The sequence below is a fragment of the Polaromonas sp. genome, assembly GCF_030689685.1.
Lineage (GTDB): Bacteria > Pseudomonadota > Gammaproteobacteria > Burkholderiales > Burkholderiaceae_C > Polaromonas.
The window spans coordinates 1-56,178 of the sequence record NZ_JAUYEY010000007.1 but is presented as its reverse complement, the minus strand read 5'-3'; the positions used below and the strand labels follow the sequence as shown (position 1 = coordinate 56,178).

Annotated in this window: 52 protein-coding genes and 2 tRNA genes; 29 read left to right on the top strand and 25 right to left on the bottom strand. The window is 62.2% G+C overall.

What is annotated here, in order from left to right; translation table 11 throughout:
* The first annotated feature begins 4 nt into the window (after window positions 1-4).
* The 5 genes from Q8O29_RS01920 to Q8O29_RS01900 all read left to right on the top strand — a co-directional run bounded on the left by Q8O29_RS01920 (window position 5) and on the right by Q8O29_RS01900 (window position 2,004).
* Window positions 5-946, top strand: coding sequence for a sensor histidine kinase (locus Q8O29_RS01920; protein WP_371134125.1), 942 nt, complete (start codon window positions 5-7; stop codon window positions 944-946).
* Window positions 947-1,034: 88 nt separating this feature from the next.
* A tRNA-Pro gene (locus tag Q8O29_RS01915) sits at window positions 1,035-1,111 on the top strand.
* Between the two features lie 75 nt (window positions 1,112-1,186).
* Window positions 1,187-1,263: transfer RNA gene (locus Q8O29_RS01910), tRNA-Arg, on the top strand.
* Window positions 1,264-1,380: 117 nt separating this feature from the next.
* Window positions 1,381-1,656, top strand: a complete 276-nt coding sequence (locus Q8O29_RS01905) for a type II toxin-antitoxin system Phd/YefM family antitoxin (RefSeq protein WP_305560367.1) — start codon at window positions 1,381-1,383, stop codon at window positions 1,654-1,656.
* Between the two features lie 6 nt (window positions 1,657-1,662).
* On the top strand, window positions 1,663-2,004 hold the full coding sequence (locus tag Q8O29_RS01900) for a type II toxin-antitoxin system RelE/ParE family toxin (protein WP_305560366.1): 342 nt from the start codon (window positions 1,663-1,665) through the stop codon (window positions 2,002-2,004).
* 89 nt (window positions 2,005-2,093) lie between these two features.
* On the opposite strand, the gene boxB is transcribed toward Q8O29_RS01900, so the two are convergent.
* The 3 genes from boxB to Q8O29_RS01885 form a co-directional block, all read right to left on the bottom strand.
* The gene (gene boxB, locus Q8O29_RS01895; protein ID WP_305560365.1) at window positions 2,094-3,518 is read right to left on the bottom strand and encodes a benzoyl-CoA 2,3-epoxidase subunit BoxB; all 1,425 of its coding nucleotides are present in this window, start codon (window positions 3,516-3,518) and stop codon (window positions 2,094-2,096) included.
* A 144-nt stretch (window positions 3,519-3,662) separates the two neighbouring features.
* Window positions 3,663-5,366 (bottom strand): 2,3-epoxybenzoyl-CoA dihydrolase, encoded by a 1,704-nt coding sequence (gene boxC / locus Q8O29_RS01890; protein ID WP_371134131.1) that lies wholly within the window; start codon window positions 5,364-5,366, stop codon window positions 3,663-3,665.
* A 32-nt stretch (window positions 5,367-5,398) separates the two neighbouring features.
* Entirely contained in the window at window positions 5,399-6,337 is a 939-nt protein-coding gene (locus tag Q8O29_RS01885) for a helix-turn-helix transcriptional regulator (RefSeq protein WP_305560363.1), read from the bottom strand.
* Window positions 6,338-6,463: 126 nt separating this feature from the next.
* On the opposite strand from Q8O29_RS01885, the gene Q8O29_RS01880 reads away from it, so the two are divergent.
* The 8 genes from Q8O29_RS01880 (at window position 6,464) to Q8O29_RS01845 (ending at window position 17,243) form a co-directional block, all read left to right on the top strand.
* Window positions 6,464-6,955, top strand: coding sequence for a flavodoxin domain-containing protein (locus Q8O29_RS01880; RefSeq protein WP_305560362.1), 492 nt, complete (start codon window positions 6,464-6,466; stop codon window positions 6,953-6,955).
* A gap of 78 nt (window positions 6,956-7,033) precedes the next feature.
* Window positions 7,034-8,611, top strand: coding sequence for a benzoate-CoA ligase family protein (locus Q8O29_RS01875; protein ID WP_305560361.1), 1,578 nt, complete (start codon window positions 7,034-7,036; stop codon window positions 8,609-8,611).
* A gap of 158 nt (window positions 8,612-8,769) precedes the next feature.
* Window positions 8,770-9,969 (top strand): ABC transporter substrate-binding protein, encoded by a 1,200-nt coding sequence (locus tag Q8O29_RS01870; RefSeq protein ID WP_305560360.1) that lies wholly within the window; start codon window positions 8,770-8,772, stop codon window positions 9,967-9,969.
* 217 nt (window positions 9,970-10,186) lie between these two features.
* A complete protein-coding gene (locus Q8O29_RS01865) occupies window positions 10,187-11,050 on the top strand; it encodes a branched-chain amino acid ABC transporter permease (protein WP_305560359.1) in 864 nt (287 codons plus the stop codon).
* Window positions 11,051-11,165: 115 nt separating this feature from the next.
* Window positions 11,166-12,188, top strand: coding sequence for a branched-chain amino acid ABC transporter permease (locus Q8O29_RS01860; RefSeq protein ID WP_305560358.1), 1,023 nt, complete (start codon window positions 11,166-11,168; stop codon window positions 12,186-12,188).
* Entirely contained in the window at window positions 12,181-12,927 is a 747-nt protein-coding gene (locus tag Q8O29_RS01855) for an ABC transporter ATP-binding protein (protein ID WP_305560357.1), read from the top strand. The genes Q8O29_RS01860 and Q8O29_RS01855 overlap by 8 nt, the downstream gene beginning before the upstream one ends.
* Before the next feature lie 91 nt (window positions 12,928-13,018).
* Window positions 13,019-13,735, top strand: a complete 717-nt coding sequence (locus Q8O29_RS01850) for an ABC transporter ATP-binding protein (protein ID WP_305560356.1) — start codon at window positions 13,019-13,021, stop codon at window positions 13,733-13,735.
* 124 nt (window positions 13,736-13,859) lie between these two features.
* A complete protein-coding gene (locus Q8O29_RS01845; protein ID WP_305560355.1) occupies window positions 13,860-17,243 on the top strand; it encodes a PAS domain-containing protein in 3,384 nt (1,127 codons plus the stop codon).
* Between the two features lie 10 nt (window positions 17,244-17,253).
* On the opposite strand, the gene Q8O29_RS01840 is transcribed toward Q8O29_RS01845, so the two are convergent.
* On the bottom strand, window positions 17,254-18,072 hold the full coding sequence (locus Q8O29_RS01840; protein ID WP_305560456.1) for an IclR family transcriptional regulator C-terminal domain-containing protein: 819 nt from the start codon (window positions 18,070-18,072) through the stop codon (window positions 17,254-17,256).
* A 154-nt stretch (window positions 18,073-18,226) separates the two neighbouring features.
* Here Q8O29_RS01840 and pobA point away from each other — a divergent pair, with 154 nt between their 5' ends.
* Window positions 18,227-19,411, top strand: a complete 1,185-nt coding sequence (pobA, locus tag Q8O29_RS01835) for a 4-hydroxybenzoate 3-monooxygenase (RefSeq protein WP_305560354.1) — start codon at window positions 18,227-18,229, stop codon at window positions 19,409-19,411.
* Window positions 19,412-19,444: 33 nt separating this feature from the next.
* On the opposite strand, the gene Q8O29_RS01830 is transcribed toward pobA, so the two are convergent.
* Together Q8O29_RS01830 and Q8O29_RS01825 are read right to left on the bottom strand one after the other, a co-directional pair.
* A complete protein-coding gene (locus Q8O29_RS01830) occupies window positions 19,445-19,666 on the bottom strand; it encodes a helix-turn-helix transcriptional regulator (RefSeq protein ID WP_305560353.1) in 222 nt (73 codons plus the stop codon).
* Window positions 19,667-19,676: 10 nt separating this feature from the next.
* Window positions 19,677-20,246 carry a DUF2975 domain-containing protein gene (locus Q8O29_RS01825; protein ID WP_305560352.1) on the bottom strand — a complete coding sequence of 190 codons (570 nt, stop codon included), beginning with the start codon at window positions 20,244-20,246 and terminating at the stop codon, window positions 19,677-19,679.
* 213 nt (window positions 20,247-20,459) lie between these two features.
* On the opposite strand from Q8O29_RS01825, the gene Q8O29_RS01820 reads away from it, so the two are divergent.
* From Q8O29_RS01820 to Q8O29_RS01810, 3 genes are all read left to right on the top strand, one after another.
* Window positions 20,460-21,362 carry a CoA transferase gene (locus Q8O29_RS01820; protein ID WP_305560351.1) on the top strand — a complete coding sequence of 301 codons (903 nt, stop codon included), beginning with the start codon at window positions 20,460-20,462 and terminating at the stop codon, window positions 21,360-21,362.
* A gap of 36 nt (window positions 21,363-21,398) precedes the next feature.
* Entirely contained in the window at window positions 21,399-22,985 is a 1,587-nt protein-coding gene (locus tag Q8O29_RS01815; RefSeq protein WP_305560350.1) for a tetratricopeptide repeat protein, read from the top strand.
* Window positions 22,986-23,262: 277 nt separating this feature from the next.
* Window positions 23,263-24,747, top strand: a complete 1,485-nt coding sequence (locus tag Q8O29_RS01810; protein ID WP_305560349.1) for a CYTH and CHAD domain-containing protein — start codon at window positions 23,263-23,265, stop codon at window positions 24,745-24,747.
* Between the two features lie 229 nt (window positions 24,748-24,976).
* On the opposite strand, the gene Q8O29_RS01805 is transcribed toward Q8O29_RS01810, so the two are convergent.
* From Q8O29_RS01805 to Q8O29_RS01770, 8 genes are all read right to left on the bottom strand, one after another.
* Window positions 24,977-27,466, bottom strand: coding sequence for a YgiQ family radical SAM protein (locus tag Q8O29_RS01805; RefSeq protein WP_305560348.1), 2,490 nt, complete (start codon window positions 27,464-27,466; stop codon window positions 24,977-24,979).
* Between the two features lie 125 nt (window positions 27,467-27,591).
* A complete protein-coding gene (locus Q8O29_RS01800; RefSeq protein ID WP_305560347.1) occupies window positions 27,592-28,041 on the bottom strand; it encodes a MarR family winged helix-turn-helix transcriptional regulator in 450 nt (149 codons plus the stop codon).
* Window positions 28,031-28,228, bottom strand: a complete 198-nt coding sequence (locus Q8O29_RS01795) for a hypothetical protein (RefSeq protein WP_305560346.1) — start codon at window positions 28,226-28,228, stop codon at window positions 28,031-28,033. The genes Q8O29_RS01800 and Q8O29_RS01795 overlap by 11 nt, the downstream gene beginning before the upstream one ends.
* The gene (locus Q8O29_RS01790) at window positions 28,225-29,808 is read right to left on the bottom strand and encodes an FAD-dependent monooxygenase (protein ID WP_305560345.1); all 1,584 of its coding nucleotides are present in this window, start codon (window positions 29,806-29,808) and stop codon (window positions 28,225-28,227) included. Before Q8O29_RS01790 ends, Q8O29_RS01795 begins: the two co-directional genes overlap by 4 nt.
* Window positions 29,809-30,069: 261 nt before the next feature.
* The gene (locus Q8O29_RS01785) at window positions 30,070-30,360 is read right to left on the bottom strand and encodes a hypothetical protein (protein WP_305560344.1); all 291 of its coding nucleotides are present in this window, start codon (window positions 30,358-30,360) and stop codon (window positions 30,070-30,072) included.
* A 125-nt stretch (window positions 30,361-30,485) separates the two neighbouring features.
* On the bottom strand, window positions 30,486-30,782 hold the full coding sequence (locus tag Q8O29_RS01780; RefSeq protein ID WP_305560343.1) for a hypothetical protein: 297 nt from the start codon (window positions 30,780-30,782) through the stop codon (window positions 30,486-30,488).
* 58 nt (window positions 30,783-30,840) lie between these two features.
* Window positions 30,841-31,041: a hypothetical protein gene (locus Q8O29_RS01775; RefSeq protein WP_305560342.1), complete on the bottom strand. Its 201-nt coding sequence runs from the start codon at window positions 31,039-31,041 to the stop codon at window positions 30,841-30,843.
* A gap of 161 nt (window positions 31,042-31,202) precedes the next feature.
* On the bottom strand, window positions 31,203-31,658 hold the full coding sequence (locus tag Q8O29_RS01770; protein WP_305560341.1) for a CHRD domain-containing protein: 456 nt from the start codon (window positions 31,656-31,658) through the stop codon (window positions 31,203-31,205).
* Between the two features lie 214 nt (window positions 31,659-31,872).
* Here Q8O29_RS01770 and Q8O29_RS01765 point away from each other — a divergent pair, with 214 nt between their 5' ends.
* From Q8O29_RS01765 to Q8O29_RS01745, 5 genes are all read left to right on the top strand, one after another.
* Window positions 31,873-32,772, top strand: coding sequence for a Ku protein (locus tag Q8O29_RS01765; protein WP_305560340.1), 900 nt, complete (start codon window positions 31,873-31,875; stop codon window positions 32,770-32,772).
* 21 nt (window positions 32,773-32,793) lie between these two features.
* A complete protein-coding gene (gene ligD / locus Q8O29_RS01760) occupies window positions 32,794-35,361 on the top strand; it encodes a DNA ligase D (RefSeq protein ID WP_305560339.1) in 2,568 nt (855 codons plus the stop codon).
* Between the two features lie 177 nt (window positions 35,362-35,538).
* Entirely contained in the window at window positions 35,539-35,679 is a 141-nt protein-coding gene (locus Q8O29_RS01755) for a hypothetical protein (RefSeq protein ID WP_305560338.1), read from the top strand.
* Window positions 35,680-35,774: 95 nt separating this feature from the next.
* Window positions 35,775-36,020: a hypothetical protein gene (locus Q8O29_RS01750; RefSeq protein WP_305560337.1), complete on the top strand. Its 246-nt coding sequence runs from the start codon at window positions 35,775-35,777 to the stop codon at window positions 36,018-36,020.
* 167 nt (window positions 36,021-36,187) lie between these two features.
* The gene (locus Q8O29_RS01745; RefSeq protein WP_305560336.1) at window positions 36,188-36,619 is read left to right on the top strand and encodes a hypothetical protein; all 432 of its coding nucleotides are present in this window, start codon (window positions 36,188-36,190) and stop codon (window positions 36,617-36,619) included.
* Between the two features lie 69 nt (window positions 36,620-36,688).
* Here Q8O29_RS01745 and Q8O29_RS01740 read toward each other — a convergent pair whose 3' ends face one another.
* The 5 genes from Q8O29_RS01740 to Q8O29_RS01720 form a co-directional block, all read right to left on the bottom strand.
* On the bottom strand, window positions 36,689-37,648 hold the full coding sequence (locus Q8O29_RS01740) for a PA2169 family four-helix-bundle protein (protein ID WP_305560335.1): 960 nt from the start codon (window positions 37,646-37,648) through the stop codon (window positions 36,689-36,691).
* Window positions 37,649-37,909: 261 nt separating this feature from the next.
* A complete protein-coding gene (locus Q8O29_RS20325; protein WP_371134124.1) occupies window positions 37,910-38,053 on the bottom strand; it encodes a hypothetical protein in 144 nt (47 codons plus the stop codon).
* Complete coding sequence (locus tag Q8O29_RS01730; protein ID WP_305560334.1) at window positions 38,023-39,195, bottom strand: class I SAM-dependent methyltransferase; 1,173 nt, start codon at window positions 39,193-39,195, stop codon at window positions 38,023-38,025. Before Q8O29_RS01730 ends, Q8O29_RS20325 begins: the two co-directional genes overlap by 31 nt.
* Window positions 39,196-39,322: 127 nt before the next feature.
* Entirely contained in the window at window positions 39,323-40,078 is a 756-nt protein-coding gene (locus Q8O29_RS01725; protein WP_305560333.1) for a hypothetical protein, read from the bottom strand.
* Window positions 40,079-40,284: 206 nt separating this feature from the next.
* The gene (locus Q8O29_RS01720; RefSeq protein WP_305560332.1) at window positions 40,285-41,448 is read right to left on the bottom strand and encodes an acyl-CoA dehydrogenase family protein; all 1,164 of its coding nucleotides are present in this window, start codon (window positions 41,446-41,448) and stop codon (window positions 40,285-40,287) included.
* A gap of 104 nt (window positions 41,449-41,552) precedes the next feature.
* Here Q8O29_RS01720 and Q8O29_RS01715 point away from each other — a divergent pair, with 104 nt between their 5' ends.
* Window positions 41,553-42,758 carry an acetyl-CoA C-acetyltransferase gene (locus Q8O29_RS01715; RefSeq protein WP_305560331.1) on the top strand — a complete coding sequence of 402 codons (1,206 nt, stop codon included), beginning with the start codon at window positions 41,553-41,555 and terminating at the stop codon, window positions 42,756-42,758.
* Entirely contained in the window at window positions 42,758-44,917 is a 2,160-nt protein-coding gene (locus Q8O29_RS01710) for a 3-hydroxyacyl-CoA dehydrogenase NAD-binding domain-containing protein (protein WP_305560330.1), read from the top strand. The genes Q8O29_RS01715 and Q8O29_RS01710 overlap by 1 nt, the downstream gene beginning before the upstream one ends.
* Here Q8O29_RS01710 and Q8O29_RS01705 read toward each other — a convergent pair.
* The 5 genes from Q8O29_RS01705 to Q8O29_RS01685 are packed head-to-tail and all read right to left on the bottom strand — an operon-like array spanning window position 44,911 to window position 50,054.
* Window positions 44,911-46,386: a class I adenylate-forming enzyme family protein gene (locus tag Q8O29_RS01705; RefSeq protein WP_305560329.1), complete on the bottom strand. Its 1,476-nt coding sequence runs from the start codon at window positions 46,384-46,386 to the stop codon at window positions 44,911-44,913. The two genes, Q8O29_RS01710 and Q8O29_RS01705, sit on opposite strands and share 7 nt — an antisense overlap.
* Window positions 46,387-46,395: 9 nt before the next feature.
* Complete coding sequence (locus Q8O29_RS01700; RefSeq protein WP_371134130.1) at window positions 46,396-47,658, bottom strand: acyl-CoA dehydrogenase family protein; 1,263 nt, start codon at window positions 47,656-47,658, stop codon at window positions 46,396-46,398.
* 33 nt (window positions 47,659-47,691) lie between these two features.
* Window positions 47,692-48,474 (bottom strand): alpha/beta fold hydrolase, encoded by a 783-nt coding sequence (locus Q8O29_RS01695; RefSeq protein WP_305560327.1) that lies wholly within the window; start codon window positions 48,472-48,474, stop codon window positions 47,692-47,694.
* Window positions 48,475-48,477: 3 nt separating this feature from the next.
* Window positions 48,478-49,524: a peptidase M29 gene (locus tag Q8O29_RS01690; protein ID WP_305560326.1), complete on the bottom strand. Its 1,047-nt coding sequence runs from the start codon at window positions 49,522-49,524 to the stop codon at window positions 48,478-48,480.
* 11 nt (window positions 49,525-49,535) lie between these two features.
* A complete protein-coding gene (locus Q8O29_RS01685; RefSeq protein WP_305560325.1) occupies window positions 49,536-50,054 on the bottom strand; it encodes a flavin reductase family protein in 519 nt (172 codons plus the stop codon).
* Window positions 50,055-50,067: 13 nt separating this feature from the next.
* On the opposite strand from Q8O29_RS01685, the gene Q8O29_RS01680 reads away from it, so the two are divergent.
* The 5 genes from Q8O29_RS01680 (at window position 50,068) to Q8O29_RS01660 (ending at window position 55,176) form a co-directional block, all read left to right on the top strand.
* Window positions 50,068-50,601, top strand: a complete 534-nt coding sequence (locus tag Q8O29_RS01680; RefSeq protein ID WP_305560324.1) for a MarR family winged helix-turn-helix transcriptional regulator — start codon at window positions 50,068-50,070, stop codon at window positions 50,599-50,601.
* A 48-nt stretch (window positions 50,602-50,649) separates the two neighbouring features.
* Window positions 50,650-51,594, top strand: coding sequence for a helix-turn-helix domain-containing GNAT family N-acetyltransferase (locus tag Q8O29_RS01675; RefSeq protein WP_305560323.1), 945 nt, complete (start codon window positions 50,650-50,652; stop codon window positions 51,592-51,594).
* A 163-nt stretch (window positions 51,595-51,757) separates the two neighbouring features.
* Window positions 51,758-52,342 carry a chromate transporter gene (locus tag Q8O29_RS01670; RefSeq protein WP_305560322.1) on the top strand — a complete coding sequence of 195 codons (585 nt, stop codon included), beginning with the start codon at window positions 51,758-51,760 and terminating at the stop codon, window positions 52,340-52,342.
* Complete coding sequence (locus Q8O29_RS01665; protein WP_305560321.1) at window positions 52,339-52,911, top strand: chromate transporter; 573 nt, start codon at window positions 52,339-52,341, stop codon at window positions 52,909-52,911. The genes Q8O29_RS01670 and Q8O29_RS01665 overlap by 4 nt, the downstream gene beginning before the upstream one ends.
* 150 nt (window positions 52,912-53,061) lie before the next feature.
* Entirely contained in the window at window positions 53,062-55,176 is a 2,115-nt protein-coding gene (locus Q8O29_RS01660; RefSeq protein WP_305560320.1) for a hypothetical protein, read from the top strand.
* 14 nt (window positions 55,177-55,190) lie between these two features.
* Here the strand turns inward: Q8O29_RS01660 and rlmB are convergent, their stop codons facing one another.
* Window positions 55,191-55,940, bottom strand: coding sequence for a 23S rRNA (guanosine(2251)-2'-O)-methyltransferase RlmB (gene rlmB, locus Q8O29_RS01655; RefSeq protein WP_305560319.1), 750 nt, complete (start codon window positions 55,938-55,940; stop codon window positions 55,191-55,193).
* Window positions 55,941-56,178: the final 238 nt, after the last annotated feature.

Here is a 56,178-nt window from a genome sequence, read left to right as displayed (position 1 = left end):
AGGCATGGCTGTGTCAGGCGCTGCGGGCGGTCCCTCACAGTTTTCCGAGTTGGGCGAAGCGGCAACACAGCACGGGCGGGAATTGTCCCTGCACGGCTTCACGGTTGAGCAGGTGGTTCATGACTATGGCGATTTGTGCCAGGCCATCACCGACCTGGCCTCTGAACTCGATGCCACGATTGAGACCGAAGAATTCCGCACGCTCAACCGCTGCCTGGACAACGGCATTGCCGATGCCGTGACTGAGTTCTCGCACCAGCGAAAAATGATCAGCGACGACAGGGAGAGCCAGGCACTGAACCAGCGCCTGGGCTTTGTCGCCCATGAACTGCGCAACCACATCAATACCGCGATGCTCGCCGTCAGCTATATCAAATTGGGTGCAGTGGGCTTCAACGGGGCAACCGGCGGTGTGCTGGATCGCAGCCTGCAGAGTCTGAAAAGCATTGTTGATCACTCACTGGCTGACGTGCGAATGGCTGCAGGGCTGCCGTCTCGTTCCCGGCGCATCAATCTGGCCGACTTCATTGCCGGCATTCAATCGACCGCAGCGCTGGAAGCCCAATCCCGCGGTTGCGAACTGTCCGTGGCAGAGATAGACCCCCAACTGTTTGTCGAAGTGGACGAGGGATTGCTGTCCTCGGCCCTCGGCAACCTGCTGCAAAACGCCTTCAAGTTCACCGGACATGGCACACGCGTGTCACTAAGCGTACACATCGTGGGTGACCGCATCCGCCTGGATGTGCAGGATCATTGCGGCGGTCTGCCGCCAGGCAATCCGGAAGACCTGTTTTTGCCGTTCAAACAAAACGGTGCCGACAAATCCGGTGTCGGACTCGGCTTGTCTATTTGCCGGCGCAGCGTTGAGGCCAACAAGGGTGTTCTGACGGTTCGCGATCTGCCGGGTTCAGGCTGCGTGTTTTCCATCGACCTTCCCAGGCGCTAGCCGGGACAACTCGCCCTGCCCCTAAGGCAAATAAATCCGCACCCGTTCGCCAGCCGGTCCGCGCTTCGGGCTATAATCTTGGACTTGTCGGAGTGTGGCGCAGTCTGGTAGCGCACCTGGTTTGGGACCAGGGGGTCCAAGGTTCGAATCCTTGTACTCCGACCAAAAAAATCCATCGCAAAAAGCTCACTCTGTGGGCTTTTTGCGCATCTGCGTTTACATTCGCCTTTAGCCGCTTTTCTGCCCGTAGCTCAGTTGGATAGAGCATCAGCCTTCTAAGCTGAGGGTCGGGGGTTCGATCCCCTCCGGGCAGACCAAAAGTACCGCACCGCGCGCGCCAAGCCTCGTCGTCAACGACCACTTCGAGCGCAGTAACGCCTGACGCGCCCGCTCCGCTGCTTGCTGGAAGACTGAATAAAGACTATATTCAGTCCATGCGTTACTCCACCCAGATCAAACCTATCAGCTACCTCAAAGCCAATGCGGCTCAAGTTTTGCGCGATATTGCCGAGCAGCGCGAGCCCATGGTGATCACGCAAAACGGTGAGGCTACAGCGGTCATTCAGGACATTGCTTCTTACGAAAATAGCCAGGAAACGCTGGCCTTGCTGAAAATCCTGGCCTTGGGTAATCAGCAAATTGAGCAAGGCCGGGTTGTACCGGCGGCACAAGCCATTGCCCGCATTCGCGCACGCGCCGCCAAAGCCTGAGCCAGCATGACGGACAAGCCGGTGCGGTATGAAGTCGTACTGACCGAAGACGCGCTGCGCGACCTGGAAGAAATCTGCGACTACATTGCCGAGCACGATGCCCCTGCGAAGGCAGCCCATGTGCTGGCAGCCATAGAGAAACTCCTCGCAACGCTGGCGATATTTCCCGAACGCAGCGCTGTGACCAAGGAACTGCTGGCCATCGGTATTCGGGACTACCGCGAGACTTACTTCAAGCCGTACCGCGTGGTTTACCGGGTCGTCAACCAGCAGGTCTATGTGTACCTGATCGTCGATGGCAGGCGCGACATGCAGGCTTTGCTATTGCGCCGATTGCTTCGCAACTAGCGGACGGTAACTGACTGGAATGCAGGCACGAGCCGGGGTCTGGGAACCGGCATTGCCGAACCGCGGGCGCAGTGAGTCACCGTGGGGGCTTACAGCTTCACGTATTCGTACTCAATCGCATTGGCATTGATACCGCGGTCCGGCGGCGCGATCCAGCCGGCCATCTTGCCGGGCTCTGTCACGCGCTGCATCAGGCTGTGGATGAAGGTTTTGTCTTCGTCGGTGGGCAACCACAGGTCTTTTTTGGCCTGAAATTCGGCTTCGCTGATCGGCTGGCCCTGCGGGTCAGTCTGCACGCTGGCCCAGGCGCCGACGCTGCGGCGAAAACGCGTGTTTGGCAGGCTCAGTTCGAAGTCCACCCCGGCGCGTTTGATCGCCATGTTCCAGCGCGTCACGCCGACATTGCAGTCTTTCACGTATTCGAGGCGCGTGATCTCGTTCATGCCGTTGCGCGTGGAAATCGTTTCGCTCTTCAGGCCGCCCTTGCCGTCCGGCACCTGGATGGTCATCTCGCTTTCGAGTTCGACGTGGTCGGCGAACTTGGCTTCGTCGGGGCGGCCCTTGATGCCGTTGCTGAAATAGTTGGCGGCGTTCGATGACGCTTCCGAGCCGAACAGGTCCAGCGAAGAGGTGAACCAGAAGTTCATGAACTTCTGGACCGTCGGTAAATCGATCACGCCGGCCTTGCGCAGGGTGTCGACGTTGTCGGTGTCCAGTTCTTTCATCACTTCCAGCGTGCGTTTGATCACGCGGCCAATGCCGGTCTCGCCGACAAACATGTGATGCGCTTCTTCGGTCAGCATGAAACGCGTGGTGCGCGCCAGCGGGTCAAACGCGCTTTCGGCAAAGCTCTTGAGCTGGAACTTGCCGTCGCGGTCGGTGAAGTAAGTGAACATGAAGAAGCTCAGCCAGTTGTCCATGGGCTCGTTGAAGGTGCCCAGGATGCGCGGCTTGTCGGCGTCGCCGCTGTGCCGCGTCAGCAGCTCTTCGGCTTCTTCGCGACCGTCGCGGCCGAAGTGCGCATGCAGCAGGTAAACCATGGCCCACAGGTGCCGGCCTTCCTCGACATTGACCTGGAACAGGTTGCGCAGGTCGTATAAAGAAGGCGCGGTGTGGCCCAGCAAGCGCTGTTGCTCGACGGATGCCGGCTCGGTATCGCCCTGGGTCACGATCAAACGGCGGAAGGCACTGCGGTACTCGCCCGGCACTTCCTGCCAGACGTCCTGGCCCATGTGGTCGCCAAAACCGATCTTGCGGTTTTCTTCCTGGTCAGCCAGAAAAATGCCCCAGCGGTAGTCGGGCATGGGGGTGTAGCCGTAGCTGGCCCAGCCCGATGCATCCACACCGACAGCCGTGCGCAGGTACACCTCTTTGGCATTGAAGTCGCTCGGGCCCATCTCGTCCCACCAGCTCATGAAGGCCGGTTGCCAGTGCTCAAGCGCGCGTTGTAGCTGGCGGTTTTCGCCGAGGTTGACGTTGTTGGGGATCAGGGCTTGCAGGTCAATGGTGCTCATGGTGTTTCCTAAAAAATTCAGTCACTCGGTATCTGTTCCCTCTCCCCCTGGGAGAGGGTTAGGGTGAGGGTGCCTGCGGCTTTTAACGCCGAGTCGGGGAGCCCTCACCCCTGCCCTCTCCCAGCGGGAGAGGGAGAAAGAAAATTAGACCCTCTTCCAGTCAAATTTGGCCTTCTTGCCAGTGCCGAAGAGCTTCAATGCACCCTCTTCACCCACTGCATTCGGGCGAATGAAAATCCAGTTCTGCCAGGCCGAGAGGCGACCGAACACGCGTGTTTCCATGGTCTCCTTGCCGGGAAAACGCAGCGAGGCTTCCATGCCGGTCATGGCGTCGGGCGACATCGAGGCACGCTCTTCCAGCATGATGCGGATTTCGTCGTCCCAGTCGATGTCGTCCGGTGTGAGAGTCACCAGGCCAAGCTCCAGCGCCTGGTCGGCGCGCAGCTTGCTGTCGCCCAACTTCTGAAGCTGGTCAATGGTGTCTGCGTCTTCGTAAAAACGCGTCTGTAGCCGCGTCAAGCCGTTGACTGCCGGGAACCAGCCAAAGTTGGCCGGGCTCAATTGCAGCGCAGGCGCGACATCGGGAGAGTCCGGCAGGTCCAGCATGTAGATGCGGTCGCAGGCCAGCGCCAGTTCGTAAAAGGTCCCCGCAAAACACGAGCCAGCATCGCTAAGGGCGATCAGCGAACGGCTGGTCACGTCGATGCGGGCCAGCGTGCGGCGCAGCGCGCCGGTGGTTTCCTTCACCAGCCAGTGGTCCTTGAGTCTGGCCAGCACTTCGTCCATGCGGATCACCTGGCCGGCGTCGCCCGTCGTCTTGATGACCCAGGTGCCGACCTCGAGTTCGTTGGTGCGCAGGTTCAGGATGGCATCGTCGAGTTCACGCTGCAGCTTGAGCGGGTACCAGTCGGCACCGGCAGCTTCAATCGATGCAGCGGTGGACTCGATCGCTGCCACCGGTGCCTTGACGGTGATGGTGGCAATACGGGTGGCGCGGTCCACCAGCGCATCGACCACGCTGTAGTGGTAGCCAGCATCGTCGATGAGCACCTTCAGCGGCGTCAGTTCAATGCCTTTTGAGCCCGCAGCCCTTGTGGACTGGGCGCGGAGCGCTTCTATTTCAGTAGCAAGCAAAGCGCCGAACTGCTGCGGCTTGGCATGTGTATCGATCAGTTTCCAGTCCTTCGCGCGGTCGGCGCGCACGCCTTCGCTGGTGGTGCAGAAGATGTCGGCCAGGTCGCGGCGCACCTTGCGCTTGTCGGTCACGCGGGTCAGGCCGCCGGTGCCGGGCAAGACGCCGAGCAACGGCACCTCGGGCAGGCTCACGGTGCTGGAGCGGTCGTCGACCATCACGATGCGGTCGCAGGCCAGCGCCAGCTCGTAGCCGCCGCCGGCGCAGGCACCGGTCACAGCGGCAATGGCTTTGAGGCCATCGTGGCGCGAGGAGTCTTCCAGGCCGTTGCGGGTTTCGTTGGTGAACTTGCAGAAGTTGACCTTCCAGCCGTGGGTGGACAGGCCCAACATGTAGATGTTGGCGCCCGAGCACCAGATCTTTTCCTTGCCGGACTCGAACACCACCACCTTGACGGACGGATGCTCGAAACGGATGCGGTTGATGGCGTCATGCAGCTCGATGTCCACGCCGAGGTCGTAGCTGTTGAGCTTGAGTTTGTAGCCGGGCTTGATACCGCCGTCCTCGTTGATGTCGAGCTTCAGGCGCGCCACATCCGGTTCAGCGCCCTCGACGCTCAAGGTCCAGTGCTGGTACTTGCTGGGATGGGTGGCAAAGCTCACCAGCTCGCGTTCCTGGCCGTTGATCGTTTTTTTGAACAGCAAGGGTTCTGTCATGGCGTTCATGGGGAGGTCTCCGTTAAGTTCATTTAATTCCGTTCGCCCTGAGCCGGGCCTGTCCTGAGCTTGTCGAAGGGCTCAGCCCAAACGGTAGATGCAGGAACAGCACGCTCCATGTCTTTGAGGCTTTGTTTAAGCGTGCGGGCAGAGGTGTCCACCACCGCGTCGGCGCGTGCATACAGGCTCTCGCGGCTGGCCAGGATGCGGCGCAAATCTTCCATCGCTTCGCTGGTCGCGCCGCGCGTGCTGTCGAAGGGCCGCATGTCGCCTTGGGCCACCACGCGGGCCATGTGCTCTTCCGGGCTGGCCTTGAGCCAGACGCAATAGAAGCGGCTTTGCAGCAGGTCAAAAGTCTCGCGCTCGCTGACGATGCTGCCGCCAGTGGTCATGACGACGCCGTCGGCGTGGTCTTCGACAATACGGAACAGCGCGCGGCGTTCGTAGCGGCGGTAACCGGCCTGCCCATGCAGCAGCAAAATTTCATTCATGCTGGTGCCGGCCTCGCACTCAATTTCGCGGTCCAGCTCGACAAAGGGCACGCCGCGCGCGGTGGCCAGTTGCAGGCCCAGGGTGGATTTTCCGGCGCCGCGCAGGCCGATCAGGGCGATGCGCGCCTCGCGTCCGGAGGATTCACTGAGGCCGAAGGTGCCACCGAGCAGCGCGTAGGCCTGATCCAGTTGCGTGTCGTCGAGTCGGCCCAGCAGGCCCTGTACACGGGCCAGCGCCGGGCGCGGTGCGTCCTGCATCAGGTCAAGAATAGAAATGTTCAGCGCGCGGGCAGCGGCTTCCAGCGAGTTGATCGAGACATTGCCCTTGCCGCTTTCAACGTCGGCCAGAAAGCGCTCGCTCAGCCCGGAATCGGTGGCCAGCGCCTTGCGTGTCATGCCGCGGCGTGCGCGCCAGGCGCGAACCCGGGCGCCCAGCTCGGCGAGGGTGGCTTTGGCTTCGCTTTCAGACATGACTTGCATGGAACACCACTTTTTATAAAAAGTATTTGCGCTAGATCAATATTGCAGTATACTTCATATTAATTAACCGTCAAGCAGTTTATTGCATCTTTTTCGCCCTTAACCGGCTCAGGATGACAGCCCCCCATGAAACTCAAAATTCTTGTAGGCACCATGACCAGTACGGCCGACTATGTTGCGCAGGCGATCCAGATGGATTGCGCCGATCTGGTTCCTGATATTGAAGTGCAGTTGATGGACGGTTTGGACAGCCGCGTGTTTGACACGGGCACTGAAGAAGATGAGATATATCTCATTTGCACCTCGACTTATGGCCAAGGCGACGTTCCCGACAATGCCCGCGCCCTGTACGACTCGCTGGACAGCCAGCCCAAGTTTCTCGGCCATGTGCGTTACGGCGTGATCGCGCTCGGCGACCGCACCTATCAGCAGACCTTTGCCTTCGGCGGCAAGAAGTTCGACGAACGCCTGCAGGGCCTGGGCGCCCGGCGCATCGGTGACCTCTGGATCCATGACGCCAGCAGCGGCACCCTGCCAGAAACCGAAGGCGCCGCGTGGTGCCGACAATGGCTGGCGCAGGTGCTGGCCAGCACCGACAGCACCGAAGCCGCGACCTGAGTTCTAAGCCAAACAAGGCTCCAGCCCATGCTCAGCAGGCGCAGGCAGCTATAAAAAAGAGAGCATCCGGAGACCCAAATGAACCTGAGCCGCGCCGACCACAGTGCCAGCCCACCCCGGGTGGACATTCCCCGCGACTACAACGCCGCCCATGACCTGCTGGCGCGCAATACCGGCCGCCCCGACAAGCTGGCCTTCATCGACGCTGCCAGCGGCGCCACGCTGAGCTACGGCGAACTGGACGACCAGGCGTACCGCTTTGCCAACGCCCTGCGCGCCCAGGGTTTTGCGCCCGAAAGCCGCATCCTGCTGGCGATGCTGGACACGCCCGAGTGGCCGGTGGCCTTCCTCGGCTGCATCCTGGCCGGGGTGGTGCCAGTGGCGGCCAACACCCTGTTGACCACCAAAGACTTCGACTTCATGCTGCGCGACTCGCGCGCCCAGGGCCTGATCGTCTCCCAAGCCCTGCTGCCCGCGTTTGAGCCGCTGATCGGTCAGATCCAGACGCTGCGCACGGTCATCACCGCCGGCGATGATTCGGTATCAAATACGGCTCTTGCCCATATGGTACGGGCACAAGCAGCTACTAAAACAATAGCGCCTACCTGCGCTGACGACGCCTGTTTCTGGCTGTATTCGAGCGGCTCCACCGGTACGCCCAAAGGCACGGTGCATCTTCACAGTCACCTGATCCAAACCGCCGAGCTCTACGGGCGGGGCGTGCTGGGCATCCAGGAGTCCGACGTCGTCTACTCCGCCGCCAAGCTGTTTTTCGCCTACGGCCTGGGCAACGGCCTGACCTTCCCGATGAGTGTGGGCGCCACCGCCGTGCTGCTGCCGGCACGCCCGACACCGGCCGAGGTCTTCGCCATCCTGAAGAAACACCAGCCGACCATCTTTTATGGCGTGCCCACGCTGTACGCGGCCTTGCTGGCTGACCCGGCGCGTCCGCCAAAGAATGAACTGAACCTGCGCGTCTGCACCAGCGCCGGCGAGGCCCTGCCGGCCGAGATCGGCAAAAAGTGGACCGCGCAATACGGCTGTGACATCCTCGACGGCATCGGCTCGACCGAGATGCTGCATATCTTCCTGAGCAACCGCCCAGGCCAGGTGCGCTACGGCAGCACCGGCAAGGCCGTGCCTGGTTACGCACTGCGCATCGTGGGCGACGACGGACGCGACTGCAGCATCGGCGAAATCGGCGAGTTGCAGATCAGCGGACCGAGTTCCGCCCTGATGTACTGGAACAACCGCGCCAAAACCAAGGCCACCTTTGTCGGTGACTGGACCCGCAGCGGCGACAAATACACGGTCGATGCCGACGGCTATTACACCTACAGCGGCCGCAGCGACGACATGCTCAAGGTGGGCGGCATCTACGTGTCACCGTTTGAGGTCGAGGCCTGCCTGATGACGCACCCGGCGGTGCTTGAGGTGGCGGTGATCGGCATCGCGGACAACGACGAACTGATCAAACCAAAAGCCTGCGTGGTGCTCAAGACCGGGCAGTCCGCCACCGCCGATGAGCTCAAGGCCCATGTCAAGCAGCAGCTCGCGCCCTACAAGTACCCGCGCTGGATTGAGTTTGTGCCGGAATTGCCCAAAACGGCCACTGGCAAGATCCAGCGTTTCAAGCTGCGCCAGGCGCAAAGCTGACAGTCCAGGCAAAGTTTCCGTGTTGGCAAAGAAATTGCTTCATATGTAAACAATTTAAACTTCAATCTCGGGTTTTTCACTAGGGTTTTTCACCCGTTGCGCCGTTAACATCCAGACAGTTCAGTGCTTTCTCTTCCGCCTCAACCAGGAGTTTTTCCATGACCTCACGTCTTTCTTCACGCCGTTTGATCTTGAGCCAGAGTGCTGCCGTCATCGGCGTGGCATCGACCGGCCTGCTGCTCCCGCAAATTGTGCGGGCGCAGTCCAGCAAGGTGCGCGTGGGTTTCATGCTGCCCTACACCGGCACATTTGCGCAACTCGGCGTCGCCATTGAAAACGGCTTTCGCCTGGCGATCGACCAGCAAGGCGGCAAGCTCGGTGGCCGCGAGATTGAATACTTCAAGGTGGACGATGAATCCGACCCTTCCAAAGGCATCGAAAACGCCAACAAGCTGGTGCAGCGCGACAAGGTCGATGTGCTGGTCGGCACCGTTCACTCGGGCGTGCAAATGGGCATCCAGAAAGTCGCACGCGACTCCGGCGTGCTCAGCCTGATCCCGAACGCTGGTGTACATGCCGCCACACGCAGCCTTTGCGCGCCCAACGTGTTCCGCACCTCCTTCGCCAACTCGCAGCCCACGCGCGCGCTGGGCCAGGCCATGGTCGCCAGGGGCCACAAAAAAGCCGTCTGGATCACCTGGAAATACGCTGCAGGCGACGAAGCCTTTGAAGGCTTCAAAGAGAGCTACACCGCCGCCGGCGGCACCATCATCAAAGAGTTGGGCCTGCCCTTCCCCAACGTCGAGTTCCAGGCATTGCTGACTGAAATCGCCGCGCTCAAGCCCGACGCTGTGGCCTGCTTCTTCGCCGGTGGCGGCGCCGCCAAGTTCATCCGCGACTACGCCGCCGCCGGCCTCAAGGGCAAGATCCCACTGTATGGCTCCGGTTTCCTGACCGAAGGCGTGCTTGACGCGGCCGGTCCCGCTGCTGACGGCATCATCACAACCATGCATTACAGCGACTCGCTGGACACGCCGCGCAACAAGGCCTTCCGCACAGCCTATGCCAGCCGCTTCAAGATGCAGCCCGACGTCTACGCGGTGCAGGGTTACGACACCGGCCTGCTGCTGGTCCAGGGCGCCAACGCCGTCAAGGGTGACTTGAACAGCAAACCGGCGCTGTACAAGGCGATGGAGTCCGCCGTGATCGATAGCCCGCGCGGCAAGTGGACCATGAGCAAGTCGCACAACCCGGTGCAGGACATTTATCTGCGTGTCGTGGAGAACAAGGAAAACAAGGTCTTGGGCATTGCCGCCAAAGCCCTCGCCGACTCCGGCGCTGGCTGCAAGATGACATGACCCCCACGGTTGCTCACTGCGTGTAGCGCCCTGCCCCCCGAGGGGGCCGCTGCGCCTGCGGCCGGCAGAGCCGGACTGCGGCCCCGGCTGGTCTGGGAATCATGTGAGCGATCTTCGGGTGCAACGGGAGGTTCTCGGACCTCCTATTTTTTTGGTACAGAGCTTGCGTGGGAACACGCGCTGGATGAACCCTTCCCACTGAACACGTAACGCATCGATGGATCTCGCCAACTTTCTCATCCAGCTGCTCAACAGCGTGCAATATGGTCTGCTGCTGTTCATGCTGGCGGCCGGGCTGACGCTGATCTTCGGCATCATGGGCGTGGTCAACCTCGCGCATGGCAGCTTTTACATGCTGGGGGCCTACCTCGCCTGGTCGCTCAGCGCGTATTTCGGCAGCCTGACGCTGGCCATCCTGGTCGGCGCCGTACTCTCGGCGATTTTTGGGCTGGCGCTTGAATGGCTGTTGTTTCGCCACTTCTACCACCGGGATCACCTCGATCAGGTGCTGCTGACCTTCGGGCTGATCTACATCTTTGAAGAGCTGCGTTCCATCCTCTGGGGCGACGACGTGCACGGTGTGCCTATTCCCGAGCTGCTCAGCGCATCGATCCCGCTGACTGACAACCTGTCCTACCCGGTCTACCGCCTGTTCATGTCGGCCGTGTGTATTGCCTTGGCGGTCGGGCTGTACCTCCTGATCTCCAAAACCCGGCTCGGCATGAAAATTCGCGCCGGCGCCTTCAACCGCGACATGGCCGGTGCGCTGGGCATCAACATCAAGCTGATCCATGCGGTGGTATTTGCCCTCGGCGTCACGCTGGCTGCAGTGGCCGGCATGATTGCCGCGCCGGTGGCCAGCGTCTACCCCAACATGGGCTCGCAGGTGCTGATCATGTGTTTTGTGGTGGTGGTGATCGGTGGCATCGGTTCGGTGCGCGGCGCCATGATTGCCGCGCTGCTGGTCGGCCTGGTCGACACCTTCGGCAAGGTGTTGCTGCCGCAGGTGGCCGGCATGCTGGTCTACATGCTGATGGCGGCGGTCCTTCTCTGGAAACCTGAAGGCTTGTTCAAACAATGAATCGCTCGCAGCCCCCACGCTTTTCACTTCGTGTAATGCGCTGCCCCCTCAAGGGGCTAATTTTCCTAGGGGCGGCCCGTCGGAAAATTGACTGCGCTTGTCCTGGAAATTACAGATGAGCGCCGCCAAAGCAAATCTCGAAGTCCTGCCGCGCGGCGTGCAGGTGGCGCTCGCCCTGGGCCTGGTTGCCCTCGCCGCCTTTCCGTTCTCCGGCACCGACTTCTATGTGCAGATGGTCACGCGCATGATGATCATGGCGATTTTTGCGATGAGCCTGGACCTGCTGCAAGGCGTCACCGGCCTCGTGTCGCTGGGCCATGCCGCCTACTTCGGCCTGGCCGGATATGCGCTGGCTTTCATGATGCCGCAGGGCGAAGCGGTCAGCTTATGGTGGACCTTGCCGCTGGCCGTGTTGGCCTCCGGGCTGGGCGCGCTGATCATCGGCTTCTTCGTCGTCCGCACCCATGGCATCTACTTCATCATGGTGACCATGGCCTTTGCGCAGATGGTGTTCTTTCTGTTTTTCGACAACAAGGTGCTGGGCGGCTCTGACGGCCTGTACATCAACTTCAAGCCAATGATTGCGCTGTTCGGCTGGACGCCCTTCGCCTGGTGGGATCTGGACAACAAGCGCACGCTGTACTACTTCACACTGGCCGTGCTGCTGGTGGTCTACGCCTTTTTGCGCCGCCTGCTGTGGAGCCCGTTTGGCCGTGCGCTGGCCGGCATCCGTGTCAACGAGCACCGCATGCGCGCCATGGGTTTCGGCACCTTCCGCTACAAGCTGACGGCCTTCACGCTGGCCGGTGCGCTGGCGGGCCTGGCCGGTTACTTGTGGGGCACACAGACCGGCTACATCAACCCCGAACTCATGGGTTTCCACATGAGCGCGCACGGCATCATGATGGTGATCCTGGGCGGCATGGGCAACTTTGCCGGCGCCATCGTCGGCGCTTTTGCTTTCGAGTATTTGCTGCATGTGTTCAAAGACCTGCCGCACATCGGTAGCGTCAACCTCGGCAAACACTGGCAACTCTGGATGGGCCTGTTCATCGTGTTGCTGGTGACCTTTGCGCCGCGCGGCATCCTCGGCCTGGTTCAGCGCTTCGGCAACTCACGGAAAGCTGACCATGGGTGAAGTCCTGCTTTCTGCCCGCAACCTGACCAAACGTTTCGGCGGCCTGGCTGCCGTGAACGATGTGTCCATTGATTTGCAGCGCCAGCACATTCATGCGGTGATCGGCCCGAATGGCGCCGGCAAATCAACCCTGACCAATCTGCTGTCTGGCGATCTGCCGCCCACCTCTGGCTCGGTACAACTCGGCGACACCGAGGTCACCGGCTGGAACCCCGAAAAAATCTCACGTCAGGGCCTGGGCCGCAGCTACCAGAAAACCAATATTTTTCTGCCCTTCAGCGTTTGGGACAACGTCCGTTTGGCCGCCCAATCGCGTCAGCCCCATGCCGCCCGCTGGCTCAGCCGCGCTACTGATTTCATAGCTGTCAACGCAAGCGCCACAAGGGCTTTGGAGCTTTCTGGCCTTGAGCACCAGAAAAACGCCGTGGCCGGCACCATCAGCCACGGAGAGCAGCGCCAGCTCGAGATCGCCATGACGCTGGCGACCGGGCCGCAGGTGCTGCTGCTCGACGAACCGCTGGCTGGCATGGGCGCACTTGAAGCCGAACGCATGGTCGCGCTGCTGCTGTCCCTGAAAAAAGAACATGGCATCCTGCTGGTTGAACATGACATGGACGCGGTCTTCACGCTGGCTGACCGGCTGACCGTGATGGTGGACGGCAAGGTGATTGCCTCAGGCACACCGGCGGCGATCCGCGCCGACGCGGGCGTTCAGGCCGCCTACCTCGGGGAGCACTGATGCCCCCACGCTTTTCACTTCGTGTAATGCGCTGCCCCCCGAGGGGGCTGGCCTTGCTTGGGACGGCCCGGCGCGGCGGCCGTACAAAACCATGACCAACGATTTACTGATCAAGGCCAAAGGCATCCACACCTGCTACGGCGCCAGCCACATCCTGCGCGGCATCGACTTTTCTGTCGCGCGCGGTGAGACCATAGGTCTGATGGGACGCAACGGCATGGGCAAAAGCACCTTGCTCAAAAGCATCATGGGCCTGGTCAAGCCGCGCTCGGGCAGTGTGGACATCATGGGCAAGCCGATGATGGGGCGTGCGCCTTATGAGATTTCGCAACTCGGCATTGCTTATGTGCCTGAGGGCCGGGGCATCTTCGGCAACCTCAGCGTGGTCGAAAATCTCAAGATGGCGGCGCGTGCGGGAACCCATGGCCAACGCGACTGGACCTACGAACGCGTGCTGGAGACCTTCCCGCGCCTGAAGGAACGCCTGAGCCACGGCGGCCAGCAGCTATCGGGCGGCGAGCAGCAGATGCTCACCATAGGCCGGGCCCTGATGACCAACCCCGACGTGCTGATCCTAGATGAAGCCACCGAAGGCCTGGCCCCGCTGATTGCGCGCGAGATCTGGCGGATCTGCCAATTGGTACGCGACACGGGCATCAGCAGCGTGATCGTTGACAAAAACTGGAAACACGTCAGCCAGATCACCGACCGCAATATCATCCTTGTCAAGGGTGAAGTGGTGTTTGAAGGCAGCTCTGCCGAGCTGCGTGCAAACCCGGAACTTCTGGCGCAATACCTCGGCGTTTAGCCGCGCGCCGGGGGTCAACCGCATAATCGACAAAGCCCGCCCCGCATGGCATCATGACTTGCCCGGTGCGGTGCTGGGGGACCGGGACACATGGGTGTCCGCGTCGAACTGAAAGGCTACATTCATGCGTTGGCCCTGGCAAGTTGAGGCAGCCTCTCCGCCCTACCTGTGGCCCTCCGGCTCACCACAGCCCTCCATCGTCCGGCCTATTGCCTGGCTGGCGGGCGGCCTGGTCATCGTATCGGCCTGCGCCGTTGCCATCGCGCTTTTCTACCTCCGCGGCGAAGCGCTGCGTTCAGGCGAGATTCTGACCCAGTCCCTGATTCAGGTGATTGAAGAGCAGACCAGCCGTACCTTCCAGACCGTCGATCAACGCCTGCAGCTTGCGGTCAGCCAGCTGCAAGCACTGCAAGCTGAAAAAAGGTTTGACGAAAACTCGGTCCGATCCATGCTGCGCGAGCAACTGACGGTGCTGCCCTTCGTGCGCGCCATCTGGGTGCTGGACGCGGAGGGCCGCATCCTGTTCGACTCGGACACCGGCAATATTGGTATCTCGCTGGCCGACCGTGAGTACTTTCAGATTTACAAGCAACGACCGGTCACACAATTTCATCTCAGCGCCCCCGTGCGCAGCCGCTCAACGGGGACCTGGCTGATCAGTGCATCGAGGCCGTTGCGTACCAGCGGCGAGGCATTTTCTGGAGTGATTGTCGCTGCCGTCGAGCCGCCCTACTTCGACAAACTCTGGCGCAGCATCAACCTCGCTAAAGGCGGCGCGATTGCACTGTTTCGCAAGGATGGCGTGCTGATGATGCATAGCCCCATGGAAGACAGCGCTATGGGCAAGGCTTTCCCCGACCTGCCCCTGTTTTCGGAGTTCGCCAAAAGCCCGCAGGGCACTTTCACCGCGACCAGCGCATTTGACGCCCGTCTCCGCATGGTCGCCTATCGCGGACTGGAACCCTATCCCGAGCTCATTGTTGTCGGGGGGTCGCCCTATGAAAATGTGCTGGCCCCGTGGAAGCGTTTTGCAACACTGACCTGGCTGATCTGGTTTGCCGCAGCTATGACCGTTACGTTGCTATCGGTGCTTCTCTTGCGGTATGCGCAGCAGCGCGAACGCACGGAACTGCGTTTTCGCCAGTTGGCGCAGGCCATGCCACAAATTATGTTTATCACCGACGCCAGCGGTTTCATGGTTTTCATCAACGACCAATGGAGCCGTGTCACCGGGCAACCCGTGGAAGCGTCCCTGAACGGGGGCTGGTTCAGGCGGATTCACCCCGATGACCTGGCAAAAACCATGGAAGATTTTCTTGGCGCCATCGACACCGGGCAAAGTATGCACAACGAGCATCGCCTTCTCTGCGGCGACGCAAGCTACCGCTGGCAACTGGCGCGCATCCTGCCCAATCGCGACGCCGCCGGGTACATCGTTTCCTGGTACGGCACCTCCACCGACATCGACGATCTGAAACAGGCCGAAGCCTCTCTGCACGCCAAAACCGGACTGCTCCGCATGGCGGGTCAACTCTCCCGGCTAGGCGGCTGGGCACTGGAATTGCCGGAACGACGATTTTTATGGTCAGACGAAGCCTCCTTCGTTCTTGAATTGTCCGAAGGCAGCGCACCCACGCTGGAGTCAGCCATTGGCCTGTGTGCGCCGCAGTCGCAGGCGCTGGCGACCGTCGCCACTCAGGCCTGCATCGAACACGGCACACCTTTTGATATCGAGGTGGAGATGTTGACTGGCACCGGGCGCAGCATCTGGGTGCGGTCCATGGGTCAAGCCGTGCGCGACGCCAGCGGCAACATCGTGCGCATGCAGGGTGCGCTGCAGGATGTCACCTTGCGCGTCCAGGCAGAGCAGGAAGTCAAGGCCCAGCTGCATACTCTGCAACGCACCGCAGAGGCAGCCCAGACCATCACCCGGCACCAGACGCTGGAGGCGACGATGCACGAGGCCGCAGAACAGGTGCGCGTGATTCTGGGCGCGCAGCAGGCGGTGATCGGCCTTTCCGGCAAAGGCAATCCGGGTGGGAATATCACGGCGCTCGCCCTCTCGGACAGTTACGCGAGCTACCAGCAGCTGATGGACGATCCGCACGCCAACAGCATCCAGACCGTTGTCTGCGACACCAACCGCCCGCTGCGCATGACCCAGACCGAACTGATGGCGCATCCGGATTGGCGCGCTTTTGGCAGACACATCGGCGCCTACCCGGTCAGCGGCTGGCTGACGGTTCCGCTGACCGGTCGTGCAGGCACAAATATCGGATTCCTGCAGATGTCGGACAAACAGGGCGGCGATTTCACGCAGCAGGACGAATACGTCGCCACCGAACTGGCCCAACTCACTGCCATTGCGATTGAAAACGTCAACCTGCTGGCCGAAGTCCGGAACCTCAACAGTGGCCTGGAGGAAAAGATCACCCAGCGTACTCTCGAACTGTCACGCCAGGAGGCACTTTTTCGCACGCTCGCCGAGCAGGCGCCCCAACCCATCTGGACCGTCGATGCGCGCGGCTCAGCCACCTTTCTCAGCCGCGCCTGGTACGAGATCGCCGGAGGGGCGCCACCCGACTGGCATGGTTATGGCTGGGTCGATCTGGTGCATCCTGACGACATTGCAGCCATGTCACAAAACTGGATCAACTCCTGCAAAAACCTCAGCCCGTATACCGGCATACGCCGACTGCGCGGCCACGGCGGCACCTACCACACCATGTCTTACCGGGCTTCACCCGTTTTTAATGAAATGGGCGAGGTGTCCTTCTGGGTCGGCATCGACGTGGATGTCACCGAGACCAAGGCCATAGAGGCGGCGCTACGGCTGTCCAACGCAGAACTGGAAGCCTTTTCCTACTCGGTGTCGCACGACCTGCGCTCGCCGCTGACGTCTGTAGACGGTTTCAGCCGGCTACTTTCCAAAGAGCTCGATGCCCAGCAGAACGGCAAGGTGCGGCACTACCTGACGCGCATTCAGGCCGGCGTGGAAAAAATGGGGCAATTGATTGAAGGCCTGCTGACGCTGGCGCATGTGGCACGGCAGGAGTTGCAGCTCGAACCCATCGATCTGAGCGCAGTCAGCACAGAGATTCTTGAGCGCCTGCAGTCTGCAGAGCCTGAACGCAAGCTCAACTTCAGTGTCGAGCCGGGGTTGCTGGTGCAAGGCGACAGCCGGCTGATTTGCTCGGTGATGGAAAACCTGCTCGGTAACGCCTGGAAATTCAGTGCGCGCCGACCGTTCGCAGAAATCTCCGTCGGCAGGCTCCGGCCGGGTGGTGCTTTTTATGTGCGTGACAACGGCGCCGGCTTTGACATGGCTTATGCCGACAAGCTTTTCGGCACCTTCCAGCGATTGCATGAGGTGGCCGACTACGCCGGAACCGGAATCGGCCTGGCCACGGTAGCCCGGGTCATCGGGCGCCACGGCGGCCATATCTGGGCCGAAGCGGCGCCAGACCTGGGCGCCACATTTTTCTTTACCCTGCCATCGGCGCCGTAAAAACAGCCGCTTACATCAGGGGCCGCAACTCCCTGGCCGCGTCGAACAGCAGCGGCAGCAAGTCACGCTGCATTTCCTGAGCCGTCAGGCGCTGCGGCGAAGCCACCACATTGAGCGCAGCCACCGTGCGGCCCTGCATGTTGCGCAGGGGTACCGCCAGCGCGTGCACGCCCAGCTCATGCTCTTCCACGGCCAGGCAGCAATCATCATTGCGAACCTGATCGATCACCGCACGAAACTGTTTGACGTCGGTGAGGGTGCGCGCGGTCAGGCGCGGCAGGGTGCGGCCCTTGAGCCACTGGGTCAGCGCGGTTTTGGGCTTGGCCGCCAGCAACACGCGCCCTGTCGAGGTGGCATGTGCCGGCAGGCGTGCGCCCAGGTGCAGGCCGTAGGCCAGCACACGCACAGCGCCACTGGCGCCACTTTTCCATTCATACCCGCTGCGCCCGACGATGACCACCTCATCGCCATCGAGCACACCGGCAGAAAACGACTCATGGGTCTGCGCCGCCAGGCGATTCAAGGTCGGCTGAACCGCTCGCGGCAAACGCGCCGACGCGAGGTAGCTGCCCGAAAACCGCAGCACCTTGGGCGCCAGCCAGTAATAACTGCCATCGGTTTCCAGATAGCCCAGGTGCGCCAGGGTCAGAAGGTGGCGCCGAGCCGCCGCGCGCGTGATGCCCGCCCGTTCGGCGGCCAGCGTGGCATTGAGGCGCTGGCGCTGCGTGTCAAAACTCTCCAGCACCGCCATGCCCTTGGCCATGCCTTCGATCAGATCGGCTTTGGCAATCGGTTTGGGGGTTTGCAGGACACCGGCCGGCCCCGACATCTGCGCGGAAAGGTTTGAAGCGCTGCTCATTGCGCGATCATCGCACAAATGGCTCGGAGATCGTGCAACGCCCCGCTGCCGGGTGCCCACGCATCTAGCCAGTGGGGCGTGCAAGACCTACGCTCACCGGCAGGACAAACAGAGGGAGACAGACATGCGTGTACAGGTTGCCATCATCGGCGCAGGCCCCTCCGGCCTGCTGCTCGGCCAGTTGCTGCACAAGGCCGGCATAGATGCCGTGATCGTTGAGCGCCAGAGCGGCGACTACGTGCTCGGCCGGATTCGTGCCGGCGTGCTGGAACAGGTCAGCGTCGACCTGCTGGACGAAGCCGGTGTCGGCCAACGCATGCACCGCGAGGGCATGGTGCATGGCGGGTTTGACATGCTGTTCAAGGGTGAACGCCACCGCATCGACATGAACCGCCTGACCGGCGGCAAAAACGTCATGGTTTACGGCCAGACCGAAGTCACCCGCGACCTGATGGATGCCCGGCAAGCTGCCGGCCTCACCACCATTTATGAAGCCGGCAACGTGTCAGTGCACGACTTTGACACGAAGAAGCCGCGTGTGCGCTACGAAAAAGACGGCCAGACGCAGGAGATCGAATGCGACTTCATCGCCGGCTGCGACGGCTTTCATGGCGTGTGCCGCGCCAGCGTGCCCGAGGGCGCCATCACCGAGTACGAAAAGGTCTACCCCTTCGGCTGGCTGGGCGTACTCGCCGACACCCCGCCGGTGCACCATGAACTCATCTACGTCAACAGCACACGCGGCTTTGCGCTGTGCTCGCAACGCAGCGCCACTCGCAGCCGCTACTACCTGCAGGTGCCGCTGACCGACAAGGTCGAAGCCTGGTCGGACGATGCTTTCTGGAACGAGCTGCGCCTGCGCCTGGACGCGGGCGGCCGCGACCACCTCGTCACCGGCCCATCGATCGAAAAAAGCGTGGCCCCCCTGCGCAGTTTTGTCGCCGAACCCATGCGTTTTGGGCGCATGTTCCTGGCGGGAGACGCCGCGCACATCGTGCCGCCCACCGGCGCCAAGGGGCTGAACCTGGCCGCCACCGACGTGAAATACCTGTCCGGCGCGCTGATTGAGTTCTACGCCGAAAAGAGCGAGGCCGGCATCGACAGCTACTCCGAGCGCTGCCTCAGGCGCGTCTGGCGCGCCGAGCGTTTTTCGTGGTGGTTCACCAGCCTGATGCACAACTTCCCGGAGAACGGCCCCATCGGCCAGAAGCTGCAGGACGCCGAACTGGACTACATCGTGCATTCGGAAGCCGGTGCGCGCTCCGTCGCGGAAAATTACGTGGGCCTGCCGCTCGATTTCGGCAACTAAGCCGCAAGCCGGGGTCGGGGTCGGGGTCGGGTGTCATCTCTGAACGTCGCCCTCAGCTTCATGCACCAGCAAATCCCCCGGCTGGCAATCAAGAAACTCGCAGATCTTCATCAGCGTGTCAAAGCGCACACTCTTCACCTTGCCCTGCTTGAGCAGCGACAGATTGGCTTCGGTGATGCCGACATACGCCGCCAGGTCCTTGGACCGGGCCTTGCGCTGAGCGAGCATCACATCGAGTTTGACAACGATGGACACGTGCTTGTGATCAGACGAACTGCGCGTTTTCTTCCGCCAGCGCCACGGCGCGCGACATCACCGCAGCAATCTGCCAGACCATGCCGGCAAACAGCAGGGTGATCAGCTCGTTGCTGCCCAGGCCCACAGCCAGCGCGCGCTGCCCGGCAGGCGCACCCAGGGTCAGCACCACACTGATCGCCATGGCCACAAAAAAGCCCGCGACCACCGGCGCAAAAATGCCGGCGGCAAAACCGCGCAGGCAACGCACCGTGCGCAGGCTGAAGTACTCGCCCTGCGAGAAGCCAGAAAAACAGCGCATCGCGCAAACCAGGCCATAGGACGCGCAGCAAACTGGCAGCATGCCCAGGCCCACCGCCAGCAGGCGCTGCCATAGCGCCACGTCCAGCATCGCGACCTGCACCGCTGACAGACTGACACCGGCGCGCAGCAACAAGCCTTCGGTCGGCGTGGTCATCAGTTGGTACAGCACCGCCAGCGGCAAGGTCACAGACAGCAAGGCGCAAACCCAGGCGAAAGCGCTGTTCAGGCGCTGCACCTCCGGTCCCGACAGCGTGGTGGCGGTCAATGTGGTTTTCATAAGGCACCTTGTGATGAGGTGGCCAGTATGCCGAATTATTATCTGTAAAACAATAACTAATTACTGTAAAACATAAATTATTTTAATTTTTCATCTCTTTTAATCAGGCCAAGCTGACCCGGATCGGACGTGGCGCGCTTGATGACTCTGGTAAGGTCAGTCTTAAAACCATGGCGGTACCCCTTTGTCCGCCGAACGCAGGAGCCCTTTACCATGCCTTCCCCTCATCCCTCTTTTCTTCCGCTGCAGGACGTGCGCATCCTGAGCCTGGCACTCAACCTGCCCGGCCCCGCCGCGCTGATGCGCTGCCGCCGCATGGGCGCGACTTGCCTCAAGCTGGAGCCGCCCGCAGGCGATCCCATGGGCCTGTACAACCCCGCCGCCTACGCAGAACTGCATGAAGGCGTGAAGGTGCTGACGGCCGACCTGAAAACCGAGGGCGGGCAAAAGGTGCTGCAGCGCGAGCTCGCCAAAACCGATGTCCTGCTGACCTCCTTCCGCCCCTCGGCGATTGAAAAGCTCGGCCTCGGCTGGAAGAAGATCCACACCCTGAACCCCGCGCTGTCCCACGTCGCCATCGTTGGTGCGCCCGGCGCACTCGGTGAAGCCCCCGGCCACGACCTGACCTACATGGCCGACAACGACCTGGTGGCCGGCCTGGAACTGCCGCCCACGCTCTACGCCGACATGGGCGGCTCGGTGATGGCCAGCGAAGCTGTGCTGCAGGCCGTGCTGCGCCAGCGCGAGCCTTATGCCGGCACCGGCGATCCACATCCGCAAGGCGTGTTCCTCGAAGTCGCCCTGTCCGAAGCGGCGAGTTACCTCGGCCTGCCGCGCGCCTGGGGCCTGACCAAACCCGGCGCGGCCGTCGGCGGTGGCCACGCCGGTTACCGCGTCTACCCGTGCAAGAACGGCCGCGTGGCAGTGGCAGCGCTGGAGCCGCATTTTGCGGCGAGTTTGTGTGCGGCGGCCGGCGTGGCGATGAAAGACATGGCAACCATGTTCGCCCCCAGCACACATGAAGCCGTCGCTGCTTTCTTTCTCTCGCACACCTGCGGGCAACTGGACAAGCTGGCGGTGGATGAGGATATTCCGATGCATACGCTGCCGGCCTGAAACATTCCCGCACCGCCTCTGGCAGGAGAAAAAGCATTGTCCGACCCCGCAACCGCACTAGAGCTCTTTCAGGCCGCACTCTCGGCTCATCAAGCCGGACAACTGTCCGAGGCAGAGCATGGCTACTTGCACGTCTTGTCCTTAAATGACCACCACGCATCCGCGACGCATCTGCTTGGCGTGGTGCACCTGCAAAAAGGAAATCTTGCTGCGGCCGAACAGATGATTTGCAAAGCGCTGACCCTGAAGGAAGACGTTTTTTTTCTAGGCAACCTGGGCACGGTACTCAAGGAAAGCGGGCGTCTGCCCGAGGCAGAGGCGGCCTACCGGCACGCCGTTGCGATCAAACCGGACTACGCCGACGCCCACAACAATCTGGGCGTGCTGTACAGGGACAGCAAGCGCCTGCCCCAAGCCGAAGCGGCATATCGGCGCGCCCTGGAGATTCAGCCTGGTTTCGCCGACGCCCACAACAACCTGGGCGTCCTGTTCAAGGATACCAACCGCCTGCCAGAGGCTGAAGCGGCGTATCGGCGCGCCCTGGAAATTCAGCCTGATTTCGCCGACGCCCACAACAACCTGGGCGTCCTGTTCAAGGACAGCAGCCGCCTGCCCGAGGCCGAGGTGGCCTATCAACGCGCTCTGGCGCTCAAGCCCGAATATGTCGACGCCCGCTTCAATCTAAGTCTTCTGCTCTTGAGCATGTCGCGCTTCGATGAAGCCTGGCCACTGTACGAGTCCCGCTACGCTCCGAAAAAAAAGGAAGCTGTCGCCAGAATTCCCAAGCTGGCCTCGCCACAATGGCAAGGCGAATCACTGGCCGGCAAATCACTGTTGATCTGGCCTGAGCAGGGGTTCGGTGACTACATCCAGTTCGTCCGGTATGCGGCCCTGCTTAAAGCGCGTGGCGTCTCGCGCCTGACTGTTGTTTGCGGGCTGCCGCTGGCGCCCTTGCTTGAAACAGTCGAGGGCGTGGATGCGGTCTTGACCGATCAGACACAGATCCCCCCTCACGACTACTGGTCCTTTGTTCTGAGCGTGCCACTGCATTTCGCAACCACGGCGGAGACCATTCCCCTGGTGCCGCTGCCCTATGTGCACGCTCTGCCCGCCCGTGTGGCGCAGTGGCGTCAACGGTTGCCCGCAGCAGGGCGCAAGGTAGGCCTGGTATGGAAAGGCAGCGCCGGGCACAAAAACGATGGCAACCGATCCTTGCCGGGCCTTACCAGCCTGGCACCGCTCTGGTCAGCCCCCGGCGTGACCTTTATCAGCCTTCAAAAGGGACAGGGTGAAGACGAGGCCTCGCAACCACCGGCTGGTCAATCACTCGTGGCGCTGGGTGCGCAGATGCAGGACTTTGCCGATGCGGCCGCCATCGTGAGTCAGCTCGACCTCGTGATCTGCGTAGACACAGCCATGACGCATCTTGCCGGCGCCTTGGGTAAGCCCTGCTGGGTGCTTTTGCCCGCGATAGGCACGGACTGGCGCTGGCTCCTGAACAGAACGGACTCTCCTTGGTATCCAGCTACGCGCCTGTTCCGGCAATCGGATCTGGAAGATTGGAGCGGGACGATCATTGAGGTGGCGGACGCGCTCAAAGTCTGGGCGCGCGTGTCGGCGTGAGATGCCCCCTGCGCTGTTGTTGGTAGGCACGTGGTGCGTAGAGGGTCTGCTCAAAACCAGGACAGACTACTGCGACCAAGAGGCTTTGGAACGCCTGCGCAAGCTTTTGTAGCGTAGGGCTGCTATCAAAGTAGTAGCTATCTGCGCCCGCGAATGAAGGGCTGCGGCCTGTTTCATCTAGAAGCCCCACGCAGCGCTCGTGTGTAGCCGCCTGCGTGTGCAGCACGCCCCAGGGCGCGTAGGATGGTCGGCTCTGCTCCAAATTGCCACGCTGCCCATGACCGAATTTGAACTCAAGCTTGAAATCCCGACCCTCCAGTTGAAGGCACTGGAAGCCGCGTTGCGCCGCGGCCAGGTCTTGCAGCAGCGCCTGCAAGCACGCTATTACGACACCTCCGATCAGGCCCTCGCAGCATGCGGTGTGGTGGTGCGTCTGCGAAAAGAAGGGCGGCAATGGGTGCAGACGGCTAAAGCCCCCGGCAGCCGCACATTGGAGCGGCTGGAGCACAACGTCACGCTGGGCGCGCGTGGCACGCCCTTGTTGGACCTGGCGCGGCACGATGGCGAGCCCGTGGGCGAGCGCATTCGCGAGGCCCTGAAACTGAAACCCAACGAAGCCTTTCCCGATCTGGCGCTTGTTTATGAAACCGACATCGTGCGCCAAACGCGGCTGGTGCGCACAGGCGGGGCGCTGGTGGAGCTTGCGCTGGACCGGGGCCATGTCAAAGCCGGCGGGCAAAGCACGCCCATCTGTGAACTGGAAATTGAGCTCAAGCAAGGCCCGCCTGCAAGCGCCGTGGCCCTGGCACAGACCTGGTGTCTCAAGCACAAGCTCTGGCTCAGCAGCGTGAGCAAGTCCATGAAGGGCCAGCGCCTGGCGCTGGGCCAGGCCTACGGCGCCGCCGTCACGGCCCAGGCGCCACGCTACAGCCGCCGCGCATCCAACCGCGATGTAGTGGCTGCGGTGGTGGCCGCCTGCCTGGACCAGGTGCTCGGCAACGCCAGCGAGGTGGCCGGCGGCTGCGCGGGCGAGGACCACATCCACCAGCTGCGCGTGGGCCTGCGCCGGCTGCGCACCGCGCTGCGCGAACTCGAGCCGCTGGCCGGCGGCTGGGGCGGGCCGTGGGAGGATCCACTGGCCGATGTTTTTCGTGCGCTGGGCCAGCACCGCGACCGCGACTACCTGATGCAGACCTTGCAGGGCCGGATCGAAGCCGCCGGCGGGCCGCCGCTGGACTGGCAGGCGGCGCTGGGCGTCCTGCCCAGCGCCGCCCGATCGGTGCACTCGCCGGTTTTCCAGCAGGCTTTGCTGGGCCTCGTCGGTTTTGTTCACGCCGTCCCTGGCCAGGACGCGTCTGCGCCCGACCACACATCGCCAAAGAAATTCCTGCGCAAACGCCTGACCCGCCTGCACAAGCAGGTGCTGGCGCAGGGCCGCCAATTCACCGACCTGCCCGAAGCCGAGCAACACGGGCTGCGCAAGCGCCTCAAGCGCCTGCGTTATCTGTCCGAGTTCGCGCAAGCCCTGTTTGCCAGGCGCAAGGCCGCCGCCTACCTGGCGGCCCTCAAGCCGCTGCAGGACGCGCTCGGCATCTTCCACGACGAAGTCGCGGCGCTGCAGGTCTGGCAAGGGCTGTCGGGTCACGACCCGCGCGCCCTCTTCGGCGTCGGCTGGCTCAGCGCGCGCCGGGAGGTGCATGTGCAGGCGTGCCAGCTAGCCTGCGACCTGTTCGCCCGGCAGGTCAAGCCGTTCTGGGACTAGCGGATCAACGGCTCGCCGGCAATACTCATGCTACTAAATACATAGCTGCTCGCGCCCGCCTGATATGGGCTGGAGGCCGATTTTACTGAGAAAATGAAACGAAGTGGCTGAATCAGCCCTCATCGTGCACGGTCATCCAGGACCAGATCCGGATCCGTGCCGCACGACACACCTGGCGTGGTGATCCAGCATGGACGGCGGGTCAGGCCCGCAATGACATCAGGCAGTATCAGCGCGGCTTGCGCGCGAAGGGTTTGCCGCCGGGCTTGCCGGAGCCGTTCTCGCGCGGCGGCAGGCCAGTGTGCTGGGTCAGGATGCGGCCCTTCACAGGACTAGCAGGTTTCAGCGCCACGGTCGTCGAGTTCTTTTTGCGCGCGCTGACGTAACCGCCATCGGTCAGCGGCTGGAAGGTCGGGATCAGATGGTGCTTGCCATTGCCGATCAGGTCGGCACGGCCCATGGCTTTGAGTGCCTCGCGCAGCAGCGGCCAGTTGTTGGCGTCGTGGTAACGCAAAAAGGCCTTGTGCAGGCGGCGCCGCTTGTCGCCGCGCACGATGTCCACCGTCTCGCTGTCGCGCGTGATCTTGCGCAGCGGGTTTTTGTTGGTGTGGTACATCGTGGTGGCGGTGGCCATCGGCGACGGATAAAAGGTCTGCACCTGGTCGGCGCGGAAACCGTTTTTCTTGAGCCAGATCGCCAGGTTCATCATGTCTTCGTCGCTGGTGCCGGGGTGGGCGGCGATGAAGTAGGGAATCAAAAACTGCTTCTTGCCGGCTTCCAGGCTGTACTTCTCGAACATCTGCCGGAACTTGTCGTAGCTGCCGATGCCGGGCTTCATCATCTTGGTCAGCGGCCCCTGCTCGGTGTGCTCGGGTGCGATTTTCAAATAGCCACCGACGTGGTGGGTGACCAGCTCTTTCACATACTCAGGGCTTTGCACGGCCAGGTCGTAACGCAGGCCGGAGCTGATCAAAATTTTCTTCACACCCTTGAGCGCCCGTGCGCGGCGGTACATCTTGATCAGCGGGTTGTGGTCGGTGTTGAGGTTGGAGCAGATGCCGGGGTAGACGCACGAGGGCTTGCGGCAGGCTGATTCAATCTCCAGCGACTTGCAGCCGATGCGGTACATATTGGCGGTGGGACCGCCCAGGTCGGAAATTGCGCCGGTAAACCCCTTGACGGTGTCGCGGATCGCTTCGATCTCGCGGATGACCGAGTCTTCAGAGCGGCTCTGAATGATGCGGCCTTCATGCTCGGTGATCGAGCAAAACGTACAGCCGCCAAAACAGCCGCGCATGATGTTGACGCTGAAGCGGATCATCTCCCAGGCCGGGATTTTGGTGGCGGCGTCGTGGCTGCCGTTTTCGTCGGCATAAGACGGGTGCGGCGAACGTGCATACGGCAGATCGAACACGTAGTCCATCTCGGCCGTGGTCAGTGGAATCGGCGGTGGTGTGATCCAGACGTCGCGTGCGGTCACGCCTTCACCATGCGCCTGCACCAGCGCCCGCGCATTGCCGGGGTTGGTTTCCAGGTGCAGCACGCGATTCGCATGCGCATACAGCACCGCGTCGCTTTTGACCTGCTCGTAGGACGGCAGGCGGATCACCGAGCGGTCGCGCGGCGGGACTTTGATCTTGCCGGTGGCTGGATGCGGGACGCCCTCACCCCCGCCCTCTCCCAGGGGGAGAGGGAGTAAAACCGGCCGCGTCGAGAACACTTCCCTTTCTGTCCCCTCTCCCGCTGGGAGAGGGTTAGGGTGAGGGCTCTGCGCATTGGCTTTCAGGCGCAAGTTGGGGTTGGGCACGAAGCGTAGCGGCTTCGCCACGCCCTCACCCCTGCCCTCTCCCGGAAGGAGAGGCAGTGACCCCGCAGCCTCGTCCTCACGCGCGCAACTCGCGCCCTGCACTTTCGCCTGCTCCGAGATCATCAGGTAGGGATTCACATGCGCCTCGACCCGGCCAGGTGCATCGACGCTGGTCGAATCAATCTCGAACCAACCCTGCGCGGTTTCATCGCCGCTGCGGCGGATAAACGCCGTGCCGCGGATGTCGGTCATGCTGGCCACCGGTTCTTTGGCGGCCAGACGGTGCGCGATTTCGACGATGGCGCGTTCGGCATTGCCATACAGCAGCAAGTCGCATTTGGCGTCGATCACCACCGAGCGACGCACCTTGTCGGACCAGTAGTCGTAATGCGCGATGCGGCGCAGCGAGCCTTCAATGCCGCCCAGGATGATCGGCACATCCTTCCAGGCGTCGCGGCAGCGTTGCGAATACACCAGCGCGGCGCGGTCAGGACGTTTGCCGCCTATGTCGCCGGGCGTGTAGGCGTCGTCGCTGCGGATCTTGCGGTCTGCGGTGTAGCGGTTGATCATCGAGTCCATGTTGCCGGCGGTGACGCCGAAAAACAGGTTCGGTTTGCCCAGCGCCTTGAACGGGTCGGCGCTTTGCCAGTCGGGCTGCGCGATGATGCCGACGCGAAAGCCCTGGGCCTCCAGCATGCGACCTATGACCGCCATGCCGAAGCTCGGGTGGTCCACATAGGCGTCGCCGGTGACGATGATGATGTCGCAGCTGTCCCAGCCCAGGACGTCCATCTCGGCGCGGCTCATCGGCAAAAATTTCGACGTGCCGAAACGGCTTGCCCAGTACTTGCGGTAGCTGGTCAGCGGTTTTGCGGCGCGCGCGAAAAAGGAAACGTCGATGGGGGCGTTCATGGGACTTTAGGGAACCGCGTATTTTAAGGTTTTACGCGTTCGCGTACGCCCTGAATGGGTACTTTCGACCTGTTCCCGGCCCGAATGGCACCGGAAAGCGCTGCAATCTGTGCATAAACCGCGAATCAGCGCCTGGCGTGTGTGATCAGACGGTCCAGCATCCCGCCCAGTTGCCGGCGTTCCGCAGCCGACAGGCAGCTAAAAATTTCGTCATTGCGCCGCGCGATCAGCGCCATCACCCGGTTCCAGAGTGCCCGCCCGGCAACCGTCGGTGCCAGTACCACGCTGCGGCCGTCGGATGCGCTAGCGTCCTTGCTGACCAGCCCGCGTTCGGCCAGCGCCTGGGCCGCGCGGCTGGCCTGGCCCTTGTTGAGATTGGCTTTGGCCGCCAGCTCGACCACCGACAGGGGTGCGAAGTTGCCAATCGCCGCCAGGCAGCGCGCCTCGCCCACCGGCAGGTCAAACTCGTCGGCATAAGCGTCGCTGCTGAACCTGTCGGTCAGTTTGTTGACCAGGTGCAGCCGGTAGCTCAGGAAACGGTCCAGCGGCGGCAAGGCGGGGAGTTTACGCGGCATCTGCAGCTCCGGCGCCGCACTGCTTCTGCGCATTGGCGATCAGGGACAACACCTCGTCGGCCTGATCGAAGCGGCTCATCAGCGACAGGCTCAGCATGGACAGCAGCAACGGCGCCTGCGCCTCGCCCACGGCTGCCAGCGCCTGGCACAGGGCGGTGTAACTGCAATCCAGATCGGCATCGGTCATTCGGCGAATCCTTTTTCTTCAAGCACGGCCAGCAGCGGCGCAGGATCCAGCCCGCGCCAGCGGCCCATCACATAACCATCAGGCCGCACCAATACCAGCGCCTGGGCGGTGGCATCGGGCAGTCCGTAGCGTTCACGCGCCTGGCCCTGTGTGTCTGCTTCCGGCTCGATGGCAAGCACCGCCACGCCTTTCTGCGGCAAGGCGCGCAGCGCATCGGGCAAGGCGCCATCGGCAAACACCAGGCACAACAGGTCGCGGCCGAAACATTGCGTCAGGTGCAGCGGCCCGTCCGGCCCGGCGAGCAGGGCCTCGGGCGCCGGTGCGCCGGGGGCGGCGAGTTCACTGGTCCAGTCACCGTACTGCGGCCCGTTGAGTGGCGAGCCCATATAACTGATGGGCGAAGACTGGCGCGGGTTGATCAGCGGACGCACCTTCTCGTCGCTGAGTGCCAACCTCAGGGTCGCTTCACGCATCAGCTTGAAGGCGAAGTTGGGCGGCGCCATGAACTCGGTGCTTTTCGCGCCGTAGGCGATGTTTTCGCGCGCGGCGTGCACCCGTTCGGTGGAATACGAATCGAGCAGGCTGTCCGCTGCCCTGCCCTCGATCACGGCGGCGAGTTTCCAGGCCAGGTTACCGGCGTCGTCGAGCCCGGAGTTGAGGCCGCGCACGCCGAAGATCGGCACCAGGTGGGCGGCATCACCGGCAAAAAATACACATCCGTGGCGGTAATTGTCGAGCGTCAAACATTTGGCGTTGTAGATTGAAATCCACAGCGGCTCCCAGGGCGCGTCTTCACCAATCATGCGCAGGTGGCTTTGCACGCGCGGCAAGACGTTTTCGGGCTTGACGGCTTCCAGCGGGTCGTCGTCGTCGCGAATCTGGTAATCGATGCGCCAGATGTCATCCGGCTGGCGGTGCATCAGGATGGTGGAACCGGGGTTGGACGGCGGGTCGAACCAGGCCAGGCGTTCGACCGCCCTTTTTGTCTTCTGCACGATATCAACGATCACGTATTTTCCGTCGTACTGTGTGCCTTGCAGTTGCAGGCCCATCTGCTCGCGCACGGTGCTGCGTCCGCCATCGCAAGCCACCACCCAGTCGGCACGCACGGTATGTATGCCGGCGCCGTCCTGCACCTCAACCTCGACCCCACCGTCCAGTTGACGAAGCGCCGTGAGGCGGCTGGACCAGCGCACATCCATGCCTTCGGTCCCCGCGCGGTGCGCGAACTCCTCCACATAAAACTGCTGGATGTTGACCATGGGCGCAAAACGCTGGCTGGTCTCGCTGGGCATCTGGAAGTGCAGCACCTCGGCATCGCGCCAGTAGCTGCGGCCACCGACCCAGGACAGGCCCTTGCCCACCAGCGGCTTGTCGGCGCCGACCCAGCCAAGGATTTCCTGCGAGCGGCGCGACAGGCAGATGGCGCGGCTGCCGCTGCAGTAGCCGTCATCGGCCTCAACCACCAGACAGGCGATGCCCTGGCGTGACAGCAGGGCGGCCAGCGTGAGGCCAACCGGGCCGCCGCCAGCGATCAACACCGGAACGTGGGCGGGAAATGCGGAAACAGGGATAGCCATCAAGAGGATTTAGTTGGTTGCGCCCACAACTATAAGTCATCTGGTTGCAGACGCAACCAATTGAACCGCCAATGTCAACCCAAAATTGAAATGTCCCCTTTTCTGCAAAGCAGAAATGTCCCCTTTTGGGGTTGAGTTTTATCTCAAAGGCTTTCGGCAAGCGCCAGCGCGTCAGGCCGTAGGCTCGATTCCGGGGAGCGGTGGGCAACTCAGTTATCCACGGCGGGCGAGTTCAAGCGCTGACTTTGAAATTGGCCGATCTCAGATCGCAACCTGGGGTGGGCGTGAGCGCGGCTTGGCATTTTGAGTGGCCACCAGCGCCTGCAATTTGCGCAGGCGCAATGATTCTTTGGCCAACACCTCATCGACCCGGCCATTGAGCAGCTTGTCGTCGGCTACCCGTGAAGCACTCAAATGCTGATGCCGCTCAAACGTCTTAAAGGGCAGCGCCTCTTCGCCCCACAGCAGCTCAAGCGATCCGTCTAAATGCTCGATCACCTTGACCGGTTGTGATCGCAGCGCGTAGCGCGGCTGCTCCGGGCGGGTGATCACCACCAGCAGTTTGCCTTTGAACTGGCAGGTCAGCGTTTTGGACAGCCGACGCTCGTAGTGATGTGCGCAGATGCGCGCGAGAAGGTGCGGCAGCTATCGGCCGGCCGGACGCCAGCTAAAGCGCTTTAGCGGGTGCGCAATATCGCGCGGGCAGCCGCCATGTCGCGGTCATGGAGGGCTTTGGCATCGCGCCGGCAGGCCGTGCGCTCAGCCGCCGCCATGGCCCCACATTCCTCCAGATAGACCTTGTAGCCACCGCCCGCCTCATTGATGGCGGTGCGGTAGCGTTGCTGCGGCGTCGTGTCAGCCACGGCACCGCGGGCCAATAGCTGCTCTTCTATCGCCACCGGCTGGGCCAGCGCGGCGGAAGCAGCTACACCCAGCACCAGGGAAGCCAGCAGTGAGGAAAAGTTGTTTGACATGGGAAAGTCCTTTTTTGACGGCCAAATCCGGGCTACAACGGTGACAGTCGAAAATGCCTTACTTCCGGCCTGAGCTGTTGGGCTGGTTCTGAAGATGCAGCGGCGGCTTGTCGGGCATGTTCTGCGACTCCACGCGAGCCTTGACACTGGCCTGGCTGTTGGCGGCTTTCTCTGCAAGGGCTTGCTGGCTACCCAGGGGCTTGGGATGTTTGGGACCGCTGGTGGTGGGAGCGGACGGGGCCGGTTTTCCTGATTTCATGGCTTGTCTTCCTTTGCAACTGGCTGCGGGGGCAACCTGAGCGTTCACCCTAAGCCGCAGCTGCGGCGCTCGCGTCAGCAGGTCGGCAAGAAAGCTGTAGGCCTGCGCGCCAATAAAAAAGGCCAGGCGCCTGGCCTTGGTGCCGGACACGGCGCGCTGTGTCAGGGACGCACAGTCATCTGACCGCGAATCTCGCCGCCCGGAAATTTTGCAGTGTGGATGTTGGCATACCACCTGCCCGCCAGCAGGTCAGCCGCTTGGGCCGCAGTCAGCGTGGCTTCTCCCGACATGGGGCTGGTCATGGCACCCGTGAACGGAAGGGCAACACCTGCATTGGCTCCGACCATGGCCGGGCCATGAAAGTGACCTGCGGTCGCCGGACCACTCAAACCGCTGTACGACAACTGCCACTTGAGCAGGTTGGACTCCTTGTTCAGCACCGCATCCACTTGGCCGGTGGCGTTGGTGGCGGCAGGCGGGACCTCGTTGGCACCGCGCATCTGCGTGGTCAAGGTGACCAGATTGGATTTACCGGGCATCATCCCGCAACCCGCGACGAGGACAACAAGGGCGCCGGTCGCCAGGACTGAGCGCAGGGTGTAACGATAGGTCATCATGATTTTCTCCGGTGAATGAAAGAATTGGCAGCTTAGGCTTAGGAGCTGTATCTGGATGTAGGACATTCACCTGTCGTCTGCCCTGGACCCGAAGCCATCCGTTTCATTTTGAGTCGCTACTTCGTGTTGCACACGCGGGCTGCGGCCCTCGTCCTACGGCATCGCCGGTTGCCAACCGACAGGACCAGCCTGCCCACCTGCTTAAAGTCGATCCATGGCATCACGCGCTTTATGGAAAGGGGCCATCAGCTTCGGGCTGGTGCATATTCCTGTATTGCTTCACTCCGCCACCACGGAGAGCGGGGTTGACTTCGACTGGCTGGACAAACGCAGCATGGACCCGGTTGGCTACAAACGCATCAACAAAAAAAACCGGCAAGGAAATCACCAAGGAAACATCGTCAAGGGCATCGCCTACGAGGACGGCCAGTACGTGGTGCTGTCGCCCGAGGAAATTGCCGCAGCCTACCCCAAGACCACACAGACCATCGAGATCGAGAGTTTTGTACCGAACACGGACATCCCCTTTGTCTACTTGGAGCGGCCCTATTACATTGCGCCTATCAACAAGGGCAAAAAAGTCTACGCTCTGCTGCGCGACACGCTGCTCAAGACCCAGCGCGTCGGCATCGCGCGCGTGGTGATCCAGACCAAGCAGCACCTGGCCGTTCTGGTGCCATCTGGTCCGGGGCTGATCCTGAACCTGCTGCGCTGGGGCGCCGACATCCGCAGCTGGGAAGACCTGGACCTGCCGCCCGAAGGCGCGAAAGCCGCCGGCCTGAGCGACAAGGAACTGTCCATGGCGAAACAACTGGTGGACGACATGACCGGTCAATGGCAGCCCGACCAGTTTAGCGACTCCTTCAAGGACGACATCATGGCGCTGGTCAAACAAAAGGTGAAGGAAGGCAAGGTCGAAACCGTGGAGCAGCCCGAGGAGGACGAGGAAGCTACCGCCCACTCTGGTGCCAAGATCATCGACCTTACCGAATTGCTGCAGCGCAGCTTGCGCAACAAGGGCGGGGCAGCCAAGGTGCCGGCAAAAAAGGCTGCTGTAAAACCCGCTCGTCAGTCTGCGGCCAAGACCGCACCGGCACGGCGCAAGGCGGCCTGACGCTGCGTGGCCTCTCGCGCCATGGCCACCGTCGACAGTCTCGAGAGCTACCACAGCAAGCGGAATTTCCGTCGCACACCGGAGCCAGCTACGGGCGGACGCAGTTCGAAAAATTTGCGCTTTGTGGTCCAGAAACACGACGCCAGTCGGCTGCACTACGACTTCCGACTCGAACTCGACGGCTGGGCCGTGCCCAAGGGCCCCAGTCTGGACCCAAAGATCAAACGCATGGCCCTGCAGGTCGAAGACCACCCGATCTCCTATGCGCGGTTTGAGGGCAACATTCCAAACAAGCTATACGGCGCCGGCAACGTCATCATCTGGGACCAGGGCATCTGGTTGCCAGTGGACGAACCCATGAAAGCGCTGAAAAGCGGCAAACTCAAGTTCGAACTTCAGGGCGACAAACTCAAGGGCCACTGGACGCTGGTGCGCATGCATGGCAAGGTTGACGAGCGCCAGCCGGCCTGGCTGCTGATCAAGGAAAAAGATGCCCAGGCCCAGCCATCGGCCGACTACGACGTGCTGGAAGACTTGCCCAACAGCGTGCTGACCGGCCAGCCGCTCGCTCCCAGAAAAAGGACAACTGTCACATCCCCGGCAGCAAAAAAGCCGACAACACAAGCCGCCGCCAAAATCCGGCGGTCACTGCCACCGGACGCCTTCAAGGCTGCACTGCCGCCCTTACTGGCGCCCGAGTTGGCCACCTTGGTCACGGCCGTGCCCGAAAACGACGGCGACTGGCTCTATGAAATCAAGTTCGACGGCTACCGCCTGATGACACGCATAGCGGGCACGTCCATCCGGTGTTTCACGCGCAACGGCCACGATTGGTCAGCCAAACTTCCTGCACTTGTCAACGCGCTGTCGCAACTGGGCCTGAAGTCGGGCTGGCTGGATGGCGAGATCGTGGTGCACGGCGAGGATGGCATGCCCGACTTCGGCGCGCTGCAAAACGCCTTTGACAGCGCCAGCACCGCGCAAATTGTTTATTACCTGTTCGACATGCCGTTTTACGACGGCCATGACCTGCGCCAGGTGCCGCTGGCCGAACGGCGCGAACTGCTGCGCGGTCTGGTCAGCGGCGCCGGCCTGGATCACCTGCGTTTCAGCGAAACCTTTGACAGCGGCGCGCAAGACCTGCTCGATTCAGCGGCGCGTTTGGGACTGGAAGGCGTGATTGGTAAACGCGCCGCATCAACCTATGTCTCGCGGCGTTCCATCGACTGGATCAAAGTCAAGACCCAGTTGCGCCAGGAGTTCGTGATTGGCGGCTACACCGAGCCTCAAGGTTCGCGCACCGGCCTGGGCGCGCTGCTGCTCGGTATCTACAACAACCACGGCGCGCTCCAACATGTCGGCAATGTGGGCACGGGCTTTGACGAGAAAACCCTCAAAAGCCTGCTGGCCGCTCTGCTGCCGCTGGCCACACCCCGCCCGGCATTTACCGGCCTGCCGGCCTCGGTCAAGGGCCACTGGGTGCAGCCCAAGCTGGTGGCCGAGGTCGTTTTTGCGCAATGGACCCACGCCGGCAACATCCGCCATGCAGTGTTCCAGGGTTTGCGTGCCGACAAAGCCGCACGCAAGGTCGTGCGTGAATCAGCCTTACCTGTGGAGAAAGCCATGGCCTCGAAAACGCCAGCCACTGCGAAAAAAGCTGCGCCAGCCTTGCCGCCGGTCAGCACCGGCAAGTTGCGCGTCACCCACCCGGAACGCATCATCGACCCCGGCACCGGCTTCACCAAACTGGAACTGATCGAACACTACGCACGTGTGGCGCCGCTGATCCTGCCGCACCTGAAGGCCAGGCCGGTGGCACTGGTGCGCGCCCCGGACGGCATCACCGGCGAGTTGTTTTTCCAGAAACACGCCGAGGCCACGCGCATCCCCGGCATCAAGCTGCTTGATCCGAAGTTCGACCCCGGCCATGGCCCGCTGCTGGAGATTGCGACGGTGGCAGCGCTGCTGGCGTCGGCGCAACTGAACGTGATGGAGTTCCATACCTGGAACGCCACCACCCGCGTCATCGGCAAGCCGGACCGCATGACCTTCGACCTGGACCCCGGCGAGGGTGTCGCCTGGGTCCAAGTGCAGGAAGCGGCCCAGCTGGTGCAGGCCTTTCTGAAGCAACTTGGCCTGCCCTGCTTTCTGAAAACCAGCGGCGGCAAGGGCCTGCATGTGGTGGTGCCGCTCAAGCCTTCGCATGACTGGCACACGGTCAAGAAATTTTCACAGGCCATTGTGCAGCACCTGTCCAGCGTGATCCCCGAGCGTTTTGTTGCCAAAAGCGGGCCGCGCAACCGGGTCGGCAAGATCTTCCCGGACTACCTGCGCAACGGTTTCGGCGCCACGACGGTCTGCGCTTGGTCGGCGCGAGCCCGGCCCGGCATGGGTGTGTCTGTGCCGGTGGCCTGGGAAGAGCTCGATGACCTGACAAACGCTGCGCACTGGGATACCCGCAACATCGGCGAGAGGCTGGCCACGGGTAATTCGCCCTGGGATGCTTACGAAACATCGCGGGCACCCTTGTCTGCCGCCATGAAGGCCATAGCCTTCAAACTCGCCGCTGGGCGCGCTCCGGCAAGGTGATAGCGCGCGGCGTGTAGGCGCGCCATCACACGCCAACGCGTTGTCCGCTGACACCAGCCCAGCCCGCTAGCTCTTGAGCTGCTGCCCACCTGTGCGTATCGTTCATCCATCATCGGTGCATTTGCCCGCAGCCGTCGTTCAATCAAAGAGTGTTTTTCATCCCGCCGGGAGCTTGCCATGATCTACTGTGTTTTTCCCGCCCTGTCTGCGCTACTTGCCGTGGTCTTTCTGAGCGGCTGCCCCCAATCGAAAACGCCGGACACGCCCCCGCTGGTGCCGCAACCCAAAGCCGTCTTGAGCCTGCCGGGGCTTGTCTGAACAAGCGCCAGACGGTTCAGCAGGGCAAGTGGCTGGCCGGATGGCTGGCGCTGGCGCTCGGCACAGGTGTACTGTCGGCTTGCGGCGCAATGCGCATGGCGCAGACCAGCACATGGCAAACCATCGAGCTCAACGGCCAAAACTACCAGGTCGAGCAGATCACTGCCAGCACCTGGACTGCCACGCCCCCTGCCGGCCGGCCAAACTCTGCTTCACAAAGCGTCGCCATGGTCAAAGCCATCGAGAAGGCATCGGGATGCAAGGTCACCGACAGCAGCCTGGGCCGGCATGGCACGACGCTGAACGCCCAAGTGGACTGCGGCAGCAGGCTGAAAAACTAGCCAAATATGGCACCAGCCCATATCCAGATTACATATACAGCTATTGAAACCATAGCAAACAAAGCCTTGCACACCTCCTGCCCAGGTATGCATAACTTTACCGGCCGAAGCGTACGCCGCAGGCACAGCACGCCAATACTGTCATCGACAACCCCAGGGAGATCCCCATGACCATCAAACACGCACTGAAAACAATCCTGCTGGCCGCCGTGCTTGCGGGCGCCACCGCCCCGGCGCTGGCGCAGGTCACCATCAATATCGGAATAGCGCCGCCACCTGTCCTGTACGAAGTGGTACCGGTGCTGGCGCCAACCCAGGCCTGGGCGCCCGGCTACTGGGCCTGGAACGGCGACCGCCATGTCTGGGTGCGTGGCCGCGCCATGAGCAAACGCGACGGTTACCGCTGGGCGCCTGACAACTGGGTGCAAACCGGCAATGGCTATGTCCGCCAACCCGGCTACTGGGTGCGTGACACCAGCTACGCGGTGAAAGAGAAAAAGCCCAAGAAGGACAAACACGACAAGCACCGAGGCAAGGGCCACGGCGACGACGACCACGACGATGACCACCACGGCGGCAAGCACGGATCGAAAGACTGAGCCGACAGCAACTTGCAAACATAAAAAAAGCTGGCCGAGGCCAGCTTTTTTGTTCCTGTCAGGAACAGATCAGGATGCCGCCCTGAGCGCGTCGCGCATGGCCTTGATCTGGTCATGGTTGCGCTGCGCCCCCTGTGCCTGGCGCTCGACCAATGCGCGTATGCCGGAAGGCAGACCCTCTTCCTTGAGCGCCTTGCGGTAACGGGCAAGCGCCGCGTCCTCGCCGCGCTCACACTCTTCCAGCATCGCCAGGTCGGTGTAGCCGCTGAGCGCGCCACGCACCGAGACCCAGCCGCGATGCAGTGCACCGCTGGTGGTTCCGCCTTCGTCCGGTTCACCGCCGAACTGGCGGATCTGGCCGGCCAGCTCGGCCGCTGCGCCGCGGCACTCGTCGGCGTGACGCAGCAGCAGGGTCTTGATGTCCTGGGCCTTCACATGTTCCGCGCACTCGGTGAAACCGTACTCGCCATCGCGGCTGGATTCAAGCAAGTCATTGAGGGTGTCGATCACGTCATCATTGTCGGCAACCTGGCCGGAGACGGATTCGCTGCCGGTAAGCTGCTGGTCCACACGCGTCCAGGCAGCGCGGCTGGCGGCTTCCGCCTCTGGCCAGGAAAGCGTGGACCGATCTTTCTTGCTGTCCCAATAAACCGACAGATCGCTTTGCGCGTCGTCAAAAGTGCCGGTGCGGTTGCTGCGCCCGTACAGACCCAGGCGGTAGGCCGGCGCATAGTCATCGTAACTGCGCCCTGACTGGTAATAGGGCTCCTTCGTGTACTGGTCTCGCCAGTAAGCCTCTTCGGCCGTGGGGTTGATGGCCTCGGCCACTGCCTTGCCACCGAGGCCGCCGACAACAGCGCCAACCACAGCACCGGCTACGGCGCCAACAGGCCCGCCGAATGCGCCTGCCGCAGCACCCGCAGCAGCGCCACCGGCCGCCGCGCCCAGGCCGGTTCCCACGGGATGCGCGCCAGGCGCGTCAGTGATCGGGTCGAGATTGAGATCTTTGTCTTTATGGTCAAGTGCCATGATGATGCTCCTTAAGGATGAATGGTTAGGGTCACGAAGCGGGGGCAAGCTCGCTGCAAACAGGGCAAGGTGAGCGCCGGGTTTGCGTGGTTTAACCCCGTCAGAAAATCATCCTCACCGCGCACCCACAGGCCTGCGGTCAGGCACATGCATGCGCAGATGTAGGAGAAGACGCCATATGTCGGCTGCGTCAAAAGCGCTGCGCAAGCGGGCCACGAACAGGTCCACCAAGCCTGCTTCACCGCTTCAAGCAGTCGCCAATCAGGCGTCAAGTTCGGGGTAGCGCCGGAAGATGTCGTCTTCGTTGAAAGCGATGCGCCGCTGGCTGGCCAGGTAGGCCGCCACGCGCCCGTGCCGAGGGACATGGAGGTGCGTCAGGCCACTGTTTTCACGACCAGGCGCCATAGCGAGGTGACTTCGGCCGAGCGTGCTGCATGCAGCGGATCGGTCAGGTCGTCGGCCTTGGGATGGATGGGCTGCACATCCAGCCGGTGCAGCGGCTGTAGGCCAGCGGCATCCATCCAGGCCAGCAAGTCAGCGCGTGAGCGCAAACCCAGGTGTTCGGCCAGGTCCGACAGGATCAACCAGCCTTCACCGCCGGGCGCCAGATGCGCGGCCAGGCCATTGAGAAAACCGCGCAACATGCGGCTGTCCGGGTCGTACACCGCGTGTTCTATCGGCGAACTCGGCCGCGCCGGGACCCAGGGCGGGTTGCAAATAACCAAGGGCGCCACGCCCTCGGGAAACAGGTCGGCCTGCACCAGCTCAACCTGTCCGCCCGGTACCAGCCGTGCCAGGTTCTCACGCGCACAGGCCAGCGCGCGCGGGTCGGTGTCGGTGGCCACCACCCGCGCAACGCCACGGCGCACCAGCAGCGCGGCCAGCACACCGGTGCCAGTGCCGATGTCGAAGGCCACACCGCCTGCAGACAGCGCTGGCGGCAACGGCGCCTGGGCCAGCAGTTCCATATAGTCCCCGCGCACCGGCGCAAACACACCATAGTGCGGATGAATGCGGTCCCCACCCAGAGCCGCGATGGCTACACCCTTTTTGCGCCACTCATGCGCACCGATCAGGCCCTGCAGCTCGCGCAGCGGCGCCACGTAGTTGCCCTGCGCGGTATCGCCGGCACCATAAACCTCACTGCAGGCCTGCACCACATCGGGCGCGCGCCGCAGCGTGATGTGATGCGCCCCGTCAAACTCGATCAGCAACATTGCCAGCGTGCGGGCACGCTGTGACTGCGCCTGGCGGTACAGGTTGAAGTTATCAACGGAAGATGGCGTCGGGGTGTCCGCTTTGGCCCTTTTTGTCTTTCGCGGTTTGTCGATGCGCCGCGCCAGCGCCTGCAGCAGCAGGCGCGCATTTTGAAAGTCGCCGCGCCACAACATGCCTGTGCCTTCGCTGGCCAGCCGGAAGGCCGCATCGGCGGTCAGGGAGTCATCGGCAAGCACCACACGTTTGGGCGGCGGGGCCCCGCTTTCAGAGCGCCACCGCGCAGACCGCGTTTCACCGGCTTCGGGCCAGTTGAGGTGGGACGCGCTCACGCGGGGACCTTCAGGGACGGACCGGAGAAGCCTGGCGGATGCAGGCAGAAAACAGGAAAAAACATGGCGGGAATCCGGTCGGTGAACAGACCGCCATTATCGGGCGGAGCGACCGGCAAGCGAGGAGCTATCGGCTGTCTTTGCCGCTGTCCTTGCTGTCGGGACCACCGAGCGGCGCCAGATCGGATGAGTAAGTCCGGTCGCCGAGAGACAACTGACCGTTTTTTTGCCAGGCGGCCTCAAAAGCGGCCAACTCTTGCGCGGTGGCACGTTCATAATTTTTCAGATTGGCAGAACGCGCAGCTTCGGGGGAAGTGTCACCATGCGTGGCCGCATCGCTCGCGCGCTGGGGATCAAAACCTGTGATCTCTTCATTGACGCGCCAGTACACCGCCGCCACACCCAGGCCATAACGGGTCAAGGCGTTTTTCTTGATGGCCTCGCCGAGCGCCATCAAGGACCGTTGATGGCCTTGTTCGGCATCCATGAAGTCGGTAGATAAATCCACCATCACGACAAAGCTATGACCACGCCTGTCAGCGCGCACAACTTTGAAGCGGTAACTCGCGCTCAAGATGCCCCGGCTTTCCATCGTACTTTTGACCGAATCAAAAAGCATCTCTCGGCGAAAGGCCATGCGTTCGTCCAGATTCATCTTCACAGGCCCGGTCTCCTGCCCGACGCCGACTTCCTTGGCACCACCGTGTGAGGATGAAAACAAGTTTTGAAAGAATGACATGACGAAAAACGGTGTTCGTTGTCTTGGTAGTTTTAAAGTCGTGGTTCGAGTGATCAGGTGTCTGCAGAAAAACTCCCCCGATCTCCCGACCTGCCACGCTGAGATCGTATTCTTTTCATTACGAGATGTCACGTTCGGATACATGGAATTTTGAAGCGCGACGCTTGTGACAAATTCGTGTCACATTTTGAGATACGCACGATGAGTAAGCCTTTAGGCCACAAGTACACATCGGTTTTAGAACTTTTCAAGACACCGCCTCAAACGCTTTGTCGTACAACGTGAAGCTGCCGCAACGCTGTACCGATGCAGTGAAGAACAACCTGACCGGCAAAGGAATCGCGTGGAACTTATTTGGCACCCAGCCCCATCGCGCGCGAGACCACCTCTTTCATGATCTCGTTGGTGCCGCCGTAAATCCGCTGCACACGCGCGTCGGCGTAAGCTCGGGTGATGGGGTACTCCCACATGTAGCCGTAACCACCGAATAACTGCACACATTCGTCCATGACCTTGCACTGCAGGTCGGTGGTCCAGTACTTGGCCATGCTGGCGGTCGCGGTGTCGAGCTTGTCGCTGGCCAGAAGTTCGGTGCATTTGTCGATGAAGACGCGCGCCACCTGCACCTGTGTCTGCAACTCGGCCAGGGTATAGCGCGTGTTCTGGTAGCTGGCCACCGGCTGGCCGAAGACCTTGCGCTCCTTCACATAGGCCACCGTCCAGTCGATGGCCGCCTGCGCCGAGGCGACGGCTGTGATGGCAATCTGCAGCCGCTCCCACGGTAGTTGCTCCATCAGGCAGATGAAGCCACGGTTTTCATGCGTTTCGCCGCCCAGCAGATTGGCCGCTGGAACGCTCACATCAGAGAAAAACAACTCCGAGGTGTCTTGCGCCTTGAGTCCCAGTTTTTTGAGGCGCTTGCCGACCGAAAAACCCGGCATGCCGCGCTCGACCAGCAGCAAGCTGGTGCCCTTGGCACCCGCTGCCGGATTCGTCTTGGCCACCACCACCACGAGGTCAGCGTGCCAGCCATTGGTGATGAAAGTCTTGCTGCCATTGAGCAGGTAGCTGCCATCGGCCTGTTTGATCGCAGTGGTCTTCACGCCTTGCAGGTCGGAGCCCGCAGCGGGTTCACTCATCGCAATCGCACCTACCATCTCGCCGCTTGCGAGTTTGGGCAGGTACTTGAGTTTTTGCGCCTCTGTGCCGTAGTGGAGGATGTAAGGCGCAACAATTTCGCTGTGCAGGCCGTAGCCGATGCCACTGAAACCGCCGCGTGCCAGCTCTTCCATCTGGACCACCGAGTACAGCTTGTCGGCGCCCGATCCGCCATAGGCTTCCGGCATGGTCATGCACAAAAAGCCGTTCGCGCCAGCCTTGTTCCAGACCGCGCGGTCCACATACCCCTGTTCTTCCCATGCCTCGTGGAAAGGCGCAATCTCCTTGTCGCAAAACTTGCGAAAGGCGTCGCGGAAGGCCTCGTGGTCGCTGTTGAAAAGGGTACGGTCGATCATGGGTCACCTGTCGGGTTGAAGGCCTGGGCCATATTTATGGAAAGCGTTTGCTTGGTGAAATGAATATACTCGTTCCTGCACCCTCTTTTCCGCAGGAGCCTCCCATGACCGAAGCATTCATCTACGACGCCATCCGCACGCCACGCGGCAAGGGCAAAAAAGACGGCAGCCTGCACGAGGTCAAACCCGTCAATCTGCTGGCTGGCGTGTTAACGGAGCTGCAGCACCGCAATGGCTTTGACACGGCGCAGGTCGACGACGTGGTGATGGGTGTGGTCTCACCTATCGGCGAGCAGGGCTCGGTCATTGCCAAGGTCGCTGCGTTGAAAGCCGGCTGGGACTTTCGCGCCTCTGGCGTACAGATCAACCGCTTTTGCGCGTCGGGCCTGGAGGCCGTCAACATGGCCGCACAAAAGGTGCGCTCCGGTTGGGAAGACCTGGTGGTTGCGGGCGGCGTCGAAAGCATGAGCCGCGTGCCGATTGGCTCAGACGGCGGCGCCTGGGCGCAGGACCCAGAGACCAACAGCGCCACGGCGTTTGTGCCACAAGGCATAGGCGCCGATTTGATTGCCACTCTGGAAGGTTTCAGCCGCGCCGACGTAGACGCTTTTGCACTGGAGAGCCAGAAGCGCGCCGCCACAGCCCGTGATGCGGGCTACTTCGACCGATCCGTCGTTCCCGTCAAGGATTTTCTGGATCAAACCATTCTGGCCCAGGACGAATTCATCAAGCCGCACACCACGCTGGAAGGCCTGGCCGCGCTCAAACCGGCTTTTGAACAGCTGGGTGCCATGGGTTTCGATCAGGTGGCGCTGACGCGGTACCCGCAGGTCGAACGCATCCACCATGTGCACCATGCCGGCAACTCGTCGGGCATCGTAGACGGCGCGGCTGCGGTGCTGGTCGGCTCGGAAGCGGCGGGGAAAGTCCATGGCTTCACGCCGCGCGCCCGCATTGTGGCGGCGGCGTTGAGCGGCGCAGACCCGACCATCATGCTGACCGGCCCCATGCCCGCCGCCCGCAAGGCGCTGGCCAAGGCTGGCTTGAGCATTGACCAGATCGACCTGTTTGAAGTGAACGAAGCCTTTGCCGCCGTGGTGATGCGTTTCATGAAGGAGATGAAGGTGCCGCACGACAAGGTCAACGTCAATGGCGGCGCGATTGCCATGGGCCACCCGCTGGGCGCAACCGGCGCCATGATCCTCAGCACCCTGATTGACGAGTTGCACAGGCGCAAGCTGCGGTACGGGCTGGCCACGCTGTGTGTCGGTGGGGGCATGGGTATCGCGACGATTGTCGAAAGAGTCTGATGAAAACCATTCAATACGAACTGGCCAACGGCATTGCCACCCTGACCTTCGACGAGCCAGGCTCGCCGGTCAACACCATGTGCGCGCAGTGGCAGCAGGACCTGAACGAGGTCACCGCGCAGGTGCTCAAAGACCGTGAAGCCATACGTGGCATCGTGCTGGCCTCCAACAAGAGCACCTTTTTTGCCGGTGCCGACCTCAAGGGCCTGATGCGCAACCAGGCGTCCGACGCGGGCGCGGTGTTTGCCGAAATCGAGCGCATGAAGAAAAACTTTCGCACGCTCGAAACCCTGGGCAAGCCGGTGGTCAGCTGCCTCAATGGCGCTGCGCTGGGCGGCGGCTGGGAGGTGGCGCTGATCGGCCATTACCGCATTGCGGTCGATGACAAAAAGATCCAGTTCGGCCTGCCCGAGATCACCCTCGGACTGATTCCGGGCGCCAGCGGCATCACCAAAATGACACGTCTGTTGGGCCTGATGGGTGCGCAGCCCTACATCCTGGAAAGCAAATTGTTCAACCCGCGTGAGGCGCTGGAGCTGGGTCTGGTGCACGAATTGGTGCCCGATGCCGCCGCACTCCGTCCGGCGGCGCTGGCGTGGATTGCCACCCACGATGGCGCCGCCGCGCCGGCCCATCACCCGTGGGACGACAAAAACTACAGGATGCCAGGCGGCTTGCCTTCCAGTCCCAAGCTGGCGGGCATGCTCAGCGTGGCGCCTGCCGTGCTCAAGCAGAAGACGCGCGGACTTTACCCCGCTCCTGAAGCGGCATTGGCGGCGATGGTTGAAGGCGCGCAGGTGGATTACGACACCGCGCTGCGCATCGAAAGCCGCTATCTGGCCCGGCTGGCGGTGACGCCGGTGGCCAAGGCGATGATCAACACCTTCTTCTTCAACATGAACGCGATCAAGTCCGGCCAGTCGCGACCCAAAGACATTCCGCGCTACAAGCCACAAAAGGTCGGCTTGCTGGGCGCGGGCATGATGGGTGCAGGCATTGCGTATGTGCAGGCCAGCCGGGGCATCAGCACCGTTCTCAGGGATGTCAGCCAGGACAAGGCCGATGTCGGCAAGGCTTACAGTGCCAAACTCACGCAGCAGCGTGTGGACAAGGGTCGCATGAGCGCGCCCGATCAAAGCGCCCTGCTCTCGCGCATCACCGCCACCGACCAGGTCGCTGAGCTGGCGGGCTGCGACCTGATCATTGAAGCAGTGTTTGAACGCCGCGACCTGAAAGCCAAAGTCACACAAGAAGCCGAGCCGCTGCTGGCCCCTGGCGGATTTTTTGCCTCCAACACCTCTACCCTTCCCATCAGCGGGCTGGCCACGGCCAGCGCAAGGCCCGAAAAATTCATAGGTATCCACTTCTTCAGCCCGGTGGACAAGATGAAGCTGGTTGAGATCATTCGCGGCAAGCAGACCGACGATGAAACCGTGGCGCGCGCCTTTGACTATGTGCAGGCACTCGGCAAAATTCCCATCGTGGTCAACGACTCGCGCGGGTTTTACACCAGCCGCACCTTTGGCACTTTTGTGATGGAGGGTGCGGCCATGCTGGGCGAAGGTATTCCGGCAGCCGCGATAGAAAATGCCGGCATGCAATGCGGCATGCCGGTCGGCCCGCTTGCGGTACTTGATGAAACCGCGCTGTCGCTGAGCGTGCATGTGCTGGACCAGACCCGTGCCGACTTCGCGGCTGAAGAAAAAACCTATATCGCGACGCCAGGCGAGCTGATTGTGGAGCGCATGGTCAAGGAGTTTGACCGCAATGGCCGGGCGGCCGGTGCCGGTTTTTACGACTACCCGGCTGAAAAAGGCGCAAAGAAAAGCCTCTGGCCCGAGCTCAAAACCCTGTTCGAAAAACCGGCCGTGTCCTGGGACATCACCGACATCAAAGACCGGTTGCTGTACCGACAGGCTGTGGAGACCGCACGCTGCCTGAGTGAAAACGTTCTGACGACGGTGCACGACGCCAACATCGGCTCCATCTTTGGCATTGGTTTTCCGGCCTGGACCGGGGGTGCGATGCAGTTTATCTACGGCATGGGGTTGGACGCATTTGCCAAACGGGCCGACCAGCTTGCAAGCAAGTTTGGCCCGGGGTTCTTACTCAGCGATCAGGTCAAGGTCAGCATCAAAAAACACCAGCCGGTTTATTGACCGGCGATGGCCGCCAGCAGGCCGGCCTTTTGCACCTTGCCCAGGGCCGTTTTGGGCAAGGCATCGCAAAACACGACCCGCTTGGGGTGTTTGAAGCGCGCAAGCCGCTGGTCGAACAGCTGCATCACTTGCGCCGCATCAAGCTCGGCGCCGGGCGCCCGAACCACCACGGCCACCACGATCTCGCCCCAGCGGGCATCTGGCTGGCCGACCACGGCTGCCTCGCGAATCTTCGGGCAGTCGGCCAGCAGGTTTTCGATCTCCGCCGGGTAGATGTTTTCTCCCCCCGAGATGATCATGTCTTTGGAGCGGCCCACAATCTCGTAAAACCCGGCTTCGTCCCGGCGTGCAAGATCACCGGTGTGAAACCAGCCCTCTGCAAAAGCCGGGTTGTCCGGGTCTGCCCAATAGCCCTGCAATAAATTCGGGCCGCGTACCCAGATCTCACCGACCTCGCCAATCGCTGCTGACGCGCCGGTTTCCTTGACCAGTTGCACTTCAACATGAATGCCTGCCTTGCCGACCGATCCGGCATGCCGCATGGCTTCTTCACGGCGCAGGTAGATGGATACAGGTCCGGTTTCGGTGGCGCCATAAACCTGGCCGACCGGGATGCCGCGGGCATGGATGGCGCTGATCATTGACGCCGGAATGGTCGATGAACCTGCGACCAGCAGCTTCAGGGATGAAATATCCGTGTTTGCAAAATCAGGGTGGTGCAGCACCGCACGCAAGGTCGCGGGCACCATCAAAGACAACGTGGGTTGCCGCTTTGCCACGTCGGCCAGCCAGGCACCCGCCTCAAAACGCGCATGCAGCGTGACCGTTGCACCAGCGTGCAAGGCAGGCAGGGTCTGGATGCACAACCCACCCACATGAAACATCGGCAGCGTGCTGAGCACATGGTCGTCAGGCGTCAGTTCCTGGGCGTGGGTGGCAATCACGCAGTTCCAGACCAGACCGGCTTGAGAATGTAGTACGCCTTTGGGTTGTCCGCCGGTGCCGGAGGTATAGACGAGCAGCGCAGATGCGGCGGGGTCTGAGCTGAGGGCGGTCAGCTCGATGCCGACGCTGGCTACAGACAGCGCGTCGACATGCAGCAGTGCGCAACCCGTCTGCGCGGACAACGCGCTGGCCGCAGCGGCATGGGATACATCGGTGACCAGCAGGCGCACACCCGCATGGCCAAGAATGGCCGCGTGTTCGGTGCCCGAGAGCCGGTAATTCAGTGGCAGCAAGATGCCGCCCACTCGCGCCAACGCAAACAGAAGCACCAACATCGCCGGATCGTTGAAGCCCAGCCAGGCCATCCGGTCGCCCGGTTGTACCCCGGCTTTCAGCAGAACGCTGGTCGCGCGCTGGATGCGCTGCCACAGGTCGGCGTAGCTGATGTCTTGCCCGGCTGCATGCAGGGCCACCCGCTGCGGAGAGACCTGCGCGTGCCGATCAATGATCTGCGCGAGGGTCATGTCAGAAAATTAAAGCACCGCCTGCTCGTCCTGTTCACCGGCCTCGTACAGGCATTCGCGACCCAGCCGGTCGATGCAGAGCTCGGCGGTCCACGGCAGCATCAACGAGCCGCAGCGCGAATCGCGGTACATACGCTCCAGCGGCAGACTCTTGAGCATGGACTGGCCGCCGCAGGTGCGCACGGCCAGGCGGCAGATCTCGTTGGCGTTTTCCATGATGGTGTAGTGCGCCGCGTAAAGCCCAAGGCGAATTTCCTTGGAGGGATCAACCCGTGCGGCGCGGGCGTTTTGCAGAAAAATCGCGCGGGTTTGCTCCAGCCGCACTTTCATTTCAGCCACCGCAATCTGCTTGGTCGGGTACATGCGGCGTTTCACCGGCGGCGTGCCGGGTACTTCGCCGCGCAGGTACTGCACGGTGAAATCGTAAGCCGCCTGGGCGATGCCCATGTAGGTTGGCGACAGCGTGGCAAACATGTGTGGCCAGCGCAGCGCAGCCTGAGCGTAGATCCCTTCCGGAATCAGGCGTTCGATCTCGGGCACAAACACATCTTTGAAAATCAGCGTGCGCGAAACCGTGCCACGCATGCCCAGCGGGTCCCAGTCGCCGGTGACACTCACGCCCTCCAGGTTTTTATCGACCGCCAGGTACAGCGAGTCGCGCTGCGTGGCGCCAGGTTTGTCCAGGGTGCACAAAATGCCGTAGTAGTCGGCGGCACCGGCCAGTGAGGCAAAAATCTTCTTGCCGTTGACGATATAACCACCGTCCACCTTGCGGGCCAGGGTGCCAAACGGCGCCTTGCCTGCGGCAGCCGCCCCGCCCTCGGAAAAAGGCTGCGAATACACCTTGCCGTCTTTCACCACTCGCTGGTAATGCACTTTTCTGTGGGCTTCATGGTTGGTGCGTTGCTCGGCGGTCATGTCAAGGTCATCGGCAATGAAGCCGGTCCACATGGTCGAGCTCACATGCATGTTCAGGGTCAAGGCCGTGGCGCCGCAATGGCGGCCGATCTCGGCGGCAGTCATGACGTAGGTGGCAAAGTCGGCGCCCCAGCCGTCGTGTTCTTCGGGCACGCAGATGCCCAGCAGACCGGCCTCACGCAGGTCGGCATAGTTCTCAAACGGAAACACAGCGTCGCGGTCGATCTGCTGCGCACGTGGCGCAAATTTTTCGCGCCCCAGCCGGGCGGCGATGGCCAGCAGCTGCGTCTGTTTGGGCGTGAGCTCGGTGTAGTCGCCGGCGATCGACGGCGGCAGGTAACGCGCGCTGGGCAAAGAGGAAACGGGAAGTGCGGACATGGCAGTACCTCAGGACAAAAAATGTTTTTTCAGAAAGGACACTACGGCGTGATTGAAAAGATCAGGCGCTTCGATATTGGCGATATGGCCGGTAGCGGCGAGGCAGACATATTCAGCGTCGCTTATCCGGCTTGCCATCTTTTCCACCACGGCAGGCGGCGCGTTTTTGTCCAGCTCGCCAGCCAGGCACAGGGTTGGCACCTCAATCCGCCCCAGATCAGCGAGCCGGTTGAAGGACACGATGGCGGACAGCGCGGCGCGGTAGCTGGCCACCGGCACCTTGCCCATCAGTGCAGCCGCCCCGGCGATGCGCGCCGGGGCGGCATCAGGTGCAAACATGCCAGGCACTAGCTGTGCGGCGAGGCCGGCCATATTCAAGCCCCGGTCCAGCGGCTCAAAACGGCTCTGCAAGAACTGCTGCTGCCAGACCCCATCGCCTTTGCCGAAGGCTGGCGAGGTGCTGTGAAGAATCAGGCCATGCACCAGCGACGGGTGCAAGGCCGCCAGTTCCTGTGCAATCATGCCGCCCATGCTGTGGCCCAGTAGGACGTTGCGTTTTGCGTCAATGTGGTCGATCAGGGCTTTGAGAGCGCCTGCCAGTGCGGCGTTGCTACACGTCGCCAGCGGCAGTGATGCGCCGTAGCCGGGCATGTCCCAGGCAATGGTTCTGAACCCCTGCGCGGCCAGAACCGGCTGGTTGTGCGCCCAGGCCTCTTTGCCGCCCCCCACACCGTGCAGCAGGAAAACGGCGGTATCGCCCTGCCCTTGCTCCAGATAGGCTGGCAGCCACATGGCTCAGGCCAACTCGCCCGTGAGGCGGCCAGCGTCCACGATGACCTGACCGTCCAGGCTCAGGGTGCAGGCTCGAAGTGGCAGGTCAAAATGCCCCAGCGTATGGCGCCCGGCGACTTCGTTGGCACCGGTCGAATACAGAAAATTGCCGGCAAAGGCGCGCAACTCGGTGCCGTTAAAGTCTTTCTTGTCATAAAAGGCCATGGCGTCCCAGCGCGCTTTCGGGTTCATGCCCCAGCCCACATGCGACACCGCATAGGCCTCGCGGTCGCCCCAGGCGGCCCAGTAGCTGCGCATCAGGTCTGCATCGGCATGTTGTCCGGCGATGTCGGTCACAAAGTCGTCCTTGATCGTCAGTACCACCGGGTTTTCAAGGTAGCGCTTGAAAGTCAGGTTGACATCGCCCTGGTCCAGCACAAGTTTGCCGTTGACGCTGCCTTTGGCCGGAAACGCCAGACACAGGCCGCCGGGCCAATGGGAAATGGTGCCCGGCTTTGCCGTGTAGCCCCAGCCGCCACCGGCTCGTGCGCCCTCCAGTGAAATGCGCAGATCGGTGCCTGCGGACGAGGTGACATGCATGGCTTTGGCATGGCGCAGCAGCTTGATGCCGGCCTTGACCTTTGGCTCCAGCGCCGCATCGGGCACGCAGCGCTCGAGGATTTCCGGATGTTCGTTGGACACCATCAAAACACGGGTGCCGCCTTTCAGGATGGCGGGAAGTTCGGCGGCGTGCAGCAGGCCCTCCACCGTCAGATCGGCCACAAAGGTGCAGGCTGCCAGCGCCTGCACCACGGGAGCAAGCTGGCCGATGGCATCCGATGCACCGGTGGAGCGCACGGGCACAGGCGCAGCCAGCCGCGGCGTGGCCAGCACCAGCTGAAAAGCCCGCGCACCCAGACGCGCCAGCGCGAGTTCGGCCAGTTGCACATTGACCGGCCGCGACTGCGTCTCGGACAGGATAGCCGCCGTGTCGCCGGCCTGCACGCCGCACAGCGCGAAGGTCTCTACAAAACAGTCAATCCAGCGGGCTTCAATTCGTTCCTGCAGCATGAAAAACTTCCTTAAAGACGTGAACCGAGAGCGAAGTAGCCGCCCGCATGAAACAGCAAGGGAGCCGCATCGGAGAGCGTAAACCGCTCGACCGCGGCAATGAACAGGCAATGGTCGCCGGCGATCTGCCGCGACACGGTGCGGCATTCGAACCACGCAGCGGCGCCGTGAATCAGCGGCTGGCCCCAGGCGTTTTCAGCATGCGCCACACCGTCGAACTTGTCGGCCAGCGGCAAGGCAAACCTGCGCGATGTCTCGACCTGGGCTTCAGCGAGCACATTGACGACAAACCGCTCTGCGTTTTCAAACACCGGCAGGCTGGGCGAGCTGCCACGCAGCGACCACAGGATCAACGCCGGCTCCAGCGACAGCGCCGAAAACGAGTTGACCGTGAGACCCACAAAGGCGCAGTCCGCCGCTCGCGTGGTGACCACCGTGATGCCGGTGGCGAACTGGCCCAGCGCCGTGCGCAGCGCCCGGCTGTCCGGGGGTGAGGCGATCTGCGGGATGGCTTGCAAGGCGGCATTCATCTGTCCATAATATATGAATATTCATGTAATCCGCAAGCACACCAACTCCATCGTGGGCGCAGAAAGACATACCGTGAGCCGCAACCCCGCACCGGACTGCCCCGCCCCACCTGACAGGTTCATTGACGGCTACCTGTCTTACCTGCTGGCGCGCGCCAGCCACACCGTTTATCGCGAGTTTCACGCCCAGGTGCAGGCCGCCGGCCTGGGTTCACTCGAATGGCGCTTGCTGGCCACGCTGTCGGACGGCGACGGCCTGACCATCGGCGAGCTGGCACGCGAGATCCTGGCGCAGCAACCGACCCTGACCAAACTGGTGCAGCGCATGGAAAAAGCCGGCTGGGTGCAACGCGGCGTCGACCCGGCCGATGCACGGCGCACGCTGGTGTTCGAAACCAGGCAGGGGCGCGCGACGGTCGCCGCACTGCTGGCGCAGGCCAAGCTGCATGAAGACGCGCTGCTTGAAGGCTTCAGCGAGCGCGATGTCACGGCATTGAAAAAAATCCTGCGCACCCTGATTAGCCGCGGCGATGCAGACGCCGCTTGAGAATCAATTTACTTGACTTAGTCAATTAACTTGGGAATGATTGCTGCCATGAAGGCTGCTCCATCTCCCCCGGTGTCCACCGCCCACGTCAAGGCCGTGCGCGGCTTCAACCGCTTTTACACCCAGCGCATCGGTGTGCTGGCCCCCTACCTGGGCAGCGAGTTTTCGCTGACCGAGGTGCGGGTGCTTTATGAACTGGCGCATCGCGACCAGCCGACGGCGACCGAGCTGGGACGCGACCTGGCACTGGACGCGGGTTACCTGAGCCGCATCCTGCGCCGCTTCGAGGTAAAGGGCTGGATGGAGCGCACGGCCTCACCAGCCGACGCGCGGCAAAGCCTGTTGCGCCTGACCGACGCCGGTTACCAGGTATTTGCGCCGCTGCAACAACGCTCGCGCGATGAGGCTGCTGCCCTGCTGACACCGCTGGCCGCACCGGCGCAACAGACCTTGACGGATGCGCTGGCCACGGTGCAGCGCCTGCTTGAACCGGCGGCTGCCAGCGCAGCCTCACCCGGCGTGCTGCTGCGTGACCCTCAGCCCGGTGACATGGGCTGGGTGGTGCAACAACATGGTGAAGTTTATGCGCGCGAGTACGGCTGGAACAGCGCCTTCGAAGCGTTGGTGGCGGACATCGTTGCCGGCTACCTGCGCAAGCACCAGCCGGACTGGGAACGCTGCTGGATCGCCGAACTGGAGGGGCAGCGCGTGGGGTCGGTGTTCGTGGTGCGCAAATCCCCCACCGTAGCCCAGTTGCGCATGCTGATCCTGACGCCGCAGGCGCGCGGCCGGGGCCTGGGTGCCCTGCTGACCGATGAATGTATCGCCTTTGCGCGCAGCAAGGGCTACAAAAAAATGGTGCTATGGACCAACAGCTGTCTGGGCAGCGCGCGAGACATCTATGCCAGACGCGGCTTCCAGCTCATCAGGAGCGAACCCTACACTGGCTTCGGCAAGGAACTCATCGGCGAAACCTGGGCGCTCAGGCTGTGAAGCGGCCGCTTCGGAAGCACGATCTCGCGCTGCTGGTCGCTGCAGCGTGACGCGATCACGCTGGTCTGCCTTTTTTCCCCTTCATCTTCAAGCCATATCGGACCTCAACCCCTGTCAGTCATGAGCCAGCAGCTATCAAATCCGTAGCAGCGATAATCAGCCCATGACCGCCCAGCCTGCCGACGACGAAGACACACATCCGCAACCGAAGTCACTCACCGACCTGTTTGTCTCGTTCACGCTGCTGGCCCTACAGGGGTTCGGCGGTGTGCTGGCCGTGGTGCAGCGCGAGTTGGTCGAGAAAAAACGCTGGCTGACGCGGGAGGAATTTGTCGAGGAATGGGCGGTGGCGCAGATCATGCCCGGCCCCAACGTGGTCAACCTGTCGCTGATGATTGGCCACCGCTACTTTGGCCTGCGTGGTGCCATGGCGGCGCTGGCCGGCATGCTGACCGTGCCCTTGCTGGTGGTGCTGATGCTGGCCCTGGTCTATGCGCAGTTCGCCGGCCATCCCGGCGTGGCCGGCGCGCTGCGCGGCATGGGCGCGGTCGCTGCGGGTTTGATCGCCGCCACCGGGCTCAAGTTGATGGGCGCTCTGAAAAAACACCCTCTGGGCCTGCCGATGTGCATCGCGCTGGCCGTGCTGTGTTTCAGCGGCATCGCGCTGCTGCGGCTTCCGCTGGTCTACGTGCTGCTCGGGCTGGGCGTGACCGCCTGCACCCTGACCTACAGGAAGCTGGACCAATGAGCTTGAGCCTGCAATGGAGCGACTGGCTGGCGCTGTTCGGGCATTTCATGCTCCTGTCGCTGCTGTCGGTGGGCGGCGCCATCACCACCGCGCCCGACATGCACCGCTACCTGGTGGACCGCCAGCATTGGCTGAGCGATCCACAGTTCAACGCTTCGGTGGCGATTGCGCAGGCCGCCCCCGGCCCCAACGTGCTGTTTGTCGCGCTGATAGGCTGGCATGTGGGCCTGAACGCTGGCGGACCACTGATGGGGCTGTTCGGCGTGTTGGTCACCATGCTGGGCATCCTGCTGCCGAGCACCACCCTGACTTACCTGGCCGCCAGTTGGGGCCACCGCAACCGCAACTTGCGCTGGGTGCGCGCCTTCAAGCAGGGCATGGCCCCGGTCGTGATTGCATTGCTGATCGCCACCGGCTGGGTCCTGGCCAGTGCCAACGTCACCGGCCTGAAAGACTGGCCGGTGGGCCTGCTCGCTGGTTTAGCAGCAGTCGTGGTGTGGCGCACCCGACTGCATATGTTGTGGCTGCTCGGTTCGGGCGCCTTGCTGGGCTGGTTCGGTTGGGTTTGAGATCCAAGCTGGACACCTAAACGCCGAGTTTTTGCCGCCAGACAACCACCGTTTCCGCCCTCAACAGGACAGGCTATCGCTCTTACTTTTATCGTCACAGAGAATCAGATACATATAGATACAATAAAGCTTAATCAAATGGGAGCTTGAATGTCTGAACCCGTAGCTGGCGCCATCGAATCGGACACACCACTTTTTGATGTGGTCATCAATGTGCCTCCAGGTGCACAACTTGAAGAGATTGAACGCCTGGCGCGTGATGTAGCGGGTATTGCTGCAGACAAGGTTGATCGCCTCATCCAGGTTTTGCGCAGCTCCCCGCAGGCCAAAATAGGCGCGGGTGTGACTCGCGAAAGAGCGGATGTGGCGCACGAGCAATTCAGCAAAGCCGGGCTGCTGGTGACCATCACGCCGCTGCTGACGATCCAGACCGCAATGGCGGGCAGCTACGACGGCACCTACTCTTGCCCGGCTTGCCAAAAACGGGTGATCCTTCCAGAAAATCGCCAGTGCCCGGCTTGCGGCATTTTCGTGGACAAAGTCACCGACGAGTTTCTCCTGCGGCGCAAGATGATGGAGCAAGAGCGCGGAAAGATCGAATACCAGCAGGCCAAGTCGGCCAAAGACAGCGACAAGCGCTCTCGCGAGATGATGGAAGCAGCCATGCGCGCCAAAGTTCGCGAGGAAATAGAGGCGGAATACGGAATCAAACGGAAAAAAGGCGGTGTCTCGGGCCTGGTGAAGGTGGTCGGTGTATTTGCTTTGCTGGTGGTGGCCTTCGTCGGCGGCAAAGGTTTGTCACCCGATGGCCTTCCCTGGGGCAAATCGGCCAGCAGCAAGGACGGCCAGCCCAAAGTCATGAGTGCCGACAGCCTGGAAAAAACAGCCCAGGCCGCTGGCGCCGATGCAGATAGCGCCGGAGGCGGCGCTGGCGTCGGCACGGGCGATCCGGACATTGACGATCCATTGATCCAAGCCGCTGGCGGCAAAAAAATCGGAGCCAAGGGACTGACCATTGAACAAGCCGTTGCGGCCTCCCAGACGCTCGCCAAATCCGTTGGCAACACCTCGGCCGAGCGGGCGCTGGCCGGCGCCGGTGCGGGTGGCAAATCCGCAGGTGCCGGCAGTGCTGGCGGCCAGTCACCGAACAGCGGTATTGACAAAGCCGTTGACGGTGCCACTGGCTCAACTTTTGCGGATAAACTAATTTCTGACGCTCCAACTGCCGCTGGCGCGACCGCCACTGCTGTACCCAAACAAACCAAGCAGGTCTTGACTGCCGAGTTCGCCAGGGTGCTGGCCGAAATCGGCCAGTCGGCGCGCGCCCAAGAGGTTTTGAAGGCGGCGCTGGCCGCTAGCAATGCGGCAGCGGAGCCCGAAGGCGCCGCTGCCCTCAGGAACGCAGACCTGAAAGCCCGTGCATGGGCGATACAAAGGCGCGAAATCGGCCCAGCACGCGTGGTCAGCGACGTGCTGAAAGCCAAAATTCTGGCGCTGGACAATGCGGCCGAGCGTGTGCAACTGCTGGGCAGCGTGGCATCCATTCTGAGTCAAAGCGGGCAGATAGCGCCCGAGATACCGAGAAACTTTCTGTCGCAGGCAGCCGATGCGCTGAAATCTGTGACCGGCCCTGGCCAACCCAACGCGGCCATGGGTGACCTGGCGGTTTCCATGGCGGAGGTGTTGGCCAACGAAGCGAGCGCAAAAATCAAGGCCGGTATGTGGTCAAAAGCCCAGGCCAGCGCGGGGCAAATCGACGAGCTGATCAAACAGGCGCCCGATGCGTGGTCGCAACTGCGCCTGTACGCGATTGACCATCAAATCAAGCAGCAACTGGGGCAAAGCGACAAGGCCAAACAAAGCCTCGATGCGGCCCTGGCACAGGCCGGCAAAAATCCTAACTTATCAGAACGCGCGTCATGGCTGCGCAGCGTGGCCCAACTCGCCGATGCTGCCGCGCAAGAACAGATGGACGCCATGACCAGCAGCCTGCAAGCGCAGTTGGAGACAAAATCGGGCCTGGAAAAAGCGCAAGCCCTGACGCAACTGGCGTTGCTTTATGCCAACGGTGGCTTGCCTGCCAAGGCTGATCAGTATCGCCGCATGGCGCAGGCAACCGCCGGCCTGAGCCCCGCTGAAAACACCGTCATCAGCACGGAACTGATTGTCCGCAGTGACCTCGCCCTGGCCCGTGTGCTGCAGGGCCTGGGCCGCTACGCCGAAGCTGAATCGCTGCTGCAGCGGGTGGGCGGCTACCTGTTTTAACAGCTTCGCCAGAGTCAGGTGCGCTGGCGCAAGGCCTCGTACAGGCACACGCCGCTGGCCACCGAGACGTTCAGGCTTTCGACCGCGCCGCGCATCGGAATGCTGACCAGCTCGTCACAGGTCTTGCGCGTGAGCTGGCGCATGCCCTCGCCTTCCGCACCCAGCACCAGCGCCACGGGGCCGGTCAGCTTGACGTCGTAAATGGTTTTGGGCGCGTCATCACTGGTGCCTATGCACCAGATGTTGCGTTCCTTGAGCTCGCCCAGGGTGCGCGCCAGGTTGGTGACCATGAAATAGGGCATGGTTTCCGCAGCGCCGCTGGCCACCTTGGCGACCGTCGCATTGATACCGGCCGCATGGTCCTTGGGCGCGATTACCGCATGGGCACCGGCGCCGTCGGCCACCCGCAGGCAGGCGCCCAGGTTGTGCGGATCGGTCACACCGTCCAGCACCAGCAGCAGCGGCGGCTCATCCGACCCTGCTTCGAGCTGCTCCAGCAACTCGTCCAGCGACTTGACCTGCGCCAGCGAATCAACACGCGCCACCACCCCTTGGTGGCCATGGCTGCCGCACATTTTGGCCAGGCGCAGCCCGTCGGACTCGATCAGCCGGATACCGGCCTCTTTGGTCCGATCTACAAATTGGCGCATGCGTGCGTCGCGGCGCGATGCGTCGAAAAACACCTCGAACACGGAGTGCGGTGCGGTTTTGATACGCACTCCGACGGCATGAAAGCCGAACAGAACTTTGGGGGGAGAGGACATGCCAGGATTATCACTGCTAGGAGCCTGGGCGGCAGAAGGGACGTCGGCTGCAAAGCGGCCGCGACGGTCCATTTTTCACCGGCTTTTTGCCCCATATCTACGGCTATGAGGCTGCAAACCCGGCAAAAACTGTCCTCGCCGGGGCCACTTTTCGCTTCGACGCCTTCTGCCGCCCAGGCTCCTGGCCTATCAAATCCGCACTGGTTCAGTCGCTGCGGGTGAACAGCCGATTGATGAA

Bases quoted from the DNA above. Each gene is read 5' to 3' on its own strand.
- Q8O29_RS01880 (WP_305560362.1), top strand. From the start codon at position 6,464: ATGAAACTCAAAATTCTTGTAGGCACCATGACCAGTACGGCCGACTAT.
- Q8O29_RS01870 (WP_305560360.1), top strand. From the start codon at position 8,770: ATGACCTCACGTCTTTCTTCACGCCGTTTGATCTTGAGCCAGAGTGCT.
- Q8O29_RS01725 (WP_305560333.1), bottom strand. From the start codon at position 40,078: ATGTATCCGAACGTGACATCTCGTAATGAAAAGAATACGATCTCAGCG.
- Q8O29_RS01820 (WP_305560351.1), top strand. From the start codon at position 20,460: ATGCCTTCCCCTCATCCCTCTTTTCTTCCGCTGCAGGACGTGCGCATC.
- Q8O29_RS01670 (WP_305560322.1), top strand. From the start codon at position 51,758: ATGACCGCCCAGCCTGCCGACGACGAAGACACACATCCGCAACCGAAG.
- boxC (WP_371134131.1), bottom strand. From the start codon at position 5,366: ATGACAGAACCCTTGCTGTTCAAAAAAACGATCAACGGCCAGGAACGC.
- Q8O29_RS01705 (WP_305560329.1), bottom strand. From the start codon at position 46,386: ATGACCCTCGCGCAGATCATTGATCGGCACGCGCAGGTCTCTCCGCAG.
- ligD (WP_305560339.1), top strand. From the start codon at position 32,794: ATGGCCACCGTCGACAGTCTCGAGAGCTACCACAGCAAGCGGAATTTC.
- Q8O29_RS01840 (WP_305560456.1), bottom strand. From the start codon at position 18,072: ATGTCGGGGCCGGCCGGTGTCCTGCAAACCCCCAAACCGATTGCCAAA.
- Q8O29_RS01875 (WP_305560361.1), top strand. From the start codon at position 7,034: ATGAACCTGAGCCGCGCCGACCACAGTGCCAGCCCACCCCGGGTGGAC.
- Q8O29_RS01795 (WP_305560346.1), bottom strand. From the start codon at position 28,228: ATGACCGATGCCGATCTGGATTGCAGTTACACCGCCCTGTGCCAGGCG.
- Q8O29_RS01885 (WP_305560363.1), bottom strand. From the start codon at position 6,337: ATGCAAGTCATGTCTGAAAGCGAAGCCAAAGCCACCCTCGCCGAGCTG.
- Q8O29_RS01745 (WP_305560336.1), top strand. From the start codon at position 36,188: ATGACCATCAAACACGCACTGAAAACAATCCTGCTGGCCGCCGTGCTT.
- Q8O29_RS01765 (WP_305560340.1), top strand. From the start codon at position 31,873: ATGGCATCACGCGCTTTATGGAAAGGGGCCATCAGCTTCGGGCTGGTG.
- Q8O29_RS01695 (WP_305560327.1), bottom strand. From the start codon at position 48,474: ATGTGGCTGCCAGCCTATCTGGAGCAAGGGCAGGGCGATACCGCCGTT.
- Q8O29_RS01750 (WP_305560337.1), top strand. From the start codon at position 35,775: ATGGCGCAGACCAGCACATGGCAAACCATCGAGCTCAACGGCCAAAAC.
- Q8O29_RS01675 (WP_305560323.1), top strand. From the start codon at position 50,650: ATGAAGGCTGCTCCATCTCCCCCGGTGTCCACCGCCCACGTCAAGGCC.
- Q8O29_RS01660 (WP_305560320.1), top strand. From the start codon at position 53,062: ATGTCTGAACCCGTAGCTGGCGCCATCGAATCGGACACACCACTTTTT.
- Q8O29_RS01665 (WP_305560321.1), top strand. From the start codon at position 52,339: ATGAGCTTGAGCCTGCAATGGAGCGACTGGCTGGCGCTGTTCGGGCAT.
- Q8O29_RS01825 (WP_305560352.1), bottom strand. From the start codon at position 20,246: ATGAAAACCACATTGACCGCCACCACGCTGTCGGGACCGGAGGTGCAG.
- Q8O29_RS20325 (WP_371134124.1), bottom strand. From the start codon at position 38,053: ATGGCGCCTGGTCGTGAAAACAGTGGCCTGACGCACCTCCATGTCCCT.
- Q8O29_RS01900 (WP_305560366.1), top strand. From the start codon at position 1,663: ATGACGGACAAGCCGGTGCGGTATGAAGTCGTACTGACCGAAGACGCG.
- Q8O29_RS01855 (WP_305560357.1), top strand. From the start codon at position 12,181: ATGGGTGAAGTCCTGCTTTCTGCCCGCAACCTGACCAAACGTTTCGGC.
- Q8O29_RS01800 (WP_305560347.1), bottom strand. From the start codon at position 28,041: ATGCCGCGTAAACTCCCCGCCTTGCCGCCGCTGGACCGTTTCCTGAGC.
- Q8O29_RS01865 (WP_305560359.1), top strand. From the start codon at position 10,187: ATGGATCTCGCCAACTTTCTCATCCAGCTGCTCAACAGCGTGCAATAT.
- boxB (WP_305560365.1), bottom strand. From the start codon at position 3,518: ATGAGCACCATTGACCTGCAAGCCCTGATCCCCAACAACGTCAACCTC.
- pobA (WP_305560354.1), top strand. From the start codon at position 18,227: ATGCGTGTACAGGTTGCCATCATCGGCGCAGGCCCCTCCGGCCTGCTG.
- Q8O29_RS01770 (WP_305560341.1), bottom strand. From the start codon at position 31,658: ATGATGACCTATCGTTACACCCTGCGCTCAGTCCTGGCGACCGGCGCC.
- Q8O29_RS01790 (WP_305560345.1), bottom strand. From the start codon at position 29,808: ATGGCTATCCCTGTTTCCGCATTTCCCGCCCACGTTCCGGTGTTGATC.
- Q8O29_RS01710 (WP_305560330.1), top strand. From the start codon at position 42,758: ATGAAAACCATTCAATACGAACTGGCCAACGGCATTGCCACCCTGACC.
- Q8O29_RS01860 (WP_305560358.1), top strand. From the start codon at position 11,166: ATGAGCGCCGCCAAAGCAAATCTCGAAGTCCTGCCGCGCGGCGTGCAG.
- Q8O29_RS01850 (WP_305560356.1), top strand. From the start codon at position 13,019: ATGACCAACGATTTACTGATCAAGGCCAAAGGCATCCACACCTGCTAC.
- Q8O29_RS01720 (WP_305560332.1), bottom strand. From the start codon at position 41,448: ATGATCGACCGTACCCTTTTCAACAGCGACCACGAGGCCTTCCGCGAC.
- rlmB (WP_305560319.1), bottom strand. From the start codon at position 55,940: ATGTCCTCTCCCCCCAAAGTTCTGTTCGGCTTTCATGCCGTCGGAGTG.
- Q8O29_RS01810 (WP_305560349.1), top strand. From the start codon at position 23,263: ATGACCGAATTTGAACTCAAGCTTGAAATCCCGACCCTCCAGTTGAAG.
- Q8O29_RS01715 (WP_305560331.1), top strand. From the start codon at position 41,553: ATGACCGAAGCATTCATCTACGACGCCATCCGCACGCCACGCGGCAAG.
- Q8O29_RS01685 (WP_305560325.1), bottom strand. From the start codon at position 50,054: ATGAATGCCGCCTTGCAAGCCATCCCGCAGATCGCCTCACCCCCGGAC.
- Q8O29_RS01905 (WP_305560367.1), top strand. From the start codon at position 1,381: ATGCGTTACTCCACCCAGATCAAACCTATCAGCTACCTCAAAGCCAAT.
- Q8O29_RS01680 (WP_305560324.1), top strand. From the start codon at position 50,068: ATGAATATTCATGTAATCCGCAAGCACACCAACTCCATCGTGGGCGCA.
- Q8O29_RS01755 (WP_305560338.1), top strand. From the start codon at position 35,539: ATGATCTACTGTGTTTTTCCCGCCCTGTCTGCGCTACTTGCCGTGGTC.
- Q8O29_RS01805 (WP_305560348.1), bottom strand. From the start codon at position 27,466: ATGAACGCCCCCATCGACGTTTCCTTTTTCGCGCGCGCCGCAAAACCG.
- Q8O29_RS01690 (WP_305560326.1), bottom strand. From the start codon at position 49,524: ATGCTGCAGGAACGAATTGAAGCCCGCTGGATTGACTGTTTTGTAGAG.
- Q8O29_RS01920 (WP_371134125.1), top strand. From the start codon at position 5: ATGGCTGTGTCAGGCGCTGCGGGCGGTCCCTCACAGTTTTCCGAGTTG.
- Q8O29_RS01775 (WP_305560342.1), bottom strand. From the start codon at position 31,041: ATGAAATCAGGAAAACCGGCCCCGTCCGCTCCCACCACCAGCGGTCCC.
- Q8O29_RS01780 (WP_305560343.1), bottom strand. From the start codon at position 30,782: ATGTCAAACAACTTTTCCTCACTGCTGGCTTCCCTGGTGCTGGGTGTA.
- Q8O29_RS01740 (WP_305560335.1), bottom strand. From the start codon at position 37,648: ATGGCACTTGACCATAAAGACAAAGATCTCAATCTCGACCCGATCACT.
- Q8O29_RS01845 (WP_305560355.1), top strand. From the start codon at position 13,860: ATGCGTTGGCCCTGGCAAGTTGAGGCAGCCTCTCCGCCCTACCTGTGG.